This window comes from Streptomyces sp. NPDC005722, assembly GCF_040630935.1.
Taxonomy (GTDB): Bacteria; Actinomycetota; Actinomycetes; order Streptomycetales; family Streptomycetaceae; genus Actinacidiphila.
In genome coordinates this window covers 1-44,465 of the sequence record NZ_JBEXYN010000058.1, presented here as the reverse complement: position 1 = coordinate 44,465, position 44,465 = coordinate 1, and the positions used below count along the sequence as shown (strand labels likewise).

The 44,465-nt window shown below is 69.4% G+C and carries 36 protein-coding genes; 17 read left to right on the top strand and 19 right to left on the bottom strand.

Translation table 11 applies throughout. The features are described 5' to 3' along the window. The first annotated feature begins 721 nt into the window (after positions 1-721). Positions 722-847 carry a hypothetical protein gene (locus ABZ479_RS37440; RefSeq protein WP_500465731.1) on the top strand — a complete coding sequence of 42 codons (126 nt, stop codon included), beginning with the start codon at positions 722-724 and terminating at the stop codon, positions 845-847. Between the two features lie 447 nt (positions 848-1,294). Here ABZ479_RS37440 and ABZ479_RS37435 read toward each other — a convergent pair whose 3' ends face one another. Further along, positions 1,295-3,622, bottom strand: coding sequence for an ATP-binding SpoIIE family protein phosphatase (locus ABZ479_RS37435; RefSeq protein ID WP_500465730.1), 2,328 nt, complete (start codon positions 3,620-3,622; stop codon positions 1,295-1,297). 864 nt (positions 3,623-4,486) lie between these two features. Here ABZ479_RS37435 and ABZ479_RS37430 point away from each other — a divergent pair. Next, positions 4,487-5,026 carry a phosphate-starvation-inducible PsiE family protein gene (locus ABZ479_RS37430; protein WP_500465729.1) on the top strand — a complete coding sequence of 180 codons (540 nt, stop codon included), beginning with the start codon at positions 4,487-4,489 and terminating at the stop codon, positions 5,024-5,026. On the opposite strand, the gene ABZ479_RS37425 is transcribed toward ABZ479_RS37430, so the two are convergent. From ABZ479_RS37425 to ABZ479_RS37365, 13 genes are all read right to left on the bottom strand, one after another. Continuing rightward, on the bottom strand, positions 5,000-7,174 hold the full coding sequence (locus ABZ479_RS37425; protein ID WP_500465728.1) for an FUSC family protein: 2,175 nt from the start codon (positions 7,172-7,174) through the stop codon (positions 5,000-5,002). The genes ABZ479_RS37430 and ABZ479_RS37425 overlap by 27 nt on opposite strands. 320 nt (positions 7,175-7,494) lie before the next feature. After that, a complete protein-coding gene (locus ABZ479_RS37420) occupies positions 7,495-8,670 on the bottom strand; it encodes a glutathione-independent formaldehyde dehydrogenase (protein WP_089228934.1) in 1,176 nt (391 codons plus the stop codon). A gap of 295 nt (positions 8,671-8,965) precedes the next feature. Beyond that, the gene (locus ABZ479_RS37415) at positions 8,966-10,099 is read right to left on the bottom strand and encodes a hypothetical protein (RefSeq protein ID WP_500465727.1); all 1,134 of its coding nucleotides are present in this window, start codon (positions 10,097-10,099) and stop codon (positions 8,966-8,968) included. Positions 10,100-10,498: 399 nt separating this feature from the next. Next, the gene (locus ABZ479_RS37410) at positions 10,499-12,211 is read right to left on the bottom strand and encodes an FAD-dependent oxidoreductase (protein WP_500465726.1); all 1,713 of its coding nucleotides are present in this window, start codon (positions 12,209-12,211) and stop codon (positions 10,499-10,501) included. Then, on the bottom strand, positions 12,211-12,474 hold the full coding sequence (locus ABZ479_RS37405; protein WP_378359922.1) for a UBP-type zinc finger domain-containing protein: 264 nt from the start codon (positions 12,472-12,474) through the stop codon (positions 12,211-12,213). Before ABZ479_RS37405 ends, ABZ479_RS37410 begins: the two co-directional genes overlap by 1 nt. A gap of 374 nt (positions 12,475-12,848) precedes the next feature. After that, positions 12,849-13,298 (bottom strand): DUF1931 family protein, encoded by a 450-nt coding sequence (locus ABZ479_RS37400; protein WP_500465725.1) that lies wholly within the window; start codon positions 13,296-13,298, stop codon positions 12,849-12,851. Between the two features lie 272 nt (positions 13,299-13,570). Then, entirely contained in the window at positions 13,571-14,029 is a 459-nt protein-coding gene (trxA, locus tag ABZ479_RS37395; protein ID WP_500465724.1) for a thioredoxin, read from the bottom strand. Next, positions 14,026-16,665: an ATP-dependent chaperone ClpB gene (clpB, locus tag ABZ479_RS37390; protein ID WP_500465723.1), complete on the bottom strand. Its 2,640-nt coding sequence runs from the start codon at positions 16,663-16,665 to the stop codon at positions 14,026-14,028. The genes trxA and clpB overlap by 4 nt, the downstream gene beginning before the upstream one ends. Further along, positions 16,656-17,063 carry a chaperone modulator CbpM gene (locus ABZ479_RS37385; protein ID WP_500465722.1) on the bottom strand — a complete coding sequence of 136 codons (408 nt, stop codon included), beginning with the start codon at positions 17,061-17,063 and terminating at the stop codon, positions 16,656-16,658. The genes clpB and ABZ479_RS37385 overlap by 10 nt, the downstream gene beginning before the upstream one ends. Further along, on the bottom strand, positions 17,060-18,001 hold the full coding sequence (locus tag ABZ479_RS37380; RefSeq protein WP_500465721.1) for a DnaJ C-terminal domain-containing protein: 942 nt from the start codon (positions 17,999-18,001) through the stop codon (positions 17,060-17,062). The genes ABZ479_RS37385 and ABZ479_RS37380 overlap by 4 nt, the downstream gene beginning before the upstream one ends. Positions 18,002-18,007: 6 nt before the next feature. Further along, positions 18,008-18,619: a nucleotide exchange factor GrpE gene (locus ABZ479_RS37375; protein WP_500465720.1), complete on the bottom strand. Its 612-nt coding sequence runs from the start codon at positions 18,617-18,619 to the stop codon at positions 18,008-18,010. Positions 18,620-18,627: 8 nt separating this feature from the next. Then, positions 18,628-20,520, bottom strand: coding sequence for a molecular chaperone DnaK (gene dnaK / locus ABZ479_RS37370; protein WP_500465719.1), 1,893 nt, complete (start codon positions 20,518-20,520; stop codon positions 18,628-18,630). 63 nt (positions 20,521-20,583) lie between these two features. Next, on the bottom strand, positions 20,584-20,874 hold the full coding sequence (locus tag ABZ479_RS37365) for a general stress protein (protein ID WP_500465718.1): 291 nt from the start codon (positions 20,872-20,874) through the stop codon (positions 20,584-20,586). A 278-nt stretch (positions 20,875-21,152) separates the two neighbouring features. Here ABZ479_RS37365 and ABZ479_RS37360 point away from each other — a divergent pair, with 278 nt between their 5' ends. Further along, positions 21,153-22,931, top strand: a complete 1,779-nt coding sequence (locus tag ABZ479_RS37360; RefSeq protein ID WP_500465717.1) for a PucR family transcriptional regulator — start codon at positions 21,153-21,155, stop codon at positions 22,929-22,931. Positions 22,932-23,519: 588 nt separating this feature from the next. Here ABZ479_RS37360 and ABZ479_RS37355 read toward each other — a convergent pair. From ABZ479_RS37355 to ABZ479_RS37340, 4 genes are all read right to left on the bottom strand, one after another. Then, positions 23,520-23,900 carry an SDR family oxidoreductase gene (locus tag ABZ479_RS37355; RefSeq protein ID WP_500465716.1) on the bottom strand — a complete coding sequence of 127 codons (381 nt, stop codon included), beginning with the start codon at positions 23,898-23,900 and terminating at the stop codon, positions 23,520-23,522. Between the two features lie 622 nt (positions 23,901-24,522). Continuing rightward, entirely contained in the window at positions 24,523-24,825 is a 303-nt protein-coding gene (locus ABZ479_RS37350; protein WP_500465715.1) for a hypothetical protein, read from the bottom strand. A 112-nt stretch (positions 24,826-24,937) separates the two neighbouring features. Then, positions 24,938-25,132, bottom strand: coding sequence for a hypothetical protein (locus ABZ479_RS37345; protein ID WP_500465714.1), 195 nt, complete (start codon positions 25,130-25,132; stop codon positions 24,938-24,940). A gap of 171 nt (positions 25,133-25,303) precedes the next feature. Next, positions 25,304-25,471, bottom strand: coding sequence for a hypothetical protein (locus tag ABZ479_RS37340; RefSeq protein ID WP_500465713.1), 168 nt, complete (start codon positions 25,469-25,471; stop codon positions 25,304-25,306). A gap of 169 nt (positions 25,472-25,640) precedes the next feature. On the opposite strand from ABZ479_RS37340, the gene ku reads away from it, so the two are divergent. The 3 genes from ku (at position 25,641) to ABZ479_RS37325 (ending at position 27,703) form a co-directional block, all read left to right on the top strand. Next, on the top strand, positions 25,641-26,399 hold the full coding sequence (gene ku, locus ABZ479_RS37335) for a non-homologous end joining protein Ku (RefSeq protein WP_500465712.1): 759 nt from the start codon (positions 25,641-25,643) through the stop codon (positions 26,397-26,399). A 237-nt stretch (positions 26,400-26,636) separates the two neighbouring features. After that, the gene (locus ABZ479_RS37330) at positions 26,637-27,029 is read left to right on the top strand and encodes a hypothetical protein (protein ID WP_500465711.1); all 393 of its coding nucleotides are present in this window, start codon (positions 26,637-26,639) and stop codon (positions 27,027-27,029) included. Then, positions 27,026-27,703, top strand: a complete 678-nt coding sequence (locus tag ABZ479_RS37325; RefSeq protein ID WP_500465710.1) for a nucleotidyl transferase AbiEii/AbiGii toxin family protein — start codon at positions 27,026-27,028, stop codon at positions 27,701-27,703. The genes ABZ479_RS37330 and ABZ479_RS37325 overlap by 4 nt, the downstream gene beginning before the upstream one ends. Before the next feature lie 237 nt (positions 27,704-27,940). Here ABZ479_RS37325 and ABZ479_RS37320 read toward each other — a convergent pair whose 3' ends face one another. Then, positions 27,941-28,693: an SDR family NAD(P)-dependent oxidoreductase gene (locus ABZ479_RS37320; protein ID WP_500465709.1), complete on the bottom strand. Its 753-nt coding sequence runs from the start codon at positions 28,691-28,693 to the stop codon at positions 27,941-27,943. Between the two features lie 1,535 nt (positions 28,694-30,228). Here ABZ479_RS37320 and ABZ479_RS37315 point away from each other — a divergent pair. From ABZ479_RS37315 to ABZ479_RS37265, 11 genes are all read left to right on the top strand, one after another. Then, on the top strand, positions 30,229-31,032 hold the full coding sequence (locus tag ABZ479_RS37315) for a conjugal transfer protein (RefSeq protein ID WP_500465708.1): 804 nt from the start codon (positions 30,229-30,231) through the stop codon (positions 31,030-31,032). After that, complete coding sequence (locus ABZ479_RS37310; protein ID WP_500465707.1) at positions 31,029-31,373, top strand: hypothetical protein; 345 nt, start codon at positions 31,029-31,031, stop codon at positions 31,371-31,373. Before ABZ479_RS37315 ends, ABZ479_RS37310 begins: the two co-directional genes overlap by 4 nt. Continuing rightward, complete coding sequence (locus ABZ479_RS37305) at positions 31,370-31,900, top strand: hypothetical protein (protein ID WP_500465706.1); 531 nt, start codon at positions 31,370-31,372, stop codon at positions 31,898-31,900. Before ABZ479_RS37310 ends, ABZ479_RS37305 begins: the two co-directional genes overlap by 4 nt. Further along, complete coding sequence (locus tag ABZ479_RS37300; protein ID WP_500465705.1) at positions 31,900-34,524, top strand: ATP-binding protein; 2,625 nt, start codon at positions 31,900-31,902, stop codon at positions 34,522-34,524. Before ABZ479_RS37305 ends, ABZ479_RS37300 begins: the two co-directional genes overlap by 1 nt. A gap of 349 nt (positions 34,525-34,873) precedes the next feature. Beyond that, entirely contained in the window at positions 34,874-37,327 is a 2,454-nt protein-coding gene (locus ABZ479_RS37295; RefSeq protein WP_500465704.1) for a hypothetical protein, read from the top strand. Continuing rightward, positions 37,324-38,448: a C40 family peptidase gene (locus ABZ479_RS37290; protein ID WP_500465703.1), complete on the top strand. Its 1,125-nt coding sequence runs from the start codon at positions 37,324-37,326 to the stop codon at positions 38,446-38,448. Before ABZ479_RS37295 ends, ABZ479_RS37290 begins: the two co-directional genes overlap by 4 nt. Further along, positions 38,445-39,107, top strand: coding sequence for a hypothetical protein (locus ABZ479_RS37285; RefSeq protein ID WP_500465702.1), 663 nt, complete (start codon positions 38,445-38,447; stop codon positions 39,105-39,107). The genes ABZ479_RS37290 and ABZ479_RS37285 overlap by 4 nt, the downstream gene beginning before the upstream one ends. Then, positions 39,089-41,749, top strand: a complete 2,661-nt coding sequence (locus ABZ479_RS37280) for a type IV secretory system conjugative DNA transfer family protein (protein ID WP_500465701.1) — start codon at positions 39,089-39,091, stop codon at positions 41,747-41,749. Before ABZ479_RS37285 ends, ABZ479_RS37280 begins: the two co-directional genes overlap by 19 nt. Continuing rightward, positions 41,746-42,702 carry a replication-relaxation family protein gene (locus tag ABZ479_RS37275; RefSeq protein ID WP_500465700.1) on the top strand — a complete coding sequence of 319 codons (957 nt, stop codon included), beginning with the start codon at positions 41,746-41,748 and terminating at the stop codon, positions 42,700-42,702. The genes ABZ479_RS37280 and ABZ479_RS37275 overlap by 4 nt, the downstream gene beginning before the upstream one ends. A gap of 5 nt (positions 42,703-42,707) precedes the next feature. After that, positions 42,708-43,151: a hypothetical protein gene (locus ABZ479_RS37270; RefSeq protein ID WP_500465699.1), complete on the top strand. Its 444-nt coding sequence runs from the start codon at positions 42,708-42,710 to the stop codon at positions 43,149-43,151. Between the two features lie 184 nt (positions 43,152-43,335). Next, a complete protein-coding gene (locus ABZ479_RS37265) occupies positions 43,336-44,112 on the top strand; it encodes a transposase family protein (RefSeq protein ID WP_500465698.1) in 777 nt (258 codons plus the stop codon). Positions 44,113-44,465 lie beyond the last annotated feature (353 nt).

Genomic DNA, 44,465 nt, shown 5'->3' with positions numbered 1-44,465 from the left:
GTGCCGACCGCCGTGGCGGTCGGCACGGCCTCCGGTGCGGCTGACGGACCCGTCGCGCAGTGTCGCGACGCCCAATTGCGTCGCGGTCACCGAGAGCGTTGGATTACCCGATTTCCCGAGCCAGGTCGCGGATAACCGCTCAACACATGCTCTAACCGCGACGCACCTCCGAGGTATTCACGGCCGAGCGCGACCCGAGCAAGGGCAACGAGGTGTCGTGGAAGACCACGGCCAGAAGGTGACTGGGAAGGTCAAGAAGAAGATCACCTACGTCACCGTCACCTCAAGCAGCACCCCGGCGGTGACGTTACCGAGACGCGGTGGCGGTACTCGCTGCAGAGATCCCCGCCGGCCTCCGACGGCAAGCACCCCGGCGGTACGACCCCCCACCGCGTCGGGCGGTGGGGCCTCACCTATGCCCGGGTCCGCCCGGCTGCGCCCATGTCCCGTGGAGTACCCACACGAGCAGTCGGGCGGACGACAGGACAGCCCCGCCGCGGACAGCAGGTCGGTCGTCGACGGGACCACGTGTCCTAGCCCGTCCGGCCAGCCAGTGGACCACTCGCCGGGCCGGCGCGACCCTGCCCGAAAGGCACCCCTCGGCAAGCGGTGGACAAGGCCACATCTCCAGCATGCGCCTGCATCCGGAGCATCGCGAGGCCCACGACAGCACCGAGGCAGGCACCCCGCGCATACCCGAGGCGCGTCTGCGGTAGTCGTGATGCCGCCCTCGGATACCGGGGGCCGGGACGTCCGCGCGGACGACGAGGTCCTTGGCACCGTGTACCGGATGGCCGACATGCTGGAGTTCCTGCGGCGGCGCCGGCTGGGACGTGGACATGGTTGACGTCCTCGACGCGAGTTCATCGAGCGGAGTGGCGGCGGACCCGAGGTCTGGTGAACGGATGAGGGCCGACGCTCGCCACAGGCGCCGGCCCTCTGCTCTTCGCACCCAGTGGATGGGCTCTCCGGATAGGCGTCAGGGCTGACATCGGGGGAGAGGTGCGGGACAACGGATATGCAGGTGAGCCTGCATGTGGATGTACCCGGTTGGCGTGAGCGATGCATGAGCGGAGGTCCCGCAGAGGGCCGGAATGGCCAAAGTGGGCGGAGACGTAGAGCCTCGCGACCAGGGAATCTAACATTCACCGACGTCGCCCGGTGGCGGTTGTCACTGGGCACCGGCAGGTGTCCTCAGCCCCGGTGCTGCACGTGGATATGGCGCATCGTCGTGGCGATCCACGAGTGCTCAAAACCTCCTCGATCCCAGTTGGGATGCGCGAGAAACCGCAGGTCACAACCAAGATCTAGAGTCTCCGGCCAAGCCTGAACGGTCCATCCTCCCTTTTGGCTGCTCTGCCCAGACGGTCTTTCCCTGATCCCAATAACGGGTACCCCACTGGTCCGCGAGGGTGGCGACGATGAACAGCCCTCGGCCAGTCTCGTCGATGGTGCGGGCGTGTTTCACGTGTGGAGCGCAGATCGAGGCGTCGCTGACCTCGCTGGTCAACATCTCGTCGAGGATCAGCCGTAGCTGCAGTGGCGGAGCGCCGTAGCGAACCGCGTTGCCGACGAGTTCGCTGACGATGAGCTCATTGGTGAACGCAACCTCCTCGTCCACGCCCCAGGCAGCGAGTTGGCGCCGGGCTGCCGTACGGGCGATCGGAGCGGCTTCGGTACCCGGCGGCAGGGAGAGGGAGAGAACCTGATCTGGGGGCAGTGCTTTCGTACGCGCGAGGAGCATCAGTCGCTCGTCGGCCCGGTGGCCGTGTCTGAGCGCATGCGTGATGTCGTCGCGCAGCTCGGGCAGACTCCGCTCACTGCCGCGGTCCAAGAGCGGGCGCAATGGTCCTGCCAGGACCTCGTTGGCGAGTGGCGTGGTGGCCATGGCCAGGGTGGTGCCTTCGGGGAGGCTGACCGTGGTCGCCGGAAACGGGGCGTTGCCCGCGCCGGCGAGCAGGGGGCCTGGAGGCACGGCCAAGGTGGACGACGTGCCGTCGGGGAAGACGGCCACCGGCTCCGGGAGACCGGCACGGGCGAGGGAGCACGTGAGGGTGACCGGGTCGTAGATGGCTATGGCACAGCCGGCGGTCAGCGACTCACGGTGCATGGGGTCACCAGGCGGTAACGCGGCACGTTCAGCTGCGAGACGGATCGCGGTGTCGCTCAACCGGGCCAGTAGCTCGTCGGGCCTCAGGTCCAGTGCGGCAATTGAGTGGAGCGCCGTCCGAAGCAGCCCCATCGTGACCGCCGCGGCGACGCCTCGCCCGGCGACGTCGCCGACGACCAGCGCGGTCCGTGCGCCGGGCAGCGCGATCGCGTCGAACCAGACGCCGCCACCCTCCGGCCCTGGAAAGTGCAGTTGGCAGACCTCCACAGAGCTTGGCGTGGCTGGGCGCTGGGGCAGAAGTCTGCGCTGGAGAGTCGCTGCGATGGTCCGCTCACGGGTGTAGCGACGTGCGTTGTCGATGCAGAGAGCGGCGTGCGCGCACACGCCCGACGCGAGCTGGAGGTCCTCCTCCTCAAAGGGATCTTCGTGCTGGTGGCGGTAGAAGCTGACTACCCCCAGAGCATGATTGCGCAACGCCAGCGGTGCCACGATCAGTGAGCGGACGTCTGACCGCCTGATGGAGTCCGCTCGGGCTGGGTCGGCGGCGAGCCACGCGCTGTCGGCGTCGATCGGGACCAGCCGTGGGCGGAGGTCGGAAAGTACGTGCGAATAAGGGGTGCCGGACGGCAGCGGGCGCACGTCTCCCACCTGGTACGCCGAGATCCGTCCCCGGAAGGCTGTTCGGTGTAGGGGAACGTCCTGGTCGACGGGGACCACAGGCGGGTCCTCGCCGCGGACGACGTCTTCGACGACTTCGACGACGGCGATGCCGGTGAAGGCAGGCACTACTGCGTCGACCAGTTCCCGGCACACAGCCACCACGTCCAGCCGCCGCCCCACCCGTACGCGGACCGTGTCCAGGAGGGCCAGGCGTTTCAGCGCGTTCTCACGCTCGGTAACGTCAACCGCTGACGCCACCAGACCGAGCACGTCTCCACGGCCGCCCTCCAAGCGGGCGAAGGAGACGGAGTAGATGCGGCGTCTGTGCAGGCCAGGAACTAGGACGGCCCGGACAAGCCGGTTTAGTACCGGCACTCCGCTCTCCATGACCCCGCGAGCCACCGCGAGCTCTTCCTCAGGGTCGTCGAGTTCGAACGCCTCGGTGAACCGCTTGCCGAGCAGGTCTGCCACTGGTGTGTCGCGCAGCCAACGGGTGCCCGTGTTCATGCGGACCACACGCAGGTGGTCGTCCAAGACGTAGATTCCCACCGGGGACTGGGTGAACATGGCCCTCAAAACCGCCACGTCCTGCTGTGAAACTGCGTCCGCTGCAGCGCGTACCTGCCAAACAATGGAAGTGCCGTGCAGCACCGGCTTGACCAGCACCGGGGCCCCTTCAGAGAGGCTGCCTCGACGCCCTCGGCCTCCAGCGCCGATCTCACGCATCAGCGCGACGACGGACTCGCCTACGGCTTCCTCGGCGGACCACCCGAACATCTCCTCCGCAAGACGCTGCCACTCGATCACCCGCCCGTCCTCGGCAATCATCATGAGCACGTCGCGGTCGGGCATTGAAAACACCTCCCGCTCTCATCCCCGGGTTCATCCACCGCGCGCTCTGCGTCGTGCACTCCTCCACCAGTTCAAGCGCGTGGCGGTCCTTCGGCAACCCGACATGGGCGCTTCAATCTGTAACGGTAGGCCGATCTACCTCCTGATGAGGATGCCGCGCGGCCCTCCCCTACTTCACCGACGCCGGACGCATGCCGGCGTGCAAGCACTACCGCCCGCACGCTGCCCTCGGGTTCGACCCGCGAGACGCCGACACACCGACCGCTCTTGGCCACGATCCAACCATCGCCATGTGCACGGCGGCTGCGCTGTTCTTGTTCAGGCTTCACTCAGCTCCCGCCCCAGACTGACCCGCTCTCCACGTCGTACAGCACGAAGTAGACCGTGAGTCGGCTGAGGAGTCGGGGCGGATCCGCGCGGGAGCGGATGAGACCGGAAGACAGCCGCACGGACCGTGTCGTACGTGCTGTCGACGATGCTGTGTTCCGGTCCCGCGGTGAGTGTGTCGGCCTTAACCGTCCACCGCCAGCCCTGCTCCTCGACGGCGACGAACACCTGGTGTTTGGCCCGCCGGTAGGCGGCGTTGCGAGGCGCCGACATCGGTGGCGTCCGGGCCCAGGCCGGACGGACACCTTGTGGGCAACGGCCGCATGAGGATCACGGAGCCAGGATCAGGGAGTACGCGGGATACCCGATGCCGAAACGGTCGCCTGCCGCGACGCGCGTGCGCTCAGTCAGGTGGGGCAGCCCGAGACCATTAGTCCGCCCCTGGACCACCGCTTCCCCAGGCTGTCACCACACCAAGGATCCGCTCGTCCACCCGTTCGGCAGGATGCCGCGCCCGCGGGCTGGGGCACACCTAGCATGCTGACTGTGCGACTCATTCTTCCGACGATCGAGGGCGGCGGCCGGGTACAGGGCCTCCTGCAGCTCATCGAGGACGGCATCCATCTCGTCGTTGCGGCGCTCCTCGTACTGCTGGCGGGGCTTCTCACCGTCGGGGTCGTCCATGACGTCATCAATTCGATCCAGGGGCCGTACCGCGAGGAGACGGTCGTTCTTTCCGCCCTGGACAATGGCCTTGTGTTGTTCATCGTGGCCGAGTTGCTCCACACCGTCCGCCTCACCATCAGGAACCAGACCCTCGACGCGGAGCCGTTTCTCGTCGTCGGCCTGATCGCCGGCATTCGCAAGGTGCTCATCGTGACAGCCGAGGCGGAGAAGTCCTTCCGGTGGAACGTCGAGGGGATCGAACTGCTCATCCTGGCGGGGCTAATCCTCGTGATGGCGACAGCGGCCTACGTTTGGCGGCGCTCGACGCGGCCGGGAGACTACTTCCCGGTTCAGGAAGCGCGGCGCCACCCGCCGGCGACGCCGTCACCCACCCCCGTGAGCGGGTCCTGATCTGTCACCTTCCGCCGCCACGGCCGCGCGCACCCGCTGCTCCTCGCGTGCAGAGCCGACGTCCCGTTCCAGGGGTGTGCGGCTGACGGCCGTCGTGAGGTCCTCCAGGGCACGCTTCTGCAGTTCCGCTCCCCGCCGCGCCACCGTGCTCCGGTCCCCGGCTGGGGCGCCCTCCCACTCGTTGAGTGCCTCCTCCACGCGCCCCCAGTCCGGATTCCTGTGCTCGCGCATGTCGTCTGCTGCCTGCGCTGTGTCCGCCTCCAGGGCCTCGGCGAATTGCTCTGCCTCGGGGATGGAACGGCTGTCGGCCCACGGGACGTGGCTCTCCATGAGCATCGCTGCCCGGCCGAAACGCTTGAGCGCCTCTTGCGCCTCCTCCGCCTCGCGCGACGTCAGACATCTGGGGCGGACCGGTTCCTGCCTTGCCTGGTCATATGCCTCCTGCCAGGCTGCCCGTGCCTCCCTGCTCGCCAGCAGTGCCCTGCGCATGTCGGCGCGATGTTCCCCGGTCGGTTCGGCGTAGCTGCGGAGCACCGCGGCCGCGTAGCGGCCGTTGGCGGCGAGCCAGTCCGCAAGCCGGTTGGGCAGCCGGGGCGTCTCCCATGCGGGGAACACGATGTACGCCAGCATGGCCAGGGCCCCGCCGATCAGGGTGAGCACCACCCGCTCCGGGACGGTCTGCTCCCATGCCTGGCCGCCCATGCCGAGCAGGAAGACGACGTACGCGGCAGTGAAGCACTGGGAGTAGGCGTAACCGGTACGGATCAGTGTGTACGACAGGCCCGCAGAGACCACCGCCAGCGCGCCAAGTACGTGGGCGTCCGGGCCCAGGGTCCGCACCATCCCGGTGGCGAGCGCGACCCCGGCCAGGGTCCCGGCAAGACGGGCCACCGCACGCGCGTACGTCCGGTGGAAGTCCGGCCGCATCACCATCACTGAGGCGATGGGTGCCCAGTAGCCGTGGTTCAGGGGTAGCCGGGCGGCGATCAGATAGCCGAGCGTGGCCACCACCGCCAGGCGGATGGCGTGCCGGAACACGGGCGAGTCCCGGCGGAGCTCACGACGGACGGCCCGGACGACTACGGGGAGGAGCCGGAACATGGTCGGGCGCACCAGAAACTGAGCGCTCGCGGTGCCGGGCGGCGTGGGCGTCTTCCCTCGCGCGCCGCTCCCGGCGATCTCCAAGGCCTCGCCGAGTAGTTCCACGAGCTGCTCGGCGGCCTGCCGGGCGGGGCCCTCTAGAACTTCGTGCTCGTCGTCGACGCGCAGGACGTCCGCGCTTTTGGGCGGCACCTGGGCGGGAGTGCCGCAGCGGATCGAACGGGCGGCCGCGTCCAGGACGTCGGCGGCCGCGTTGAGCAGCTCTCGGGCCCGGTCCCGCCCGGGTCCCTCCGCCGGGGCGCCGACGTCCGGGTCGGCGAGCGCGGCGACGACCGGCCGAATGCGCTCGGCCAGGCCCCGGGGGCCGTGGAGGGCGGGGGGACGGGTGCGGGCCTGCGACGGTGTCACGGCGGCCGCGTCGCGGGCCGTCATCAACGGCTCCGGGTCGAACGGGGCGGTCGGGTCGTGTCGCAGCCGGCGGGCGTAGTCCGCCACGGCGGCCAGGGCATCGGCGAGCGCGTCACGATGTGCCCCCCAACGGCGGATCGGGAACAGCAAGATCAGCGCGGCCTGCGCCACGCCTCCGAGCGCGATGATCCCGGCGTGCTCCAGGGCTCGCCCGACGCTTGTGGGCAGGGTGATGGTCACCAGCATGCTGCCGACGGTCGTGGCTGCGACGATCCCAGCGGTCGATCCGACGGCCCACGCCATCCCCGCGAGAAAGGCCCATACGGCCAGCAGAGGGAGGAACGTCACGAGTCGCCCCGCTGCCAGGTAGCCCACGAAGGTGCTGAGTGCCAGGCCTGCGCCTGCGCCCAGCGCGATCACCTTGCGTGGACGCCAGGTGCGCTGGAAGGTGGCCCCGCCCGCCGAGTAGGCACCGAGGGCGGCGGACGCGGCGTATGCAGGGGAAGCCAGCCACAGCGCCGGCCCGACGACGATTGCCACCCCAGCGGCCGTGCGCAGCGCGAGCAGGGGCTCCAGCCTCGTCTCCTCGATCGTGAGTCCGGATCGCACGACGTCCCCGAAGGCCCGCAGCCACGTCACGCGGGTGAGCCTAACCGGAACGCCCTGCCGGGTCGCGTCGGTCTGATTGAGGTGGGGGCAGCCGTCAGGCAAGGAAGGCCTTCCGCACGGGCCCAGGAACAGGGCGGCCGCACCGCTGGGACGGGGCGGTGCCACTGCGGACAATGCTGGGCGTCCACCGCCCGTCCCACCGAGCCGGAGAGCGGGCGATCGCCGCTGGTTCAGGTCCGACCGGAGCGCAGGCGATCGTCGCCCATTCCGCCCCGGCCAGCCGGGGGCGAGCGCCACCGGTCGGCCGGACCGGTCCGGGGGAACGGGCGGGACGGCGGCCCTCGGGTCCCTTATCCCTTGTGGCCGTTGCCGTGTCCGTTCGGATGCAGGACCACCTTGGTCCAGCCCTCGTCACGGGCGTCGAAGTGCTCATAGGCGGTGGGGGCCTCGTCCAGGCTGAGTTCGTGGGAGACGACGAAGCTCGGCTTTGCCTTCCCGCCAGCGATCAGATCCCGCAGCGCCCGGTTGTACTTCTTCACCGGCGCTTGCCCGGTGCCCATGTGCTGGCCCTTGAACCACATCATGCCGAAGTCGATCGGGACCTTGCCCTGCGCTTCCAGCTCCCCTTGGGCCTCAGCTCCGCCGGGATCCTTGGGCAGGAACACGCCCACCACGCCGATGTCGCCCGTGAACCTGACCGAGTCGATCAGTCCGTTGAGCGTGAGGCTGGCGTCCTCGTGTCCCTTGGCGTCGTGTGCCTGGTATCCGACGCACTCACAACCGTTGTCGGCGCCCAGACCGAGGGTGGCCTCCTTGACGACCTCCGCAGGCTTCTGCTCAGCAGTGTTGATCGGGATGGCCCCGATCTCCTCCGCCTTGCGCAGCCGGTCGGGCTGATGGTCGGCTACCCAGACACGGCCGGCGCCCTTGAGGAGGGCTGAGTAGGCCGCCATCAGCCCGACGGGACCGGCCCCGAAGACGATCGTCTGGTCGCCCGGTTTGACGTGAGCCATCTCGGTGGCGTGATAGCCGGTGGGAAAGATGTCGGCGAGCATCACATAGTCGGTCTGCCGGTCGGCGGCGTCCTCGCCCAGCCGCAGCGCGTTGAAGTCGCCGTAGGGCACGCGCAGTAGTTCTGCCTGGCCGCCCTGGTAGGGGCCCATGTCGGCAAATCCGTAGGCGGCTCCGGCCAGTGCCGGTTCCGGCTGCATGGTCAGGCAGTAGTTGGTGAGACCGCGCTCGCACTGCTTGCAGAAGCCGCAGGCGATGTTGAAAGGCAGTACCACGTACTGGCCGACCTGGACCTTGCGGACGGCCGGGCCGACTTCCACGACCTGGCCCATGTTTTCGTGTCCCAGGGTGCGGCCTGACTCGAACGAGGTGCGGCCCTCGTACATGTGCAGGTCCGAACCACAGATGTTGGTAGTGGTGATCTTGACGATGATGTCGCAGGGGTGTTCGATCTTCGCGTCCGGTACGTCCTTCACTGTGACCGTTCGCGGGCCTTCATATACCGCTGCTTTCATGATGGCTTCCTTTGGTGCCGCAGCATGGCCGCGGCACGGCAGGGATGGAGACAGCGCAAAGAGCCTGACTCCAGGGAGTTGGTGCGACGGGGTCCGTGGATCCGGCATGCCCCTGTGGGCTGTCCACGCGGTTCGGATGCAACGGTGGTGCCACAGCGGGGCCGTCAAGCGAAACCCCGGCGCTCCGGCGGCGTACCGTCCGAGTCCCCGGCCCATGACGCGAAACACTCACGCATTGATCGACCAGCGGAATCTTCGGACCCGGACGACCGTCAATAAACGACGCGTCTTCAAATCAGGTTACCAGCTGGTCACCGTGGTCGTCACGGAGCATGTGGAGACGTTCCTGTTCGCGCTTGGAGTAGGCGGCTGCCCGGATCGCCTCGTCGCTCTCCAAGCCTGATCCCAGCGCGCCACCCACGGTGGCGACCGAAGCGACGAACCATGACAACGTCAAGTATTCCGCGGCCTGCAGCGGGCTTCGTGTCACAGAAGCGAACACTTCGCCGTTGATGATGAACAGAGCCCACACCAAGTTGATGACAATCAACCCGCCATAGCAGACGAGCACCCCGATACCCACGGTCATGACCGTCGAAGCGTTGTAGAGCCTCGCCCTCTGCCTCGCCTCCGGTGAGACCTCTGTCGATCGATGCCACAGCTCCGCGTCGATGATCAGCCAGCCGATCATGAGCCCGACAGACCCGACCGTCGCGATCACGAGGCGTGGCGCGCTCAGGTACTCGGCCAGGCTCCAGATGGTGGAGTTCACGGTGGCGACTGCTCCCGTGGCGAGTGCGGCCGCCAGGGCTTTCGACAAGCCCGGCACCAACCGCCACGGCCGGTTGGCGCGGACCATACCGATGAGCACCCTCAGGTAACCGCGCGGACCGCTGACGACGTAGCGAAGATCAGCGGTCTCCTCCTCTTCCACCGGGCCTCGGTGAACAGGCGCGAGACGACTGACGAAGGGCCCGAGCACCGGCTGACTTTGCGGAGGTCCTCCAGCCCCAGTGGCCCGCGGACCCGCCAAGCCCAGCACGGCTTCTTCCACGGCCCGCCGCGCTCTCGTCTGCAGACGCAAGCCCCCCAACGCAGGAAGAGACACCAGCGCCAGACCGTGTTCGTGACTCAGATCCACGACGAGCTTGCGCCCGTGTGAGCGCAGCGGAAGGTCGGTGAGGGCCACGACGATATCCCAATGCTCAGCTTTTCCGCGGTCCATGATTCGGCGCATCAAGGTGGGCGGGTCCTCGGTCCCTGCGGTGAAGGGCTCACTGACCACCTTGACTTCGAACCGCCGCCCCTGGCCCGACTTGTCGGCCAGCCGAGTGGGAAGTACCTGAGCCATGCGCTGCGCGATCTCCGTCGGCGCATCCGGATCCGCCAGGAGAGCCACGACCGTAACGCCCGCAGACGACACCCGCATGACTCCTTTCCGACGGCCGCCCCGCGATCGCCCGTGCCCACAGGATGCCTCGGAGGTAACGTCGGCGCCGCATGACACGCTGGCCCGCCGGTAAGTGCAGGAGGTACGGCCAGATCTCCTCAGCCTTGTCCTCGGCATCACCTGCCTCTACGCCATGCTGTCCGTGCTCGCTGAGTCACCGCGACGTTCCTGCTCACACCTGAGTCGGTGCGCCCGCTCGCCGGGCGCATTAGCCCGATGCCGGTTACAACCTCTGCCTCGCCCGTTCATCCCTCATGGAAACCGTCGGCGGTCCGCTGGACGCGGACGCCCGAGGGGTGGGCCGGGCCGCCCACGGGTCGTCAGGGGGAAAGCCAGCGCTAGGAAAGGGCCTGGCCCGCCACAGGCCGGCACACCCGACTAGGGCCCAGCGGAGCGGACCAGATTTCCCGTCTTTCCCCGGTGCTCGTGCACGAGGCGGATCGCCATGGCACCCTCACCGGTGGCCGAGGCCACCCGTTTAACCGAGCCGCTCCTGACGTCGCCGGCGGCGAAGACCCCGGGAAGGGTGGTCTCCAGCAGCAACGGACCCCGGCCGAGCGAGTCCCACCGGGTCGGATCGGCCGCCGCCTGGGCGTCCGCGCCGGTGAGGACGAAGCCCTTCTCGTCCAGGGCCAGCACGCCGGTGAGCCACTCCGTGTGCGGCCGGGCCCCGATGAACACGAACAGCGCCGCGACCCGCAGCTCTCGGTGCTCACCGCTTGCGTTGTCCTCCACCAGCAGCGACTCCAGCTTCTCCTCCCCCGAGGCACGCCGGACTTCGGTGTGGAGCAGTACCTCGATCTTGGGGTGCCGTTCTACCTGGTCCACCAGGTAGCGTGACATGTCCGCGTTGAGGTCACCGCCCCGGACGAGGAGGTGGACCCTGGACGCGTGGTTCGCGAGGAACAGCGCCGCCTGCCCGGCGGAGTTCCCGCCGCCGACCACGGCGATCGGATCCGCCTGGCAAAGACTGGCCTCCTGGACCGTCGCAGCGTGGTAGACGCTGATGCCCTCCAGGCGATCGATGCCGGGCACCTCGAGTCGGCGGTACCAGACGCCCGAGGCGAGCACTACGGCGGCTGCCCGGACCCGGGAACCGTCTGTGAAGGTGACGACGTACTCGTCGTCCTGCGGGGTGAGGGCACTGACCTGGGCCGGCACCATGAGGCGGGCACCGAACTTGTGAGCTTGGAGCACCGCGCGTTCGATGAGTTCGCCCCCGGAGATGCCCGACGGGAAGCCGAGGTAGTTCTCTATGCGAGACGAGGTAGCGGCCTGGCCGCCGGTGGCCACGGCGTCGACGGTGACCGTGGTGAAACCGTCGGAGGCACCGTACACGGCGGCGGCAAGTCCCGCGGGGCCCGCACCGACCACCATCACGTCACACCGCCCGGCCTCCGGCGAGGGGGCGGGCAGCCCGATGAGCCGGGCGAGTTCGGCGTTGCTCGGATTGCGCAGCACCCGCTCGCCCTTCCAGATGACCACCGGAGTCTCCTCGGGGCGGATGGAGAACCGGCGCAGCAGCGCCTCCGCATCCTTGTCTTTCTCCAGATCCACCCAGCGGTGGGGCAGCCGGTTGCGGGCGGCGAACTCACGCAGCCGCAGCGTGTCCGGTGAGTAGCACGACCCAAGGATCCGGAAGCCGGCGCCGAGTCCGATGAGCATGTACCGGCGGCCCAGGTAGGCACGGAGGATCAGGTCGCCGAGGACGGGGTCGCGGCCGACCAGGGATCGTTGCTGCTCCACCGGCACGGCCAGGACCTCGCCCGCCTCGCGCACCACGGCGGTGTTGAACGCCGTCTGGCCCTCCAGCAACCCGAGTTCGCCCAGGAATCTGCCGGGTCCGTGTACGGCCACCGTGCGCTCGCCGGGCCCGCCGAGGTCGTGGAGTATCTCGACGGTCCCGCTGAGGATCGCGAGGAACTCCCGGAACGGCTCGCCCTCGCGGTACAGCACTTGCCCCTCGGCGGTCCTTCGGCGCTCACCGTGCCCAGCCAGGTCCTCGAGCTGCTCCGGTGTCAGGCGCGGGAACGCCCCGTATCGGTCTGGTGTCTCGTGGACCGCACTCTGCTTGTGCTCGGCCGCGCTCATCAGACCAGGGCCTCGTCGACGTAGCACCAGCGCCAGTCCTCTCCTGGCTGGAAGGACTGCACGATGGGGTGACCGGCGCTGCCGGCGTGCCGCCTGGCGTGCTTAAGGGGCGAGGAGTCGCAGCAGCCGACGTGTCCGCAGGTGAGGCAGAGCCGCAGGTGCACCCACGGGGAACGCTCCTTGAGGCACTCCTCGCACCCCTCCGGAGTATGCGGCGTCACTGGGCGGACCATCGCCAGGTGCGGGTCGGGAATCGTGGCCATCAGGGTTCTCCTTCCGTGGGTGGGACTGCTCAGTTGCGGCCCGCGATGCTCTTCTTCACCCAGTGGCGCAGCGCCGAAGCGGCGGCAACGGCCCACCGGGACATCGCCCCTCCCGTGTCGAGCGCCCCAGGCCGAGCAGGCCGCGTCAAGACGCGGTTCCCGGACCTTTGGGCGCTCCAACCCCCATCCAGCCCGCAGACTCTCGCCTCGCAGCGGCGCCCAGGGCCGACAAGGTCGGCCGTGCGACGCCGACGATCTCGTGGATGGGTTCGACGTGGACGCGGCGCTGCAGCGGGCTCAGGACCGACTACGCATCTGGCGGGCTCGCAGAACGCTCTTGGCGGCACCCTGGACGTGGATGAGGCGATCGCCACTCACAGCAGGAGGTCGAAGACCGCTCGGGCCTCGTCCCAGTGCTGAGTCTGGGGGTTCTTCAGGTCGGGGTGGAGGATCTTGAAGCTCTGGGCAAGGGCCAGGCTGAGGCCGCCGATGATGTCCGGATAAGCCGCCTCGGTCTCCTCGTCAGGCGTCCGGTCCAACGCGGGGTGGGTGGCGAGCTGTTCTAGAATCGGCTTGATTTCTACTTCCTGGTCGATCTTCTGGAAATGGTGAATGCTCTCCTGTAGGCCTTTCGTGATCGGCAGGTCACAGGTTCGGATGATGTCGCGCCCATTAGCCTTGGCAGTGGCCTGGGCAACGGTCAGCAGATCGTAGAGCTTGGCGTCGACAAAGTCGCTGTAACGCTTGAGATCGTTCTTGTCGACGTCCAGCCCCGCGGATGCGCGGAAGAACCTTTCGAACTTGGAAATGGACATCACGGTCATGACGGCAACCTCCGGCTGCGGGCGCCGGGGTAGCTCCCGGCCCCTCGGCTTCCCCGCCAGCCTGGCTGACGGGGCACGTGAACGCATACGCATGTCGGGACCAATCGACCTCCCTGAATTGCCCTGCCAGGCCCGAGTACGGGCGAGCGTGCGAGTCGACCCACACGTACTTGCGGGTGTGCCCATTTTTGCTACGGGCCCACGCTCCCTGCAGTCCGGAATCTCGGGTACCGCGGTTCCCTCGGACTTCCGCGGTGGTCGGCCCATCGAGTTCACTTTCCTGCAGTGGTCTGCCGTCCCTTCATCGCCTGCTCGACCCATGAGCGCAAGACGTGCGCGGGTGCCGCGCCAGCCTGCCGGGCGACCGTCTCGCCCTGATCCAGAACAAGCAGGGTCGGCACCGCCTGTACCGCGAACCGCTGGCTGAGCTGCGGGTTCTTGTCCACGTCGACCTTGACGAGCTTGATCCGTCCGGCAAGGTCGCGGGCGACCTGTTCGAGGGCGGGGCTGACCATGCGGCAGGGGCCGCACCAGGTGGCCCAGAGGTCGACGAGAACGGGCTGGGCGGCGTTGTCGGCGACCTCGGCGAAGTCGTCGTCGCCTGCGTCAACGATCCAGGGCAGGGGCTGCTTGCAGTGGCCGCAGTTGGGGCGTCCCTCGGCGGCCACAGGAATCCGGTTGGTGCGCCCGCAGTTCGGGCAGGTCGCGGTCATCGTCCGGGTGGTGTTCACGCCGCCCTCGTTTCCCGGGTCCCCGCTTGCTGGTCGTAGGTGACCACCAGCTCGCCGTGCTCGGCGTCTACGCGGACCGTCGCGCCGTCCTGGACGTCGCCGCGCAGCAGGGCGCGCCCGACCAGTGTCTCGACCTCGTGGGAAATGTAACGCCGCAGCGGCCGGGCCCCGTACACCGGGTCGTAGCCCTGGTGGGCGATAACCTCCCGAGCCGCGTCGGTGAGTTCGACGGTGATACGGCGTTCGGCCAGCCGCTTCCGCAGCTCGTCGAACTGCAGCTCGACGATCCGCTCGATCTGCCGCTCGCCGAGCGGCTTGAACAGCACGATGTCGTCGACGCGGTTGAGGAACTCCGGGCGGAAGTGCCCGCGCAGCTCGCCCATCACCAGGGCGCGGGCGTCGGGCTTGATCTCACCCTCGGCCGTGGCGCCGTCGAGGAGGTGCTCGGAGCCGATGTTGGACGTCATGATGATCACGGTGTTGCGGAAGTCGACGGTGCGGCCCTGCGCATCGGTGATGCGGCCGTCATCGAGGATCTGCAGCAGGGTGTTGAAGACATCAGTGTGCGCCTTCTCGATCTCGTCGAACAGCACAACCGAGTAGGGCTTGCGGCGTACGGCCTCGGTGAGCTGGCCGCCTTCCTCGTAGCCGATGTATCCGGGCGGTGCGCCCATGAGCCGGCTGACGGTGTGCCGCTCCTGGTACTCACTCATGTCCAGGCGGACCATGTTCTCTTCGGAGTCGAACAGGGTCCGGGCGAGGGTCTTGGCCAGCTCGGTCTTCCCGACACCGGTGGGGCCGAGGAAGATGAACGAGCCGATAGGGCGGCGGGGGTCGCGGATGCCGGAGCGGGCACGGATGATGGCGTCGGCGACGAGCTTGACGGCCTCGTCTTGGCCGATGACGCGCTCGCGCAGGATCTCGTCGAGGCGCAGCAGTTTCTCGCGTTCGCCCTCCTGGAGGCGGGCGACGGGGATGCCGGTCCAGGCGGCGACGATTTCGGCGATCTCCTCTTCGGTGACGACCTCGCGCAGCAGCCGGTTCTGCCCCTGTTTGGCGGCCAGTTGCTCCTCCTCTGCGGCGAGTCGGCGCTCCAGGTCCTGGAGGCGGCCGTAGCGGAGTTCGGCGGCGCGGTTGAGGTCATAGGCGCGTTCGGCCTCCTCCGCCTCGTGGCGGACCTGTTCCAGTTCCTGGCGCAGTTCCTGCACGCGGCGGATCGCCTGCCGTTCGGCCTCCCACTGGGCGTGTTTGGCGTCGGCCTCACCGCGCAGGTTGGCCAGTTCACTGCGCAGCTCCTCCAAGCGGGTTTTGCTGGCAGAGTCAGTCTCCTTGGAGAGGGCCGCTTCCTCGATCTCCAAGCGGGTGACGCGGCGTGTGATCTCGTCGAGCTCGGCAGGCATCGAGTCGATCTCGGTACGCAGCCGGGCGCACGCCTCGTCGACGAGGTCAATGGCCTTGTCGGGCAGGAACCGGTCGGTGATGTAGCGGTGGCTGAGGGTGGCCGCGGAGACCAGCGCGGAGTCCTGGATCTTCACGCCGTGAAAAACCTCCAGGCGTTCGCGCAGTCCGCGCAGGATGGAGATGGTGTCCTCCACGCTCGGCTCGTCAACCAGGACTTGCTGGAATCGGCGTTCGAGGGCGGCATCCTTCTCGATGTGCTTGCGGTACTCGTCCAGGGTGGTGGCGCCGATCATGTGGAGTTCGCCGCGGGCGAGCATCGGCTTGAGCATGTTGCCCGCGTCCATGGCCCCCTCGGCAGCGCCCGCGCCGACGACGGTGTGCAGTTCGTCGACGAAGAGCAAGATGCGCCCCTGGGCGGCCTTGACCTCGCTAAGCACAGCCTTGAGGCGTTCCTCGAACTCACCGCGGTACTTGGCTCCGGCGACCAGGGAGCCCATGTCGAGGGCGAACACGATCTTGTCGCGGAGCCCTTCGGGCACGTCGCCGCGGACGATGCGCTGGGCGAGGCCCTCGACGATGGCGGTCTTGCCGACGCCAGGGTCGCCGATGAGGACGGGGTTGTTCTTGGATTTGCGGCTGAGGATCTGGGTGACGCGGCGGATCTCCGCGTCTCGGCCGATGACCGGGTCGAGCCTGCCGTCCCTGGCCTCGGCGACGAGATCACGGCCATATTTCTCCAGAGCCTCGTAGGCCACTTCGGGGTTGGCGGAGGTGACGCGCTGGTTGCCGCGGATCTGGGTGAGCGCGTTCAGGAACGAGTCCCTTGTGATGCCGGCCTGCTTGAGTAGTCGCCCGGCGGCGGTCGAAGAGCCCTCCTCAACAAGGGCGAGCATGAGGTGCTCCACGGACACGTATTCGTCCTTGAGGCGTTTGGCTTCCCGTTCGGCGGCATCTAGGAGGCGGGCGAGGCGCTGAGTGACGAAGACCTGGCCGGGTGCCGCGCCGGGGCCAGTGACCTTCGGACGGCGGGATAGGTCCTCGCTCACGGCCGCGTGCAGTTCCTTCGGGTCGGTGCCGGCCCGTTGCAGCAACCGCGGGATTAGACCGTCCTCCTGATCGAGAAGTGCGAGCAGCAGGTGTTCCCCGTCGACCTCGGTCTGGCCCATGCGGACGGCCGCAGTCTGGGCTTCCTGAAGGGCATCCTGGGACTTCTGGGTGAGACGGTTCATGTCCATGGGGGTGTTTCACTCCTCGTGCCGCGGCCGCGCAGGGCGGCTTCGAGCAGGCTGATGCGGTCGAGCAGGTCGAGCACCAGGCCGATAGATGCGTAGTTGAGGCAGAGCCCGGAGCGCAGCCGCTGGATACGGGCTAGGACCGCCGGGGCCGTGGGGTCGAACACCATGTGCCCCGCCGCGTCGCGCTCGGCGTCGACGAGGCCGAGGGCGACGAACCGGCGGATCAGATCGGGGTGGAGGCCCGAGCGACTGGCCACGACGTTCAAGGAGAGCCTGGGGGCGGGCACGAGCGCGTACCGGACAGCCGTCGAGGCTGTGATCTCGGCGGCCGTTCGTACCGGACGATGGCCCACACCGGCCCGGCCGATGCCTGCCGCTCCCGCGGGTCGGTCCTTCATCGTGTCCTCCTGGGGTCGAACGACGAGGTGGCGGCGAGTTCCTCGAACAGTTCACGCTCCCGATCGCCGAGGGTGGGCGGCACCACGACGCGGAGTTCGGCAAACAGGTCGCCGTTCGCGCCGCGCGGGTTGGGCATGCCTTCGCCGCGCAGCCGCAGCCGCCGACCGCTGGACGAGCCCGCAGGCACCGTGACCTTCGCCGTGCCGCCGCCGGGGGTGGGCACCGGCACGGTCGCACCCAGGGCCGCCTCCCAGGGGGCGACCGGGATCTGAATGTGCACGTCCCGGCCGTCCAGCCGAAACTGAGGGTGGGGCTGGATACGCACCCGCAGGTACAGGTCGCCCGCGGGGGCGTCACCACTGCCCTGGCCGCCCTCGCCCACCAGCCGGATCCGCTGTCCATCAGTGACGCCCGGCGGCACGTCGACCTCGTACCGCCGCGGCTGCCCGGCGGGACCGGCGAGCGTGACGGTGCGACGGCCGCCCTTGTACGCCTCTTCGACGGTGAGGGGCAGTTCGGCCTCCTGGTCCGCTCCGGGGACGCCGCCTCTGGCGGCGCCGGCTCCGAACATGGAGCCGAACAGGTCCTCGATGTCGATGCCCTCCGCTCCGAAGCCGCTGGCGTACCGGACGCGTGGACCGCCCGCGCCCGCGGTCCTCCCGTCTCGGAAGCCGGCGCCCGCTCCGGCCGCGACCCGTTCGTCGAAGTCTTCGGGGATCTTGCGGAAGTCCTCGCCGAAGCGGTCGTAACGGGCCCGGGTCTTCGGGTCCGACAGGACGCTGTATGCCTCGTTGAGGTCCTTGAAGCGTTCCTCCGCCTCGGGGTCCTGGTTGACGTCGGGGTGGTACCTGCGGGCGAGCTTGCGATATGCCTGCTGGATCTCGTCCTGGCTCGCGGTCCGTGAGACGCCCAGCACCTCGTAGTAGTCCCGTGCCATCGCCGGTCACTCCCGCTTTGCGACGGTCACCGCAGCTGGTCTGAGCTGCCGGTCGCCGTCCCCGTAGCCGGGGCGCAGCACATCGACGACCGTGCCCGGCTCCACGTCGGGGTCCTGGACGACGCCGACCACCTCGTGCCGGGCCGGGTCGAAGGCGACGCCGGTCTCCGCATGTCGCGGGTAGCCGAGCAGTTCGAGGACGTTTACTGCCTGGTCGCGTACCGCCCGGATGCCCTCCACGATCGCGCCCGAATCGGCGCCCGCGTGGGCAAGAGCGAGTTCGAGGTTGTCGATGACGGGCAGGAAGGCGGCCGCCGTGCGGGACCGCTCGACCGCCCGCTCCCGCTCCAGTTCCCTGGCGTGACGCTTGCGAAGGTTATCGAGGTCGGCGAGCGCGCGTCGCCAGCGGTCCTCCAGTTCCTGGATCGCGGTCGTGTACTCGTCCTCGGCACGCGAGGGGCCGGCGGCGTCGGGTCCCGGTTCGCCGTTCGCCGCTTCCGGTCGGGGCGGCGGGCCCGGTTGCGGCAAGTCCCCGCAAGGAGGGCGCACGGCGCCTTCCGGGACCGGTTCGACCGGATCCGACGCGGCCTGGTGGGGTTCCTGGGAGCGGCTGGGCATGGCGCGCCTCAGTCCTTGTCGAACTCGGCGTCGATGACGTCGTCGCCACCGCCGCTCGTAGGACCACCCGTGGCGGTGTCCTGGCCGGGAACACCCGTGGTAGCCGCGTCCTGATGGGCCGCCAGCCCGGCGAGCACCTGCTGGAGTTCGGAGGTCAGGGGCCTCACCCGCTCCACGCCCGCCTCTTCCTTGACCGCCGCCCGGGCGTCGGACACGAGCATCTCAGCGCGCGCCTTCTCATGGGCGGGCGCTGCGTCGCCCAGTTCGGCGAGTCGCTTCTCGACCTGGTACGCGACGGCGTCGAGCTCATTGCGGGCGTCGACGGCTTCCCGGAGTGCCTGGTCCTGGCCTCGGTTGCTCTCGGCCTCCTGGACCATGCGTTCAACCTCACTGCGGTCCAGGTTGGAGCTCTCGCTGATGGTGATGCCCTGTTCCTTGCCGGTGTCCCGGTCACGGGCCTTGACGTTGAGGATGCCGTTTGCGTCGATGTCGAAGGTGACCTCGATCTGTGGTTCGCCCCGCGGTGCCGGTCGGATGTCGGTGAGCTGGAAGCGGCCGAGCACCCGGTTGTCGGCGGCCAGCTCGCGCTCGCCCTGGAGGACCACCACATCGACGGCCGGCTGGTTGTCCTCGGCGGTGGAGAACGTCTCGCTGCGGCGCACCGGGATGGTGGTGTTCCGCTCGATGATCTTCGTCATGACTCCGCCACGCGTCTCTACACCCAGCGACAACGGTGTGACGTCGAGTAGCAGGACGTCCTTGACCTCGCCCTTCAGTACCCCGGCCTGGATCGCGGCGCCCAGGGCCACGACCTCGTCGGGGTTGACGCTCATGTTGGGTTCCTTGCCGCCGGTCAGCCGGCGCACCAGGGCCTGGACCGCCGGGATACGAGTGGAGCCGCCGACGAGGATGACCTCGTCGATGTCGCTCTCGCCGACTTTGGCGTCGGCCATTGCCTGCTGGACCGGTCCCAGGCAACGCTCCACCAGGTCGCCGGTGATCTGCTCGAACGTGGACCGCATGATCGAGTCGGTGAGGTGCTTGGGTCCCGAGGCGTCGGCGGTGATGAACGGCAGGCTGACCTGCGTCTGCGTCACCGAACTGAGCTCGGTCTTGGCCTTCTCCGCGGCCTCGAAAAGTCGTTGCAGCGCCTGCGGGTCCTTGCGCAGGTCGATGCCGTTCTCCTTCTGGAAGTCGTCCGCGAGGTAATCCACCAGACGCCTGTCGAAGTCGTCGCCGCCCAGGTGGCTGTCGCCGGCGGTGGAGCGCACCTCCACCACGCCGTCGCCGACGTCGAGGATGCTCACGTCGAAGGTGCCGCCGCCCAGGTCGAAGACGAGGACGGTCTCGTGCTGCTTGTTGTCCATGCCGTACGCGAGGGCGGCCGCCGTCGGCTCGTTGATGATCCGCAGCACCTCCAGTCCCGCGATCCGTCCGGCATCCTTGGTGGCGGTGCGCTGAGCGTCATTGAAGTAGGCAGGCACCGTGATGACCGCCTCCGTGACCCGCTCCCCGAGCTGCTTCGAGGCGTCATCGGCGAGTTTGCGCAGCACCTGCGCACTGATCTCCTCAGGCGCGTAAAGCTTGTCGCGCACCTTGAAGCGGGCCGCCCCGCCGTCGCCCTCGACGACGTCGTACGCCACCGCCCTGGCCTCCTCGGAGATCTCGTCGAAATGCCGGCCGATGAACCGCTTGGCCGAGTAGATGGTGCCCTTGGGATTGAGGATCGCCTGGCGCCGGGCCAACTGGCCCACCAGGCGTTCGCCGGTGTCGGTGAAGGCCACCACGGACGGTGTCGTGCGGTTGCCCTCGCTGTTGGGCACGACGGACGGCTCACCGCCCTCCCACACGGCGATCACCGAGTTCGTGGTGCCCAGGTCGATGCCCACTGCCTTGGCCATGGGGAACTCCTCCCGGTGCGGCGGCATGCGCCAGCACTGCGGATCTGATCGTTCAGGTATGGGTCATGTCCGCTCCGAAAATCGGGCCGGAGAGGGTGCCGAGCAGTAGGTTCCACCCGGTCGCCGAGGCCGCAAAGCCAGCTGATCAGCGCACCGGAAAGCCCCGCTCGCCGCTCCGTGCCAGGCGGCCCTGCCGTTGTCCATACAGCCGATGACATGCTCGACGCGGCGGACGTCATGACCGATACTGGCCACCCTCTGCACGAAAACCCCAGGTGAGACGTGATCGACAGCGCGTTCGGCCTCACGGCACGTCTCGTACGTGACAATCGGCCTACGCGGGTGCTCGGCCATTGCCCAGTCCTTCCTGCCGGGGCGCACGGCAGCGCCCGACAGCCCCAGACTCGCGAACCAAGCAGCTCTACGCCTGCACCCGGCGAGTCAAAGAACAGCACAGCCCGTCGCCCCGCGAGCACAAGCCGAAGACTCCGGACATCTCGGGTAAGTTGCGTCGGGTGGGGTACGCGAACTGTTGCCGTCATTTCTCCGCGGGCTCGGCGGGCTGAGTAGCCTCACGGCCGGCTGCTGGGCCCGGAACGTGTACCGCCCGCTAGGGAGAACGGAGTGATCCCATGGCCGGCAGCCGGGCGCGCGCCATGCACCACCGCCACTACGACCGAGGGAGCAGCCCCAGCCGGTGTAGCGAGCGGTACAGCACGGCCGCGCGAAGAGGATCCCGCCCACGCGTTCCAGCCCCAGCCGAGCGTGCTCCCCACGAACTGATGGCGCTCTCCCACGCCCTATTCGACACTCGGGACGAAGTCGAGATCCTGCGCCTGGCCATGGACGGCATAGCCGCCGCAGGGCCATATAGCGCCGAGGCCGGGTACCTCAGGGTGGACGGCGACATGGTCCCCAGCCCGAGGGATGGGGAGGCCCATCCCTTGGCCGTGGACCGGAGGGTGTGGGAGCTGGCCGGGCATGACGGCCCAGTGACCGTACCCGACCGATCCTGGGGCCGGGCCCTGGGGCTGCGCGGACTTGAGGGACTCCTTGGCTACCTTGTGGTGACGGCCCGATCCGAGCCCACCGAGGCCGAGCGATCCCTGCTCGCCATGCTCGTTCGGCATGCCGCTGCTGCTCTGTCAGTCGCCTTCGCACACCGCTGCCATCGCGAGGACGCGGTGGAGCTTCACCGACTGAGGGAGGAACGGACTGCCCTCCAGCAGCAGCTGATCGCCGTCGCGGCTGAGCTGAGGTGGCAACGAGCCGCTCACGCGATCATGGCCGACGTCGCTGCCTCGGGCGGCGGAGAGGAAGCCATCACCCGCGCACTTCACGGGCTCACTGGACTTCCCGCGCTGGTCGAGGACCGCTTCGGTCGGCTGAGGTCCTGGACCGGCCCCAACCGCCCCGACCCTTATCCGGAACCGGACCCCGTGCGCCAGGAAGAAATGCTGCACGCCGTCGCCCGGGAGGCCGGACCGGTGCGGATCAAGGACCGGCTGATCACCCTGGTCCGCCCGCGCGGAGAGATCCTGGGCGTGCTGGCCCTGGTCGATGCCCGGGGCGAGGCCGACGAGCACACCGTGCTCGCGCTGGAACACGCCGCCACCTCGCTCGCCCTGGAGCTGGCGCACCTGCGTCATCTGGCCGAAGTGGAGCTGAGGCTGCACCGCGAGCTGGCCGACGACCTCCTGTCGGGGACGGACGAGGCGAGCGCCTACGCCCGATCCGAGGCAGTCGGACACGACCTGCACCGCAGCCACTACATCGTCGTGGTGCAGTGGTCGAATCGGACTGCAGACGACTACTTCGCACAAACCGTGGGCCGGGCGGCCTCTGCCGTGGGCATGCGCTCGCTGCTGACCCGACGTTCCGACCACGTGGTCCTAGTCACCGACGACAGACCGCCCGCCCGGGCTCTGTACGAGGCGCTTGCCCGGGAGACGGGGACACGGTCGGGGGCTATCGGGGTGAGCGCCCAGTGCAACTCCCCGGACGACATCCCCCACCGCTACCAGGAGGCGCAGCGCGCCCTGGAAGTGCGCCACCATTCCCGGGAGCGTTACGGCACGACGTTTTTCGACGAGCTTGGTCTCTACCGCGTTCTGGGACCTGGGAGCGATTACCGGGAGCTAGAGACGTTCGTCCACGAGTGGCTCGGGGAGCTCGTCAACTACGATTCCCGGCACCACTCAGCCATGGTGGAGACGCTGACCCGGTACTTCGACTGCGGCGGCAACTACGACGAGACCGCCGAATCCCTCACGATCCACCGCAGTACGTTGCGTTATCGGCTCCAGCGCATCCGTGACATCAGCGGCAACGATCTCGCGAACGTCGAGGACCGGCTCAACCTCCAGGTGGCGACCCGAGTGTGGAAGATCGTGCTAGGCGGAACCGAGTAGTAGTGGCCGTCTCAGCGTCCGGACCCTCACTCCGACGCCACAGCGTAGGTGGGTCTCCGGCCGTGACGAAAATCGCAGTTCGGGCCCGTTTCTCGTGTTGATCAAGGGGCTGGCCCGTCGGTTGAGGCGGCCCCGCATCGCTCACGCGCTGGAGCCTCAGCGCGTGCCCAACCGCGCGACTACGTCTGGCAACTTGGTCGACCTCGCAGCGCCGAACGCCGACGGCCAGGTGACCGTGGACTCTAGGGTGTGCTGCTGAGGGCGGGGGTAGGTGGGTCTTCGAGTGGATAGGGCAACGCGAACTGATCACCGGCATCGCAAGGGGGGCTTCTCGATCTACATGCCGGCCTGCAGGGGGCTCCGAGGCGCCGGCTCGCGATACGCATCGCTCGAGGGTGACCTCAGGTTCAAGTGGTTCTCGGGATCTGACTCTGTAACCGACCCATGTAGTTCCGTGGCTTGACCTGGAGCGTGGGAAACGATCTTGATGTCAGTGGGAAATGATCTTCGCTGGGTCGGTGGGATCCCCTGACAGCGCATTTCGTCGGTGCCCCGGTTTTTGTGCTGCGTCGATGCCGCTGCCCGTTGTCAGCTGGGTTGGGCTGTCGGCATGATGAAGACCTGCGGGAGGTTGACTCGCGGCGGCAGAGAGGCGATGAAGCCGACCGTCCGCGCGATGTCGTCCGACTGGAGCCAGTCGATGGTCTCCTTCGAGCCCTCCAGCCAGGCGCCGGCGCCGGGGTCGGTGACGTAGTCCTGCAGTTCCGTGCCCACGATGCCGGGCTCGATTGCGGAGACCCGCACGTTCTTCGGGCCCAGCTCCACCCGGAGGTGCTTCGGCAGGTGGGAGACGAACGCCTTTGGTGCCGGCATAGACGGCGAAGGTCGGTGGAGGTTCTGCGCGGCGCTCGACGAGGTGTTGATCTGGTCGGCGACGCCGCGTGCGGTGGCCGCCTCGACCAGCTGCATGCGCGCTACCTAGCCTCGCCGCGCCCGGTGTAGCGCAAAGAGAAGGGCCCCCGCCTCTCGCACGGCAAGGGCCCAGCTCTCGGCCGAGGGACGTCCGGTGGGAGGGGACGGTCCTTGTGCCTCTGCACACGCTCCGCCTGCCGACGCGGGCCCACAAGTTGAGGAGCGCACACGGGTGACGAGCGGCCCCGCCGCGGCGGGCGGGTCATGTTTTCGGCGGGGCCGCGTTCGCGGGCCCGCCCAGCCGCAGCTTTGCCCCGCACGGCCAGACGGGCGCATGAGCGACCCCACCCCACCAGAGCCAAGGGAAGCAAGGCAGAGCCGCGTCCATAGGCGGTCCCGCCGGGGCTCGGGCAGAGCGTTCGACGGGACCGCGTTCTGGGGCGACCCCGTCCTTGAGGGCTGAATCTCGTTCCGCTTGGACGAGGCCGCACTTCCACACTGCACCTCAACCGCCCCATGGGCATCCTGGCCGGGCAGACAGCCCGGATGGAGATGGCAGCAACGGAGCCGCGAGGGGGCGGTTCCTCGGCGAATGAAGCCTGTGCCGCCCTCTCCCATGATCAAGAGGACAGCCCAAGGAGGGATGCGTAGGGCAGGGCCTCACCTTCCGTGTTCGCGGTTACCCCAGTATGACTATGACGCCGCCGTTGCCGCCGTAGCCGTAGCCGGGTCCGTAGCCGTAGCCGGGGCCGTACCCGAACCCGGGTCCGAATCCGTAGCCGCCATAGCCGTAGCCGCCGTAACCGCAGCCGTACCCCCAGCAACCACCGTGGGCGATGACGGACTGCTGGGTGGAGGTGGTGGTCTGCTGTGGCGCGGCGGCGGCCGTGCCGACCCCGACGAGCGCGAGGAGGGGTGCCGCGAGAGCGGTTGCGGCGACCCGGCGGGCGGTGATGCTGTTGATGAACATGGTCGTTGCCAAGGGTGGCGGTCCCGCCGCGGCAGGCGGGTCAGTCTTTGGCGGGACCGTGTCTGGAGCCCGCCTGACCGCTTGCCTTGGCCCCGCACAGTCAGGCGGGTCGCTTCTTGAAGGGTTACGGGCTGCGCTCCGCGTGGGCGGGCGTCAGGAGGTGCCAGCCGGCCCCGGAGCACTCCTGGGGGACCGGCGGGAAGGTGTGGCCCTGCACGTCCGTGCTGGTGAAGCGGTGGCCTTGTCCGCAGGTGCATTCGTAGATACCGATGGCGGGGACTTTCTCGCCGGGCCGGTGCATGCGGGCGTTGTCTTCCATGTAACCTCCTCGCCGATGTACCAGTGAGAGCAGCCCCGCCGTCTGTGTGCGGCACGTCCAAGGGGCGAGGCCGCACTTCCACAAGGCGTCCGATCCGCCCAGAGGCACCTGGCCGGACAGACGCCAAGCTGAACGGGACGACAACAGCGGGCGACCCATGGGAGGTGTCCCTCAGCGGAGCACACTCTGACGCCTGTGACGCCCCCTCGCGACGATGTAGACGAGGTCGAGCACGAGGACCACGACGCCGATGATCAAGAGATAGAACAGCCCATGGGCGACCGCGCCGATCAAACCCAGGATGATCGCTGCGATGACAAGCAGCAGAAAAAGCACCATTTCCAAGCACCTCCTCGACGCATCTCCGCGAGGGCGGGGGGCCACCGCCACCCCCCGATGGATTGGGCGGTGGTCCCAGTAGAGCGCCTTGCCCCGGGCAGGCCCGGGAAACCACTACGCCGGAGTAACTCACCGCGCGCCGAACCGCCCCGCATTTAACGCTGTCGGTATGCGCGCGATCTGGACCGGCTACGTATCCTTTGGCCTGGTCACACTGCCCGTCCACCTCTACTCCGCGACCGAGGAGCACGGCAGCGGATTCCATCAGGTCCACGCGGCCGACGGGGCGCGCATCCGGCACCGGCCGGTGTGTGAGCGCGAGGACGTCGAAGTCCCGCAGTCGGAGATCGCGCGCGGCTGGGAGCGGCCGGACGGCCGGACAGTGGTGCTCCTCGACGAGGACCTGGCCGCGCTCCCCCTCCCAACGAGGAAAACGGTCGAGGTCCTCGGATTCGTCGACGAGCGCGACGTCGACCCGGTCCTGTACGCGAAGCCGTACTGGGTGGGTGCCGCCGGCGAACCGGGGCAGCGTCCGTACGCGCTGCTCGTCGAGGCCCTCGCACGGCATGGCACGGTCGCCGTGGCGAAGGTGACGCTGCGGACAAGGGAGCGCCTGGCGGTGCTCCGGCCGCGTCACGGGATGCTCGTCCTGCACACGCTGCTCTGGCCGGAGGAGATCCGGGAGCCGGACGACCTGTCGAGCGCGGTCCCGGTCACGGAGCGGGAGCTCGAGCTCGCCGAGCTCCTCATGGACGCCTTGGCGGGCGTCGAGATCCATGAGCTTCACGACGGGTACGCCGCGGCGCTGGAACAGTTGGTGGCGGCGAAGGTGGCCGGGGTCGAGGTGGAGGAACCGACCGAGCCGGTGGAGGTCGTCAACCTGATGGCTGCACTCGAGGCCAGCATCGCCGCGGCGCGCCGAGAGTGACCGGGGGCCGCGAGCGGATATGTCACGCCAGGTCATATCTGACCTGGGCGGCGCTACCACCGCCGGACGTCCACTCGTCCACTGCCTGCCGCAACGGGAACCGACAGGCGACGCTGCGGATTTTCCTGTAGTCACCGTCATACCGCTCACCCGGCCGGTGATGAATCTCCGGCTATGACCGCTGACATTCACCGGTGCAGCTCCTGGCCGCACGGACCGCCCGCCATAATGAGACGTATGGCAGCCAGCTCGCACCCCCCGGTGTCCGGGACCGCAGACCAGTCCGGCGCGTACGCCGAGGACCTCGCGCTGTATCGGGAGAAGTTCCGTAAGCGTCTGCCGACGTCGCTGGACGGGCTCCACGGCCCCACCGGCGGGACCGTGGATCTGCCACTGCATATCGCCTGGTCAGGGATGACTTCCTACGACATGGAAAAACCCCGCCAGCGCATGGGCCTGTACCGCACCGTCCTGCACGACGGGCTGCGCGACGACCTGCCCCTCTACCTCAACGGAGATCTTCTCCTGCAGATGTGGCCGGTCCTGCGCACCCTCGTCGGACGGACCGTGCGTACCGTCTGGGAGGACGCCTTCCCACAGCTCGCCGCCCGCGCCCGAGCCGCCGCATGACAGACATGCCAGAGCTGCACAGGCGGCTCCTGGCCGACGTCCTCGCCCTCGGCTCTCCGTATCCGCTGGTACTCACCGGCGGATACGCCGTCCGAGCGCACCGTCTCGTCAACCGTCCCAGCCAAGATCTCGACGTGGCCACGCAAAGCCCGGAGCCCATGAGCGACATCGCGGTCACGCTCCGTGCTGGGCTAGAGGCGCAGGGCTGGCGGGTCCAGCAGCTGGAGATCGCCCCACTCTCCGCCCGCTTCACCGTGTCCGACCCCGACACAGGACAAGAATGCGAGGTCGACGTCCTCAAAGAGATCTTCTGGCGCCCGGTCGCTCATAGCTCCTACGGCCCCGTCCTCGCCGAGGAAGACGTCATCGGTACCAAGGTCCGCGCTCTCGGCGACCGCGGCGCGCCCCGTGACCTGATCGACGTGTTCGCCGCGTCAAGCCGCTGGTCCACAACCGACCTGGAGGAGTTCGGCCGCCGACACGCCCGGGGCCGCTTTGAGCGCGAAGATCTCCAGGCCAACCTCGCCGGCGCCGAGTGGACCGATGACGAGGCCTTCGCCGCCTACGGCCTCGACGAGTCCACCATTGCCGCACTGCGCTCCTGGGCCGTGCAGTGGGCCGACGAGCTGGCGACCCGGCTTCTCCAGGATCCCGGCGATCCCGAGACCGACTGACAACCGCACGCCTCGCCAGGCGTGGAGCAGCATCGCGGTTGCCGACCATTCAACTGGCTGAGCCGTCGTTCACGTCCTGGGATGGCCAAGCCCCCGGAACGTCGGCCATACCCGCCCGGGTGATCACCACGCCGGACAAGAGTGCCCTCACACTGCGCAGGTGAGGGCCGGCCCCGGTCGGCAGTTCCTCGTCGGGAGCAGGTGCGGATTGTCGCCAGCGCGGTCAGTGGTCGAAGATCAGGCGGCCCGGACGAGCCCGCCGTCGACGAGCAGTTCGACGCCGGTGACATAGCTGCTCTGTCCGGAAGCGAGGAACAGCGCGGCGGAGGCCTGCTCTTCAGGCCGCGCGACGCGACCCAGCGGGACCGAGCCGGCCAGCATGGCCTTGAAGTCCTCGTGGCTGACGCCTTGGGGAGCGGCCTCGTCCACACCAGGGGTGTCCGTCGAACCAGGTGCCAGTGCGTTGACGCGAATACCGCGGCCCTTGAGTTCGCTGGCCCAGGTACGGGTGAAGGAGACGATCGCTGCTTTGGTGGCGGCGTAGACACCCAGTCCGGCTATGGCCGAGCTGGCGGCAATAGAGGACGCGAGAATGACCGACGCGCCGTCGTTGAGCAGAGGCAGGGCCTTCTGCACCGTGAACAACGTGCCGCGCATGTTGAGTCCGACGACCTGGTCGAAGTGCTCCTCAGTCACCGCCTCCAGAGGCACGAACCCGCCGCCGCCGGCGTTCGCGAACAGAACGTCGACGCGACGGCCGTCGTTGCCGACCGTGGCGAACAGCGTGTCGAGATCGTCAAGACTGGTGACGTCACCGGCTACGCCGGTCGCCGCCGGTCCAATGGAGGCCACGGCCTCGTCGACCTCCTCCTTGTTGCGGGCAGTGAGGTAGACGTGCGCGCCTTCCTCAACGAAGCGCCGCGCGGCGGCAAGGCCGATACCCTTGCTGCCACCTGTGACGACCGCGACTTTGCCGTCGAGCTGACCCATTTCACGTACTCCATCTATTTCGGCATTCCGGATTACATCGGATTGCATCCGCTCTCAGCGATTAGATGTCCTGCCCTGCACGGGGATCAATGACAAATTCGATCACCACCCATACCCGTGAGGTATGGCAGGCCATTTCGGGCGATCGCGGAGCAGGCAGTCTCTGCGCCCGCGTGGCGGCTACGGGACGACGGCTGCGTGGGTGAGGCGAATCAGGCCGAGCTTCGCACTGCCGCGTCCGGTGGCCTCAAACTGCGTGGCGCCGAGCCTCTGACATGCCTGTTCCCGGTTGTGCCTCGCTGTCCCTGCGGGTCTGCTGGCCTGCGCCTTATCGAACGGGCACAGGGTGGGCGCGGCGCTCCCCCAGCAGCGGGCAGGAGGGCCGCCGCTTCCGCCTGCGGTGCCGGCTCCGCGGGACCGGGCTCCCCCGTGGGGAGGAGAGGCAGCGGATGGGTGGCGGCTGACATCTTCTGCCGGACCCTGCTTCGAACGCGGCCGACTCGGCGAGCAGCCCGAGCCAGTTGCGGCATGATCGCGGCCAGTCGATTAGCTGGGGGCCGACGTGGCATGGTCTGAACACGCGGGACGCGAGACAGCGTCCGGCTTACCTGCCGAGACTGAGGCGGACAAGAACAATCCGTCGTACTGCCGTGAAGCCTGGCCAGTCACGCGGATGAATGGGACCTGCTGGCCTCGGCAAGGACCTCGGCAAACCGGTGAATGCCGATGAGCCCTTGCTCATCAGGGACACCCCAGTCGACGTTCACGCTGCTCTGGCCACCAGCGTGCCGGTGCTCGCTGTCGCTTCCGGTCGCGGCACCACCGAGGACCTGTGCAACGCCAGCACCACCGTGGTGCTGCCGACCTCACCGCGGTCCTCGCTCATCTCCCACCGGGACTGCGCATCTAGCTCACCGCAGGTCCGCCGCTGTGCGCGTTGCGCAACGACCGGATCAGCGCATCCCGGACACGTTGCGCAGCCCCTGCTCGGCCGTTGAGCGACGTCTCCTGCCTTCCCGCGCAAGTCCTTCACTGACGGTTGTACGTGTCCGCTGCCAGCCCAATGCCCACCCCGAACTGTGGCCGCAACGGCGATCGGTCGGCTCGCTGCCGCTTCGGTCCCGTGACCTGCGACGGTGAGTACCGCCGACAACTCACCGCCTTCAACACCGCCACTCACCAGGGGAATTGTCGCTGAACCGTGATCTCAGACCCCCCAAATCGGTGAGCGAATCGGTGAGTGCCACCGGGCTTCATGGATGACGTCACCTGTGTCTACCCTGCCCGGGAGCCCGCCCATGACCGCCCCAGCTCTTCAGCGCCAACCGCCTGCGAAGGCAGCAGCCGACTCGCCTCCTCTGCACACGCCGCGTCCATCCCTGCGCACTCTCCGGACCACCCGCCGTGGGGTGTCGATGGCCCGCATCGGCGTCTGGGCGGCGCTCGCCACCGGTCCTCTCGCACTGGCCGCCCACTGCGCAACGCCACCGGGAGCGCAAGTGCTTGCGCAGAGCCGGCCAGCCGCATCGGCGCCGGTGCGCACTGCTGACCCGGCCGGTGTCGCAGAGCTGTTCACCGACCTATGGCTGCGCAGCGACAGCGCCGATGTACAGAGCAGCACTGTGCAAGCCGTCCGCGCTCTCGCGCCGGATGTGGCGCTGCCGCAGCGGTCAGGGAAGGCCGCTGCGCAAGCGCTCCAGCGGACCGTCGCGGTGCGCAGCTGGGCGCTGGCCGACAGTTCGTGGTCGGTGGTCGTCGCCGCCCAGTACACGAACCACTCCCCCACCAGGGGCAATCAGCCGACTGGCAGCTCGGTCCGGTACTTCGCCGTGCCAGTCCTGTCCATCCCAGGAGCGGCCGGGACGGGCTCCTTCACGGTGACCGCGCCGCCGGCAGAGGTCGCCGGACCTGTGCTGGCCCCGGTCGCGGAGCGGAAGCTGACACGGGCGTTGCCGACGGACGGCGCGCTGGCGGGCACACTGCAGGAGTTCTTCGCCGCCTACCTGACCGGCGTCGGCGAGGTCGACCGGTACCTGTCGCCGGGAACGAAGCTGTCCGCGGTGAACGGCACGGGCTACCGCTCCGTTGTCGTCGACCATGTCGCCGCCGACCGCGACGTCGCCGACGGAGCCGTGCCGCGCGACGGCACGCGGCTCCAGGTCCGGGCCGGCGTCACCGCGACCGACGGCGCCAGTGACCAGTGGCCACTGAGCTACGCCCTCGCGCTGACCGCTCGGGACGGCCGATGGGAGATCACCGCCGTCCAGGCCGGCACCCCCACCGGCACGACGAAGGCCTCCCCCGGTCTCAAGGAGTCGTCCGGGGGTGGTTCGCAATGAACCCAACACGAATCCAGCTGGCCGGCCAGTTCGCCGACGTCGGCAACTCTCTGCTCGGCACGGCTCGGGACTGGGCGGAGATGGCCCTGCCGACGGTGCTGCTGCTCATCGTGGTGGTCACCGCCGCACGGAAGTTCTCCGTGCGAGCCGCGATCGGTGCGCTGATCGGGCTGGCGCTGTGCATGGGCATCTACCACTCCCGGGACGCTCTCTCGGACGCGTTCACCGACGAGATCAACAACCCCTCCAAGGGCGCCGGAACCATCGTGCGGCAGGTCACCGACCAGCCCGCTCCGCCGCCCTACCGGCAGCCCGGCGAGGCGCTGGAGCGTGTGCTGTGAGCGCCGGGACAGAGCGGGCCCAGGTCGCTCGCGTCTACACCTCGGCTCGCCGGCACCCGTGGGTGCTGGGCAAGCTCGGCGACTTCACGCTGCCGTTCGGCCCCTACACCCCGGCCCAGCTGGTGGTCATGGTCGTCGGCGCGCTGGGGCTGATCAAGACGTTTGCGTGGTGGTCATGGCTGGGTCCGCTGCCGGTGGTGCTGTGGGGGGCCGCGGTGTGGGCGGTGCGTGGCGCGAAGATCGGTGGCCGGTCTCCATTCGCCGCCGCGGCGGGCTGGCTGACGCTGGCGCTGCGGCATCCGGCCGGACGGATCGGCGGCCGCGCCGCCCGTGACCGCCTCCCGAGCCGCCTGACGGGCGCGTTCGTCATCGAGGCCGCCCTGACGCCAGGCGGCTTCTCGTCCAGCCGCACGACGCGGACCTCTCGCCGCCGCGGCGACAGGGCGAACCAACTGGCCAGTCCGGTGCGACCGGCCACTGGCCTGGACCGGCTGTTGCAGCAGACCAGCACCGTGGGGGGTGTGTGATGAGGCTTCCGTTCCGGCACATCGCCGGGCATCTGGTGTGGTCGACGTCCGGCACGGTGTGGGCGGTCTGGCGGGTGGCGCCGATGGGCGGCCGCTACGTCCCCGCGCGGGTTCGGGATGAACTGCTGGGGCGCGTGACCGGTCTAGTGCGGTCCCTCGCCGGTGCGCCGCGGCTGTTCGGCCTGGCGGCTCGGGTGGACCCGGGTGAGATCGCCGAACAGATGGTCACCGGGCTGGACTGGCAGCGCCTGCCGGCATGGCGCGAAGTCGCGGCCGCTTCGCTGGAGCTGCTGGCCAGTCAGGAGATCCACCGACGCACCCTGTGGCTGGCGGTGCCGCTGACCGCACCGGGAGGGCGGTACGAGCTGTCGGCCACGCTCGGTTCGATGTGGTCGGAACTCGCGGCCGCCACCGGCCTGCCTCCCGCACCGGTCCCGGAGGCGGAGGTCACTGACTTCACCGAGCGTGCGCAGCGCGTGCAGGCGGCCCTCGGCGGTGGTCTCGCGCTGCGGCCAGCGTCCCCGGCGGAGATCGTGTGGATGGTCCAGCACGCACTGCACCGCGGCCTGGACGAGCCGCTCCTCGCGGACGCCGAGGCGTCGGTGCTGTACGGCGGGGCTGTGCGTGACGGGCGGCTGCGATCCCCGTCCTACGCCGATCTCGGGCAGGTCCGGCTTGCCGAAGGCGGCCGCCCCTCCCCCAGCGACGCCAAGCGTTCGGGTACCGGCGAGGACCAGACGATCACGAGCAACAAGCGCCGCCCCCGCGATGAAGGCCGTCCGTGGTGGAGGCGCGATGAGGCTGCCTCGCCGCTGCTACGGCGCTGGCTGCAGGTCCAGTGCGAGGCGGGCACCGCCTACCAGGCGCACCTGGCGCTGGCCGAGCTGCCGCCCGCCCGGGCCGTGGACACCTCGGACGTGCTGGCCCAGCTGGAGGGCCTGGACTTCCCCGTCGACTTCACGGTCGACCTGCAGATCGTGCCCGCGGACCGGGCAAAGCAGCAGGTGCAGCGCAAGAAGCGGGAACTGCTGGACCAGGCCGAGCAGTACGGCGCTCAGCCGACCGGCATGCCGCACTCGCTTCCGCATGCCGCCGGTGACCTGGCGGAGGTAGACGCCCGGCTGTCTCGCAGCAGTGTAGAGGTCGAAGTCCAGTCGGTGACTGTGCTGACCGTGTGGGGCGAGGACCCCGTGCTGTGCGATGCCCGGGCGCGGGCGCTGGCCGCGGTGCTGTCGGGGGCGGACTACCGGGCGATCCGCCCGCACGGCATGCAGGAGCACCTGTTCGCTCTTGGTCTGCCCGGTGCGGTGCGGCCGCCGGTGGTGCGGGAGTTCACCCAGCACCAGCTCTCCCAGGACTGGGCTGCGTCGGGTGCCTTCACCTCCATGTCTGTGGGTGACCCCACGGGTCTGATGCTCGGGGTGGATCTGGACTGCGGCACCATCCGCCCGGTCCTGCTGAACATCGCCGACGCCCCGCAGCGCAACGCGTCCGCGTCGGTCGGGATCGTCGGTGACCTCGGGGCCGGCAAGAGCGTCGTGGAGAAGCTGCTGACCTGCTCGGTGGTGGATCGTGGCGGGCGGGCGATCGTCATCGACCGCACCCCGGTCAAGGAGTGGGCCGGCTTCGGCCGCTCCGCTGCCGGGGACCGCTGCCAGGTCATCGACGCCGCGAAGGCCGAGCTGTCGATCGACCCACTGCGGGTGTTCGGAGGCCGGACCGGCGCCCACTACGCCCTGTCCTACCTGACGCTGCAGCTCGGGGTCGGGCCGATGAGCGCGGCCGGCGCCGTGTTGCATCACGCCGTCGAGCACGCGGCCGCGGCACCGGAGCCGTCCATGGCCCACGTCCTGGGGGCGTTGACCGCGCTTGCCGCCGACGACCGGGTGCCCGGCACCCGCCGGGACGCGGCCGCGACCATGGCCGACCTGGTCAGCATCGTCGCCGCGAACCCTCTCGCCGCGATGGTGTTCGACCCCGATCTTCCGCCGGTCTCCCTCGAGGGCGACCTCGGCGCCGACATGGTGGTGGTGACCACCGCCGGGCTCACGCTGCCGCCGAAGGAGGCCTTCGGGAACATCGACGTGCTGCGGCAGCAGCCGCTGGAGGCCCTGATCGGCCGGGCGGTGCTGTATCTGATCGCAGCGCTGGCCCGGCAGGCCGCGTTCACCGACCCGGGCCGGTTCTGCGCGATGGCACTGGACGAGTGCTACTGGCTCACCTCGAGCACGGAAGGCTCCGCGCTGGTCTCCGAGATCCTCCACGACGGGCGCAAGCACGCCGCAGGCGTTGTCCTCGGCGCCCACGACGTCGACGAACTCGGCCCGGATGCGGGTCTGCTGGCGTACAAGCTGCTGGCCCGCACCAGCGACCACGCCCGCGCCGCCAAAGGCCTGGCGTTCCTCGGCCTGGACGGCGAGTCCGAGGACCTGGTGCGACTGGTGAGCACTGGGCTGTCGCCGGTCGGGCAAGCCGGCCGGGAAGGCGAGATGCTGCTGCGCGACCCGCGCATGCAGGTCGGCCGCATCAAGGTCCACGTGCCGCCGGTGCCGCGGATCGAACAGGCCATCTTCACCACCCCCGGCGCGGACCTCGCCCCGGCGGCCGCCGGGAACTCACGGTGAACCGCTGCAGCCGGGGACGGCTGTTCTTGGTGGCGGCGACGGTGTCGGTCCTCACCGCGTGCATCGTCGCAGCCTGGGCGCTCCCCCGTCCTACGGCGGCTGCAGTCCCTGACTCTGCCTCGGTGGGGCAGACCAGCACGGTGACTGCCTCAGCTCAGAGCGACCGTGGCGGTCCGTGCGATCTGATCGCTGGTCCGGCCCGAGCGTACTGCGAACCACGGCCCGGTGCGCAGGTCGTCAGTGCTGAGAGCACGTCGGCCCAGGGGTTGTGGCTGGTGGGGTTCTCCACCGCGGCGATCGCCGCAGCCGTCGGTCTCGCGATGGGGGCCGGACGTCGCAGGGGGCAGCGATGAGGCGTTTCGACCGCGGCACCCTTCGCTGTGCGGGCTTCGTGGCCCTGCTCGTGGTGGTGTTCTTGACGGTGAACACGTCCGTCGCGGCGGCCGCCGACCATGCAGCCTCCGCCGGCGGGGGACTGTTGGCCCCGCTGGACGTCACCACGTCCGAGGGCGCTCCCCTGAGCGGGTATGAGCTGCGGGCCGACGGTGGCGACATCACCGACGTCACTCGCCAGTTCCAGACTCTCGTCTTGGGAGGGCTGTTCTCTCTGGTGCGGATGTTGGTCGGGCTGGCGTGCTGGCTGATCGGGTTCGCGTTCGAGTTCCCGCTGCTGACCGCGATGCTCCGCCCCGCGCAGGCCGTCTCCGACGCCTACGCCACCCACGTGGTCGGTGCGATCGGCCTGGAAGGGGTCCTGCTGGCGTGGGCGTTCGTGTTCGGGCTGATCCTGGTCGCCCGCGGCAGGGTCGGACGCGGCCTGGGCGAGATCCTCCTGACCCTGGTGATCGCGGCACTGGCCGCGTCAGTCTTCGTCCGGCCCGACTATCTCCTCGCCAAGGAGGGGCCGCTGGACCAGACCCACCAGGCCGCCCTCGAACTCGCGGCGATCACCAGCAACTCCTACTTCGGTAACACCCCCACCAGCGGTCCGGCCAGTCCGGCCTGCGACCGTGTGGACCGCCCCGCACCGGCCACCTGCACCGGGGCGACCGCGCTCGGCGGGGCCGACGTGGCGAAGTTCGTGCAGGACGCCCTGACCAACGCACTGGTCGTCAAGCCGTTCCAGTTGCTGCAGTACGGACGGCTGCTGGACGACGGCAAGCCGGAGAACCGTGCCGCCTACGCCGCGCACCTGAAGATGATCAAAAGCACGGACGCGGACCAGCACGGCGACACCAGCACATGCGACAGCATCCCGGGGCCGGCCAAGGACTACTGCAACGACACCGCCACCTCACCGCTGGACCAGAGCCCCCAGGACGCGAAGTTCAGCGCCCTGCTGGACGAACTGCAGGACGCCGGCGACGTCGGCAAGCAGGCCGCCGACTACGCCCGCGCGCCGTCGTGGGACAGGATCGGCGGGGTCCTGCTGCTGGGCATCGCCGCCGTGGTCGTCACGGCCATGGCCGTCTCACTCGCCCTGATCCTGCTGAGCTCCCAAGCCGCCGACGTCGCGGCGGCCGCGGTCGGCGGGATCACGTTCATCTGGGGCATGCTGCCCGGCCCGTCCCGCATGGCCGTATGGCGGTGGCTCGGCACCTTCCTGGCCTCGGTGATGGTCATGTTCACCACCGCCATGGCCATCCCGATGTTCGGGATCGGCATCGATGCGCTCCTCACCTCCACCGGCGGCGACCTCATGGTGGAACGCCTGCTGCTGCTGGACGCCTTCGCGATCGCAGCTTTGGCATTCCACCGGCGCCTGATGGCCGCCACCGCGCAGTTCGGGCAGCGCCTCGCGCTGCGGATGCGGTACGCCAAGGTCGGTGGCACCCACCTGCCCGGCGACAACAGCGAGCTCGGCGCCGCGATCGGCGCCCACCTGTCCGGCTCCGGTGGGGGCGGGCTCGGCCTGGGTCTGGGCGGGTTCTCCGCAGCGCACGGCTCGCTGCTGCTCCGGCAGCGGTTCCTGTCCAACGCCCTGGCGATGACCGACGGCACCGGAATGCCAGCCGACACCGGCCGGCTGGCCACCGACGCCCTGGCCGAAGCCCGCCGCGGCCTTGCCCCGCTGGGCATGGCCATCACCTCCGCCACCCTCGGAGTACGCGGGATGCGCGGGGCGTTGCGCGGTGCCTACGCCACGCTGGTCGGTCAGCGCCCGGACGACGAGACGCTGGAGCGGATGCGGCGTCCCGTCGGTCCCGGTGAGCAGGACGGCGAGGGCAACACGGTCACCCAGGGCGAGGCCCTGGTCGTCGACCGCAACGGGGTGCTGCTCCACGACCCGGACACCCAGCGGACGTTGCTGAGCACCCGCTTCCACAACCGGGCCGTGCGGTTCCGCGGGTACCGCATCGCCCGGCACACGGCACGGTTCGCCTACGGATCCACGCTCGGCCTGCCCCGCCGGGCTGCGGCCGGCCGGCAGCACATCACCGACTTCACCGAGGATGCCTGGCACCAGCTGCAGGTCACCCGGGGACGTGTCCAGGACGATACCCACGCCTGGGGCCAGGCTCGGCGCGGCATCCAGCGAGGCACCGCCCACGTCGGTCAGCGCCTGGCGACCGCGATCGACGTCCACGACCCGGCGATGCGCACCCGCGCGTTCGTCCGCGACACGGCCGTGGGCGGCTGGTTGTTCGGCGCTCGCAGCGACGGCCGCAGCGCGGACCCGGCAGCTGGTGCCTCGCTGCCGGAGACCGGTCCGAACGTCGACCGGCGGCGGGTGTTCGACGCGCTGATGGAGGCGCAGCGCACTGACTGGCAGTGGGACCGCGATCACGGCGGTGAGTCGTGAAGGCGGTACGCCGGGGGGTCTGGCTGGTCGTGCTGATGGTGGCGGCCGCGGTGTGCTGCGCGGGCCCGCTCGGGGCGATCGTTGCCGCAGGGATCAGCCAGACCGCGGTCAGCAGTGGTCTGGCGGCCGTAACGGGGATACCGGCCCGGATGCTGACCGCTATCGCCCACGGCGCCCAGGCGGTGCACGAGACGTCGCCAGGGTGCCGGGGGATGCGGTGGCAGGTCCTGGCCGGCATCGCCGCCATCGAGTCGAACAACGCCGCCGGGCACACGATCGGCCCGGGCGGTGACATCACCCCGCGCATCCTCGGGCCGCGCCTGGACGGCTCCGGCGCAGGCGGGAACACCGCAGCGATCCGGGACACCGATGACGGCCGCTGGGACGGCGACCGGCAATACGACCGCGCCGTGGGGCCGTTCCAGTTCCTGCCCGCCACTTTCGCCACGATCGGGCGGGACGCGAACGGTGACGGCCGCATCGACCCGCACAACGCCGACGATGCTGCTCTCGCCGCCGCAACGTACCTGTGCGGGGACGGGCGCGACCTCACCGACGAGGACCAGCTGCGGGCCGCGGTGTTCTCCTACAACCACTCCACCGCCTATGTCACCGACGTCCTCAACGCGATCCACCGCTACGACACGACCGGCACGACCGGTGGGGGCGCCGCCGCAACCGGTGATGCCCGGACCGTGATCGCCGCCGCGCTGGCCCAGCAGGGTGTGGCGTATTCGTGGGGCGGCGGCAACGCGGCCGGGCCCGCCCCCGGGATCTGCTGCTCCCCCGGCCAGCATCAGGACGGCCGCCAGGTCGTCGGCTTCGACTGCTCGGGTCTGACCCTGTACGCCTACGCGCAGGTCGGCGTGAGCCTCCCTCGCCTCGCGCAGGACCAGGCCTCGGTCGGCCGCCGCATCCCCGCCGCCGCCGGATACGAAGCGCTTCGGCCCGGCGACCTGGTCTTCTACGGCCCCAATCCCAGCAGCAATGCCGGGATCCACCACGTCGGGATCTACCTCGGCAACGGACAGATGGTCAACGCCCCCAAGCCCGGCACCAGCGTGCGGATCGACCCTCTGACTGCCCTGCCCGACTACGCCGGAGGAGTACGAATCGTATGAACACCCGCCAGTCATCCAGGCTTTCCGGACCCGCGCTGACCGCCATCGCCGCCGTGCTGGCCATCACCGGTGCCGGACTGCTGGCCGTCTCCGCATCAGGGGGCCCAGGCCACCGCGCGGCAGCTGCCCGGACGGCGGCTGCGGAGCCGTCGGCCAATTCCCAGTGCCCTGCGGTGTCGACGTTGGCAGCACCCGCCGCGCGTCCTTCGAGGTCGCCGCGTTCTGGACATGTCACGGCGACCAAACCGCCCGCCGTCAGGACCGGAGCGCCCGCCACCGGCGGCGCGCATCCGCCACCCGGCGCCGGACCGGAGGCTGACCCGCTCGTGCAGGACGCCATGAACCGGTCGGCGGCCGGGGACTTGGCTCCGGCCACGGGCCGGCACCTGGTCGCCCTGGCGAAGGCGGTATGGGCCGCGGACATCACCGGCGCCGGTCGTGACCGATGGCCGGGCTACTTCACCGATCCCGCGCCGTCGGCTGTCTACACCCGGTTCCGGATCCAGGCCGCCGTCGCCGACCGTGACCCCGATCGCCCCGAGGGCGTGGTGGTGCGGCTGGTGTGGGCGGGTGCTGACCCGGCCGGGACATTCCTGGACGGCCGCACGGCGACCATCCGTCTGATCAAGAAGGGAGAGTCATGGAGTCCCGTACGGTGATCCTCGCCGACAGCCCGCTGTGGAGCGGCACCACCGATCTCTTGCTCTGGGCTTGGCACGTGCTGGTGTGGGTGCTGGCGAACGCGATGTGGCTGAGCATGCTCGCCGCGTTCAGCTGGATCGCGTGGGATGTCGCGCGGCGCTACTTGGCCACGCGCGCGCTCAAGGACCGCGCCTACGTCGAGCTGGTGCCGGGCGGGCAGTTCGAGACGTCCGAGGAAGAGATCCTGCGGTTCGGTGCCCAGCTGATCCGGGCCGCGTCCGCAGGCAAGTGGTGGGTGCCCCGCGACGCCCGCACGGTGCGGATCCGGCTACGCGCCGACGGCACCCGGCCGCTGACGTACCGGGTGGAGGCGCCTGTATCGGCCGCGCATCTGCTGCAGCAGACCCCTTACGCGCGGGTCCGTAGCGAGCCCGCGCGGCCGATCGCCTACAAGAAACGCACGCACACCGTGCGGGCGGTGTTCGCCCCGCACGGCACGGCCGCCTCCCGGCTGCGGGAGGTTCCCCTCGAGCCGGACCCGCTGCAGCCACTGATCGACGCCGTCGCCGACCTTCGTGCCGACCTCGGCGACCTCGCCGAGGTCTGCCTGGACATCTCCCCCGCATCCAAGTGGCATCTGAAGAGTCGCCGGCAGCAGGTCGTCCATGCCTCCCGGCAGCGCGCCCGCAGGGAAGCGCGCCGCGAGGCGCAGTGGATGGCGCAGGACGCCGCGACGTTGGAGGACTCGTGGGGCTGGCAGCTCGCGCAGCTGCTGACGCCGCCGGATCAGCGCGCCAGCAGGCGGCGGCTGATGATGTCGCCGCGGCCGCCGCGGATCGACCGGGAGAAGGCGCTGGGCAAGCTGATGGAGGACACCGGCCTAGTCCGGGTGCAGCTGCTTGTGCGGTGCGCGTCGGATCAGATCGGGCGGGCTGAGCGGCGGCTGCGGCACATCGAAGCCGCGCTGGACGTGTACGCGGCGCGCACCAGGTTGTCGTCGGTGGGCTGGTCTTGGGGGCCGTTGCGGTTCGGGCCGGACCGGTGGCCGTGGCGGCCGAGGTTCGACGAGCGGTGGGCCAGCGGCCGCATCCACCCGCGCCGGGACTCCTGGGCGCGGATCGAGGAAGTCGCCGGGCTCCTCAAGCCCCCGACGATGCACGCCCGGCTGCCGCTGCTGGCCGGGGACATGCCCAGCTTCGAGCCGAAGAAGGACCTGCTGCCGCAGGGCTGGTACCGCGCCGCGGACGGCACCGAGCGGCTGCTGGCCACCCGGGAAGCCGACACCCTCTTCGAGGTGCAGGTCGGCAAGGCCGGCTGGGGCAAGACCACCCGCGCCCTGGTCCAGGCCGTCGCCGTCGCACACAACCGGGGCGGGCTCGCGTTCATCGACCCGCACCGCGACTCCTGGGCAACCGTCGCCCCGTACCTCGCCCACGGCACCATCATGAACCGGGCGTGGCTGTTCGATCTCACCGTCCGCAAGCCCACCGACCGGCTGGCCTGCTGGAACCCGCTCAGCATGACCTCGGGTGCGGCGCCGCACGAGGTGACGGCCGCTGTCGTCGACGCGTTCGCGACCTCGCTCGGGTGGGGGGACGCCAACGCGCCGCGTGCCATCACGATCCTGACCAAGGCCGTGGAGGCGCTGGTCGCCGTCAACGTCCAAGCGGTGGCGGCCGGGAAGGCGGACTGCCAGGCCACCATCTTCCAGCTCCGGGCCCTGCTCACCGACAAGATGTTCCGGGCCTTCGCGGTCAACCGGATCGACAAGGAGGCGCAGCGGTGGTGGGCCACCTCGTTCCCCGCGATCCCCGCCGATGCTCTGCCCACCATCCTCAACCCGATCGACCGGCTCGCCGCGTCCCCGGTCATCAAGGCCTTCCTCGGCTCCCCCACCGGCAGCTACGACATGCGGCACGCCATGGACCGTTCCAAGGTCGTGTGGATCTGCCCGGCCGGCACCGGCCCCACCGACCGCCTGCTCACCTCCATGATCGTCCGCGACATGCTCCGCGCCGGGTTGTCCCGACGTGATGTCCCGGAGCGGGACCGCAAGGCGTTCCGGCTGTATCTGGACGAGCTGATCTCCCTGGACGGGGCCGCCTCGAGTTCGCTGGCTGAGATCACCGAGCAGCTGCGGAAGTTCGGGGTGCGGATGCACGGCATGACGCAGCTGCTGCATCGCATCAGCCCAGACGTACGCACAGCCCTCCTGCAGAACGCGTCGTCGCTGTCGACCACGGCGGGCTCGGTCGAGGCCGTCCGGTACATCACCGACGAGTGGGGTGAGCAGGTCAGCCCAGCTGACGCGGCCGAGCTCGGCCGCTACCAGCACTTCGCGTCCTTCACCGTGGGCGGCAAGCGCGTCGGGCCGCTGCGGATTCGAGGCCCCGAGCTCAACGACGTGTTCCGGGACCTGTACCGACCCAGCAAGCGCGGCTCTCTACTCAAGGCCGCCCACGACAACACCGGCGCCAAGCCCCTGGCGGAGCTGACTGCTGTCGCCTCCACCCACGAAATCTCCGTCCTCAGCTTCCTCACCAACCAGGAACCCGGAAGCGGTCCCGCTACTGGAAGCCAGGGACCCGGTGAACCGAAGCCTGGCCCCTCCTCGGGGCCGACCGCCCTCACACCCACGCGGCAGGAGCTGTTCGCATGAGCACAGAAACCGAGGTCGACGCCTTCGCTACAACAGCGACCGGTGACGACGCCGAATCAGACAACCAGCCCAGCACGGAGGACTCCTACGCGCATCAGGTCCTCGCGCTGATGGCACAGCACCGGCTCGCTACGACCCCGCAGGTGCATCAGCTCATCGCTCCCGACCGCAGGCGCCAGATCACCTCCGTCGTTTTGAACGCGCTGCGCGAGGACAAGCTGCTCTCCTACACGGTCCTGCCGGCCAGCAACCGCACCAGGGCGTGGTACCTCACTCCTCTGGGAGCCCGCGTCGTCGCGACCTGGCCCGAGCTGCGCGGCCGCCCCGTTCAGGCGCCCTCCGGGGGAACCGATGCCGGTCTGCGGGCAGCCCACACGCTCACCGTGCTGCGAGCGCATCTGGCGTTTCTCACCGATGCCCGTGCGCGCGGCGATGAGTACGGACCGCTGGACTGGGTGCCTGAGGTCGCGCACCGGCTGCCGGACACCGGCGGTGAGGACCGGCTGATCGCCGACGCAGTCCTTCACTACACCGCCATCACCCCACGCAGGCTGCAGTTCCGTGCGTTCGTCGAGGTCGACCGGGCCACCATGAGCAGCGAGCGCCTGTCGAGAAAGCTGATCTCGTACGCGCGGTTCCACGAGTACGTGCCACAGCCGCCCGGGCGTCGGGGCACCGTCGCCGACCAGGACGCGATGCTTGCCTGGCAGCGCTTCTACCCGCGCTTCCCCCGCGTGCTGTTCGTCCTCACCGGCGCCGGGCCCGATGCCCTGCAACGGCGCATAAGCGACCTGCGGGCCATGGTCGCGGGGCACCCGCTGGTGGCCCAGCTGGCCGGGCATGTCCAGCTGGGTGCGGCAGTGCTGGAGGACCTCGAACAATACGGGGCATCCGGCCCGGTCTGGACGCCCCTCGCGGGCGACCAGACGCGGCGTTCCTGGATGGACCTGTAAGCGACATGGAGAAGCTGCGGAGCCGGCCGCCGCGGTTCGTGGCGCTGGACAACAGGGCCGTCGACGATGTGCGGCTGAGCGTGCTGGACGTCGGGCTGCTCGCGGTGGCGCTGCGCTGCCCGGACGGGGCTGATTTCACCGTCGCGACGCTGGCGCGGAAGCGCCGGCCGGGCCGTGAGGCGTTGACCAAGGCGATGCGGAACCTGGTGGTCTGTGGCTACATCGTGAAGCTGAAAATCGAGGACGCGCGCAGCGGGACGTGGCGGACGGAGTTCTCCGTTGCCGACCTGCCCTTCACCACCTACGACGTGAACGGCCTGCTCTCCGAGGTCTGTGATGCGCGGGCGGTCCGGGAGGAACCGGTGTGGCTCGACCCTCGCAGCGCCACGGCGCAGTCGCCGGGAGATCAAGGAGGGGACGGGCCGGCCGCTGGAGGGGGAGCCGAGTGACGGGTTTCCGGCGGTCGGTGAGCCGACTGTCGGAGGCCCGTCGGCTAGAGAACTGCTGAGCCTTTTCAGCGGGGCCACCGATCGGGTGACGGCCGGCTGGTTGGAGACCGGCGCGAAACGGACGAGGCTCCTCGGCGGTTGAGCGAGATGTCTGACGTCTCAGCTCTTCTGCCAGGGAGCCTCGTTGGTTACCTATCCTGCCGCACTGGACCTGCCTCACTCGCTGGTTGAGTGGGTGACGATGCTGATCGTCACCCGGGAGGGTGACCGCCGCTGCAAGCTCCGGCCTTCGCAGCGTGCCCTGGTCGCGCTGGTGTACCTGCGCAAGCACGACACTCTCGCGCAGATCGCGGCCGGCTTCCGGATCAGCGTGGGCACTGCCCACGCCTATGTGCACGCGGTCATCGACCTCCTGGCCCGCCGTGCGCCGGGCCTGACCCGCGCCCTGCGCGAGGCGGATACGGAGTATGTGCTGGTGGACGGCCCGCTCGCCGAGTGCGACCGTGTCGGCGACGGACGTGCCGACTATTCCGGCAAGCACCGCCGCCATGGCGTGAACCTGCAGGTCATCACAGACCCGCAGGGCGAGATCGTATGGATCTCCCGCGCTCTTCCGGGCCGCACTCACGACCTGACCGCGGCCCGAACCCATCACATCGTTGCCACCTGCGTCCGCCTCGGCATCCCCACCCTGGCCGACCTGGCCTACCTCGGTGCCGGCGGCACCTTCGCGACGCCAACCCGACGCCCACCCCGCAAGGAGCACACCGCCCGGCAAAGAGCGCTGAACCGCGCACACGCCCGGCTCCGGTATCCCGTCGAACGCGGCATGGCCACCCTCGAGCGCTGGCGCATCTTCCGTCACGCTCGCTGCAGCCCCAACCGCCTGTCGTCAGCAGCCAAAGCCATCCTCACCCTGGAGAGGCAACGCTGGAAAAGCTCACTGACTTGTAATGCGTGATGTCGTGGGGTGCTGACAGGTCGTGATCGTCGCGGTAGACCACGGTCATGAGGTATGCGCAGGGTGGCGGGTTGACTGCCGAGCGGCGGGCGTTGCGCGAGCATGCCCGTCACCGTGGCGGCGGCCGCTTAGCTGAGCCACCAACGGAGACAATTTGTGACACTATCAGGGCCCCCTGCCGCTGACATCGCGACAGGGGCCCTAGTGTCCTGAGTCGTTGATTCGCTGCGTAAGTTGGTGATGGTTCGGCATGATGGTCGGATGGCGAGGACGGGACGGCCGAAGGCTGAGCTGGTACTGAGCGACGATGAGCGCGAGACGTTGACCCGCTGGGCCAGGCGCCGGACGTCTTC

Coding starts and splice junctions, on each gene's coding strand:
- ABZ479_RS37440 (WP_500465731.1), top strand. CDS start 722: ATGCCGCCCTCGGATACCGGGGGCCGGGACGTCCGCGCGGACGACGAG.
- ABZ479_RS37435 (WP_500465730.1), bottom strand. CDS start 3,622: ATGCCCGACCGCGACGTGCTCATGATGATTGCCGAGGACGGGCGGGTG.
- ABZ479_RS37430 (WP_500465729.1), top strand. CDS start 4,487: ATGCTGACTGTGCGACTCATTCTTCCGACGATCGAGGGCGGCGGCCGG.
- ABZ479_RS37420 (WP_089228934.1), bottom strand. CDS start 8,670: ATGAAAGCAGCGGTATATGAAGGCCCGCGAACGGTCACAGTGAAGGAC.
- ABZ479_RS37415 (WP_500465727.1), bottom strand. CDS start 10,099: ATGCGGGTGTCGTCTGCGGGCGTTACGGTCGTGGCTCTCCTGGCGGAT.
- ABZ479_RS37410 (WP_500465726.1), bottom strand. CDS start 12,211: ATGAGCGCGGCCGAGCACAAGCAGAGTGCGGTCCACGAGACACCAGAC.
- ABZ479_RS37405 (WP_378359922.1), bottom strand. CDS start 12,474: ATGGCCACGATTCCCGACCCGCACCTGGCGATGGTCCGCCCAGTGACG.
- ABZ479_RS37400 (WP_500465725.1), bottom strand. CDS start 13,298: ATGACCGTGATGTCCATTTCCAAGTTCGAAAGGTTCTTCCGCGCATCC.
- clpB (WP_500465723.1), bottom strand. CDS start 16,665: ATGGACATGAACCGTCTCACCCAGAAGTCCCAGGATGCCCTTCAGGAA.
- ABZ479_RS37385 (WP_500465722.1), bottom strand. CDS start 17,063: ATGAAGGACCGACCCGCGGGAGCGGCAGGCATCGGCCGGGCCGGTGTG.
- ABZ479_RS37380 (WP_500465721.1), bottom strand. CDS start 18,001: ATGGCACGGGACTACTACGAGGTGCTGGGCGTCTCACGGACCGCGAGC.
- ABZ479_RS37375 (WP_500465720.1), bottom strand. CDS start 18,619: ATGCCCAGCCGCTCCCAGGAACCCCACCAGGCCGCGTCGGATCCGGTC.
- dnaK (WP_500465719.1), bottom strand. CDS start 20,520: ATGGCCAAGGCAGTGGGCATCGACCTGGGCACCACGAACTCGGTGATC.
- ABZ479_RS37365 (WP_500465718.1), bottom strand. CDS start 20,874: ATGGCCGAGCACCCGCGTAGGCCGATTGTCACGTACGAGACGTGCCGT.
- ABZ479_RS37360 (WP_500465717.1), top strand. CDS start 21,153: ATGGCCGGCAGCCGGGCGCGCGCCATGCACCACCGCCACTACGACCGA.
- ABZ479_RS37355 (WP_500465716.1), bottom strand. CDS start 23,900: ATGCAGCTGGTCGAGGCGGCCACCGCACGCGGCGTCGCCGACCAGATC.
- ABZ479_RS37345 (WP_500465714.1), bottom strand. CDS start 25,132: ATGGAAGACAACGCCCGCATGCACCGGCCCGGCGAGAAAGTCCCCGCC.
- ABZ479_RS37340 (WP_500465713.1), bottom strand. CDS start 25,471: ATGGTGCTTTTTCTGCTGCTTGTCATCGCAGCGATCATCCTGGGTTTG.
- ku (WP_500465712.1), top strand. CDS start 25,641: ATGCGCGCGATCTGGACCGGCTACGTATCCTTTGGCCTGGTCACACTG.
- ABZ479_RS37330 (WP_500465711.1), top strand. CDS start 26,637: ATGGCAGCCAGCTCGCACCCCCCGGTGTCCGGGACCGCAGACCAGTCC.
- ABZ479_RS37325 (WP_500465710.1), top strand. CDS start 27,026: ATGACAGACATGCCAGAGCTGCACAGGCGGCTCCTGGCCGACGTCCTC.
- ABZ479_RS37320 (WP_500465709.1), bottom strand. CDS start 28,693: ATGGGTCAGCTCGACGGCAAAGTCGCGGTCGTCACAGGTGGCAGCAAG.
- ABZ479_RS37310 (WP_500465707.1), top strand. CDS start 31,029: ATGAACCCAACACGAATCCAGCTGGCCGGCCAGTTCGCCGACGTCGGC.
- ABZ479_RS37300 (WP_500465705.1), top strand. CDS start 31,900: ATGAGGCTTCCGTTCCGGCACATCGCCGGGCATCTGGTGTGGTCGACG.
- ABZ479_RS37295 (WP_500465704.1), top strand. CDS start 34,874: ATGAGGCGTTTCGACCGCGGCACCCTTCGCTGTGCGGGCTTCGTGGCC.
- ABZ479_RS37285 (WP_500465702.1), top strand. CDS start 38,445: ATGAACACCCGCCAGTCATCCAGGCTTTCCGGACCCGCGCTGACCGCC.
- ABZ479_RS37280 (WP_500465701.1), top strand. CDS start 39,089: ATGGAGTCCCGTACGGTGATCCTCGCCGACAGCCCGCTGTGGAGCGGC.
- ABZ479_RS37275 (WP_500465700.1), top strand. CDS start 41,746: ATGAGCACAGAAACCGAGGTCGACGCCTTCGCTACAACAGCGACCGGT.
- ABZ479_RS37270 (WP_500465699.1), top strand. CDS start 42,708: ATGGAGAAGCTGCGGAGCCGGCCGCCGCGGTTCGTGGCGCTGGACAAC.